The sequence below is a fragment of the Streptomyces sp. NPDC002643 genome (assembly GCF_053592555.1).
Map to the genome: position 1 here is coordinate 1 of NZ_JBSFVY010000007.1, position 57,671 is coordinate 57,671.

A 57,671-nucleotide genomic window follows, 5' to 3' on the forward strand; every position below is an offset into this window, starting at 1 on the left:
GGGGGGGTTGTGGTCGCACGCCCTGTCCCCCCCCCCCAAAAAACCCCGGGGCTGCGCCCCTTGCTTTTCGGCCCGCAGGGGCCGTGTCTTTCAGGGGCGCGGGGAACTGCGCGACAAGCCCCAACCACCCGCGGCCGACAACGCGTGGCCCCCCATCCCGTCGCTCTACACCAAACTGTCCCGCCAAGCCCGGTGCAGGTCCGCGAACCTGCCCTTGCCCTCGATGAGTTCGGACGGGGTGCCGTCCTCGACCACGCGGCCGTGTTCCATGACCAGGACCCGGTCGGCGATCTCGACCGTCGACAGGCGGTGGGCGATGACCACGGCCGTGCGGCCCCGTAGGACCGTCGTCATCGCGCGCTGTACGGCCCGTTCGCCGGGGATGTCCAGGGAACTGGTCGCCTCGTCGAGGATGAGGACGGCGGGGTCGGCGAGCAGGGCCCTGGCGAAGGCGACCAACTGGCGTTGACCGGCGGAGATACGGCCGCCCCGCTTGCGTACGTCGGTGTCGTAGCCCTCGGGGAGGGCGCTGATGAAATCGTGGGCGCCGATGGCCTTGGCGGCCCGTTCGATGTCCGCCCGGGTCGCGTCGGGGCGCCCGATCGCGATGTTCTCGGCGACCGTGCCGGAGAACAGGAACGACTCCTGGGTGACCATCACCACCCCGCGCCGCAGCTCCGGCACCGCGAGGTCGCGCAGGTCGACGCCGTCGAGGAGCACCCGCCCGGCCGTGGGGTCGTAGAAGCGGGCCAGCAGCTTGGCGAGCGTGGACTTCCCCGCCCCGGTGGAGCCCACCACCGCCACCGTGCTGCCCGCGGCGAGGGTGAGTTCGAAGCGGGGGAGGACCTCGCCGCCCGTACGGTAGGAGAAGGAGACCTCCTCGAACTCGACCTTGCGGCCGGAGAGTTCGGACGCCAGGGCCGGTAGTTCCCTCGGCTCAGACGGCTCGGGGACGGTCGGGGCCTGGGCCAGCAGCCCCGCGATCTTCTCCAGCGAGGCCGCCGCCGACTGGTACGAGTTGAGGAACATGCCCAGCCGGTCGATCGGGTCGTAGAGGCGGCGGAGGTACAGGACCGCCGCCGCGAGGACGCCGAGGGCCAGTGTCCCGCCCGCCACTCGGTACGCGCCCCACAGCACGATCAGCGAGACCGAGACATTGGCCACGACACGGGAACTGACCACATAACGGGCCATCTCCAGGATGACGTCACCGTTGGCGCGCTCGTGGCGGTGGTTCAGGTCGCCGAACTCCGCGTCGTTCATCGCCTCGCGACGGAACGCCCGCACCGGGCGGATGCCGTTCATCGTCTCCGCGAACTTCACGATCACCGCGGCGATGGCGGTGGAGCGGACGGCGTAGCGCTTCGCCGAGCGCTGTCGGTGGCGGCGGATGAACCAGTAGAGGGGGAGGAACGACACCATGGCCGCCGCGCCCAGGCCCAGGTCCAGCCAGAGCAGCATCACCGCGATGTAGACGACGGAGAGGATCACCCCGATCAGTTCCTGCAGACCCTCGTTGAGCAGTTCGCGCAGCGACTCGACGTCCGTGGTCGAGCGGGAGATCAGCCGGCCCGAGGTGTAGCGCTCATGGAAGTCGACGCTCAGCGCCTGCGCGTGGCGGAAGATACGGCCGCGCAGATCCAGCAGCACATCCTGGTTCACCCGTGTGGACACCCCGATGAACCAGTACTGCAGGCCGCCGGCCGTCAGCGCGCACAGCAGACAGCCGACCGCCACCGCGATCAACGGCCCGTGCCGGGCCTCCCGGAACGCCGGTACGGCCGTGTCGATCGCGTACGCCACCAGCAGCGGGCCCGCCTGCACCGCCGCCTGCTGCAGCAGGAGCAGGACGCTCGCCAGCACCACCCTCGCCCTCATCGGGGAGAGGAGGGAGCGGAGGAGCGCGAGGGTCGCGCCGGGGGGTGTGGGGAGGTTGTCGTCGTCGAAGCCGTCGGGCCGCTCGTGGGGGCGCTGGGGGCCGTGGGGTTCTCCGCCCGGTCCGCCGTTCGGGCCAGGAACTGGCGGAGCAGCATCAGATCGGTCGTACCGCGTGAGAGCAACTGGCCGGAGGCCCAACGGTCGTGGAAGGCCACCGGGAGGCGTTGCAGATGCCGGTACAGGGCCGCCCGCATCGATGCCTCGATCCCGGCGAGGGGCCGGGCCACCAGCCACCGCCGCAGCCCGAACAGCAGGGCCTCGGCAAGCCCGAGGAGGAGCAGATAGAACGCCCCGAGCCACACCCCGGCCCGGTCACCGGCGGCGACCGGCCCGTCCACCATCCACTTCAGGACGAGCGGGATCACCAGCCCCATGCACGAGGCGACGATCGCGACGCCCGCGGCCGCGAGCAGCCGCACCCGTACGGGCCGGACGAACGGCCACAGCCGCAGCAGCGTACGCACGGTCGACCGGTCGGAATCCGGCCGTGCCGCGCCCTTCCGACCCACCTCCGCGCCGGTCCCGGCGGCGGTCTCCGCGCGGGTCTCCGCGCGGGTCTCCGGGTCGCTCTGCGGGGCGGCCGTCTCCCGGTCCGGCTCGCGGTCCGGCTCGCGGTCCGGCTCGCGGTCCGGCTCCGGGGCCGGCTCTCCGTCGGTCTGTTTCTCGGGGTCCTTGTCGGCTTCTTCGGCGGTTGCACGTGTCGTGGGCATCAGCAGCGAGCCTACGGATCGGCACTGACGACGCCCACTGAGTTTTGGCCGGACCGGGATCGGTCGTCGGCCCTCCGACCTGCGAAGGCGACCGATCAGAACGACGGATTCCGGTCGTACCGTGCCATCAACCGATCGGTTGATGGCACTTCGAGCGCGATGGGCGATGTGCGCGCCCACAGCCTGTCGCGATCCTCGACGTATGCCGCACACAACCACCACACCCGTCATCGAGGTCACCGACCTGCGCAAGTCCTATGGCGGCCGGAATGTCGTCGACGGCGTCTCGTTCACCGTGCACGAGGGCGAGATCTTCGGGATTCTCGGCCCGAACGGCGCCGGAAAGACCACCACCGTCGAGTGTGTCGAGGGACTCAGGGTCCCCGACACCGGCCGTGTACGGGTCGCCGGGCTGGACCCGGTCGCCGAGCGCGAGGCCACCCGCCGGGTCCTCGGCGCCCAGCTCCAGGAGAGCGAACTGCAGGCCAAACTCACCGTGCGCGAGGCACTGGAGCTGTACACCGCCTTCCACACCGACCCGCTCGACTGGCGGCCCCTCGCCGAACGCCTCGGCCTCACCGCGAAGCTCACCACCCGCTTCGCCAGGCTCTCCGGCGGCCAGAAGCAGCGCCTGTTCATCGCGCTCGCCCTGGTCGGCAACCCCCGGGTCGTCGTGCTGGACGAACTGACCACCGGCCTCGACCCGCGCGCCCGCCGGGACACCTGGGAGCTGATCGAGGACATCCGCGCGAACGGGGTGACCGTCCTCCTCGTCACCCACTTCATGGAGGAGGCCCAACGGCTCTGCGACCGGATCGCCGTGATCGACAAGGGGCGGATCGCCGCGCTGGACACCCCGGCCGGACTCATCCGCCGCTCGGCGGGCGCCACCGTCATCAGCTTCACGCCCTCCGCGCCGCTCGACGACCGCGACCTCGACGCGCTGCCCGCGCTCGCCTCCGTCGGGTACAAGGACGGCCGTATCACCCTCTCCGGCACCGACGAGACCGTCGACGCCGTCCTCACCCTCCTCGCCCGCACCCACGTCACCGCCCACCAACTCCGGGTCACCGACGCCACGTTGGACGACGCGTTCCTCGACCTCACCAAGGAGACGGCCGCATGAGCAGTCGTATGAGCAGTCGTACGAGCGGTCGACGTACGAGTGGCCGACGTGCGAGCGGTCGCATGAGTACGGCCCACGTCGAGGTGCCCCTCGCCCGCACCGCCCCCGCCACCGCCGTACGCGACCTCGTCAACACCGCCGTACTGAAGAGCGAGCTACGGCTCTTCCGCCGCGAACCCGGCGCCCTCTTCTGGATGCTCGGCTTCCCCACCGTGCTGCTGGCGATCCTCGGTTCCGTCCCCGCCTTCCGCGAGGCCGACCCGGCCTTCGGCGGGCTGCGCCCGGTCGACGGGTATGTCCCGGTGAGCGTGCTGCTGGGACTGATCGTCGGCGGTATCCAGGCGATGCCGCAGACCCTCACCGGCTACCGCGAACGCGGCGTCCTGCGCCGGATGTCCACCACCCCGGTCCGTCCCGCCGCCCTGCTCTTCGCCCAGATGTTCCTGTACGGCGGTGCCGCCCTGCTGTCGGCGCTGCTCGCCCTCGCGGTCGGCCGGCTCGCCTTCGACGTACGGCTGCCCGAGCAGCCCTTCGGCTACGTACTGGCCCTGCTCCTGGCCGTCCTGGTCGCCCTCGCGCTGGGCGCGCTGGTCTCGGCGCTGTCCCGCACGACGAAGATCGCGGGCGCCATCGGCTCGGCCGTGTTCTTCCCGGCGATGTTCTGCGCGGGCGTGTGGATGCCGGTGCAGACCATGCCGGACGTCCTCGCCCGTTCCGTCGGCTTCACCCCGTTCGGCGCGGCGGCCGAGGCCCTCAACCAGGCGGCGGCGGGCGCCTGGCCCGGCTGGGACCACCTCGGAGTGCTGGTCGCCTGGACGGTCCTGCTGACGGCCGGCGCCGCGCGCTGGTTCCGCTGGGAGTAGGCGGGGCGAGAGCCATGCGAACGGGCGGCATGACCGCGAAGGCCGGGCACACCGGGCTACCGACCCCTACGGCCGGGCACACTGGGCGGATGACCGCGGTGGACACGGACATCGAGCGGCGCTGGGAACTCGTTCGCGGCAAGGGGCCGTACGTACTGCTCGGGGTCGGCGCTCTGCTGGCGGTCGCCACCGCCGAACTGACCCCGAGCACGGCGGAACGGATCACGGCGGCGCTGCTGGTCGTCGCCGGAGCCGCACTCCAGCTGTGGTGGGGCCGTGCGAGCCGCACCCGCCAGGGCCCCTCCACCGCCGGGGCGGTCTACTACACGCTGCGCTGGGCGCTCGGCTTCGTCCTCACCTGGCTGAACCCGTTCTTCGCGTTCTACGCCGCCGCCGGCTACTTCGACGCCGACGAACTGATCCCCTGGCGGCGACCGCGCCGGCTCGGCCCGTTCGCCAGCGCGGTCACCGTGTCGGGCTCACAGGCGGGCGGGATGCCGTTCGAGAAGCCGGTGCAGTGGGCGGTGTTCGCCGGACTCCTGGTCGTCAACAACGTGATGCTGACCGTCGTCGGCCACCTCACCTCCCAGCAGGAGGAACGCTCCCGCGCCCGCGCCGAGACCATCGCCGAACTCGAACGCACCAACACGGCATTGCAGCAGGCCCTCGACGAGAACGCCGCCCTCCACTCCCAACTCCTCGTCCAGGCACGGGAAGCCGGGGTCGCCGACGAACGCCGCAGGCTCGCCGCCGAGATCCACGACACCATCGCCCAGGGCCTGACCGGCATCATCGCTCAACTCCAGGTCGTGGCGAACGCCCCCGATCTCACCGTCGCCCGCACCCACCTCGACCGCGCCGCCGCCCTCGCCCGCCACAGCCTCGGCGAGGCCCGCCGCTCCGTGCACAACCTCGCCCCCGTCGCCCTGGAGCACGACGGCCTGCCCGAGGCCCTCAGGAACACGGTCACCGAATGGGGCGAACGCACCGATATACGCGCCGAGTTCACGGTCACCGGCACCACCGCCCACCTCCACGACGAGGTCTCCGCCACCCTCCTGCGCATCGCACAGGAAGCCCTCTCCAACGTCGCCCGGCACGCGCACGCCACCCGCGTCGGCGTCACCCTCTCCTTCCTCGGCGACGAGGTCATCCTCGACATCCGCGACGACGGCCAGGGCTTCGACCCGCACACCTGCCGCGCCCGCACGAGCAACGGCGGCTTCGGCCTCGACGGCATGCGCGCCCGCGCCGAACGCATCGCCGGCGCCCTCACCGTCGAGTCCGAACCACACCACGGCACGGCCCTGTCGGCTCGCGTACCGTTGGTCCGCCATGAGTTCACCCATGAGTGACCAGCCGCCGATCAGCCTCCTCATCGTCGACGACCACCCCGTCGTACGCGACGGCCTGCGCGGCATGTTCGAGTCCGCACCGGGCTTCGTGGTGCTCGGTGAGGCGTCGAACGGTGTCGAAGCGGTCGCCTCGGCCGCCGAACTCGACCCCGACGTCGTGCTGATGGACCTGCGGATGCCGGGCGGCGGCGGGGTCGACGCCATCGCCGAACTCACCCGCCGCCGCGCCCGCGCCAAGATCCTCGTCCTGACCACCTACGACACCGACTCCGACACCCTCCCCGCGATCGAGGCGGGCGCCACGGGTTATCTGCTGAAGGACGCCCCGAGGGACGAACTCTTCAACGCGGTACGCGCTGCCGCGCAGGGGCGTACGGTCCTGTCGCCCGCCGTGGCCTCACGGCTGGTGTCGGCCGTCCGGGCCCCCGGCAACGAGCCGTTGTCCGCCCGCGAACGCGAAGTGCTCCGCCTGGTCGCCAAGGGCACGGCCAATCGCGAGATCGCCCGGGAGTTGTTCATCAGCGAGGCGACGGTCAAGACCCATCTCACGCATCTCTACGCCAAGTTGGGGGTCAAAGACCGGGCGGCGGCGGTGGCCACGGCGTATGAGCGGGGCATTCTGGGCTGACAGTCACGACGCCGGGTAGGGCAGCAAACCCTCCGCTATCCGTTCCCACGCCCCCCTCAGCTCCGCCAGTCGCTCCGGCTCGTCCGGGGCCCTGTCGGCCTGTTCGCGGGCGTCCGCCGCCAAGTTGTACAGGTGGTCCTTGCCCGCCGCGTCGCGGTAGTACTTCCAATCACCCCTCCGCAGCGCCCTGTTGGCCCGTACCCGCCAGAAGAGGTCCCGCTCGGGTACGGCCTCGTCGTGGAGCAGATAGCCCGCGAGGCTCTTGCCGTCCAGGGGGTACGCGGGGTCCGGGCGGGCGCCGCCCAGCTCCAGCAGGGTGGCCGTCCAGTCGGGGGTGAACGCGGGCTCGTGGCTGACCTGGTGGCCGTCGATCCGGGCCGGCCAGCGCACGATCGTGGGGACCCGGATGCCGCCCTCCAGGAGGACGAACTTCTCGCCGCTCAGGGGCCAGTTGTAGGAGTAGCGCTCGCCTCCGTTGTCGCTGGCGAAGAGAACGAAGGTGTTGTCCTCCTGGCCGGAGCGGCGCAGCGCGGTCAGGACCTCGCCGACGGCCGCGTCCAGGCTCTCCACCATCCGGGTGTACTTCTCGACCGAGCCGCCGTCGTAGTGGTTGAGGGCGGTGGAGATCTCCGACTGGTTCTTCGCGGACCGGATCTTCGCCGCGATCTCGGCGCCCGTCTCCTCGTCGCCCTCCGCGAGCCAGGGCCAGTGCGGGGTGGTGAAGTTGAGGTTCAGCAGCCAGGGCTGGCCGTGGTCCCGGCTCACGTAGTCGACGGCCCGCTCGGTCAGCACGGTCGTGTAGTACCGCAGGTCCTTGTACTCGGCGTCCCCCTCGTAGAGGTCGTACGCGCCGAGCTGGCCCAGCTTGGAGAAGTACTCCAGCACGCCCCCGAAGTTGCCGAAGAACTCGTCCCAGCCGGACTTGGTGGGGCTGTGGTCGGGCAGCCAGCCGCAGTGCCACTTGCCGATGAGGGCGGTCGCGTAGCCCGCCTGCTTGAGGAGGGAGGCAAGGGTGGGGTGACGGGGGTCCAGCCCTTGCGACCTGTTCGCGATGGGCTCGGCCAGCCCGCCCGGGGTACGGCCCGGATAGCGGCCGGTGTAGAGGCTGAACCGGGTCGGTGAGCAGGTCGCCGAGCCCGCGTACGCGTCGGTGAACCGCACCCCCTGCCGGGCCAGCCGGTCCAGGTTCGGCGTCCTGATGTGCGGGGCGCCGTACGACGACAGATCGGCCCAGCCGAGGTCGTCGCCGAGGATGACGAGGAAGTTGGGGCGCCGGGCGGAGACGGCACCGGTGGTACGGGCCCGGAAAGGGCGCTCGGAGGGAGTGGTCGCGGCGGTCGCCGCGGATTCGGCGGGGGTGGCCGAGGCGGTCGTACCGGCGACGGCCGTCACGGCACCGCCGCCGACGAGACCGCCGAAGGCACGGCGGGATATCTCGGGCATGCGCCTCAGTCGATCAGCGCGCCCGACCTCCTGACCAGCGATCCGGCCCGGATTTCATGGACCTGCCACGCTCCTGAAACGCTCAGCCGACCTTCAGCAACAGCACACACCGCCCCGGAACAGTCACCGTCGTCCCCGACCGATGCACCACCCCCGGCACCTCCCCCTGCTCCTCCCGCGACGTGTCCACGACCACCTCGTACCGGTCCGCCCACGGAGGTCCCGGAAGGACGAACTCCACCGGCCGGTCCCCGGCGTGCAGTACGGCGAGGAAGCTGTCGTCGAGGATCGGGGCGCCGCGCTCGTCGCGGCCGGGGATGTCCCGGCCGGACAAGTACATGCCCAGGGTCGCGGCCGGCGCGTACCAGTCCCGTTCCGTCATCTCCGTGCCCCTGGACGTGAACCAGGCCAGGTCGCGCAGTCCGTCCGCCGAGTGTGCCCGGCCGGAGAAGAAGGCGCGGCGGCGCAGTACGGGGTGGGCGTGGCGGAGGGCGATCAGTCGGGAGGTGAGGTCGAACAGGGCCCTCCAGCCGGGCTCCTCCAGCAGCTCCCAGTCCACCCAGCCGATCTCGTTGTCCTGGCAGTACGCGTTGTTGTTGCCGCCCTGGGTGCGCCCCAGCTCGTCACCGGCCACCAGCATCGGCACGCCCGTCGACAGCAGCAGCGTCGTCAGGAGGTTCCGCAACTGCCGCCGCCTCAGCGCCCGTACGCCCTCGTCGTCCGTCTCGCCCTCGGCCCCGCAGTTCCAGGAGCGGTTGTCGTCCGACCCGTCCCGATTGCCCTCGCCGTTGGCCTCGTTGTGCTTGCGCTCGTACGACACCAGGTCGCGCAGCGTGAAACCGTCGTGCGCGGTGATGAAGTTGACCGAGGCGTACGGGCGTCGGCCGCCCCAGGCGTACAGGTCGCTCGACCCCGACAGGCGGTAGCCCAGGTCCCGTACGTCCGGCAGCGCGCCCCGCCAGTAGTCGCGCACGGCGCCCCGGTAGCGGTCGTTCCACTCCGTCCACAGGGGAGGGAACGCGCCCACCTGATAGCCGCCCGACCCCACGTCCCAGGGCTCGGCGATGAGCTTCACCCGGCGCAGTACCGGGTCCTGGGCGATGACCGCGAGGAACGGGGACAGCATGTCGACGTCGTGCATCGAGCGGGCCAGCGCCGCCGCGAGGTCGAAGCGGAAGCCGTCCACGCCCATCTCCGTCACCCAGTAGCGGAGCGAGTCGGTGATCAGGCGCAGGACGTGCGGCTGGACGACGTGCAGGGTGTTGCCGCAGCCCGAGTAGTCCGCGTAGCGGCGTGCGTCGGGCTGGAGGCGGTAGTAGCCGCGGTTGTCGATGCCCCGAAGGGAGAGGGTCGGGCCGCGTTCGTCCGCTTCGGCCGTGTGGTTGTAGACCACGTCGAGGATGACCTCGATCCCGGCCGCGTGCAGGGCCCGCACCATCCGGCGGAATTCCCCGACCTGCTGGCCCGCCGTGCCCGAGGCCGCGTACGCCGCGTGCGGGGCGAAGTAGCCGATCGAGTTGTAGCCCCAGTAGTTGCGCAGGCCCCGGCGCAGGAGGTGGTCCTCGTGGGCGAACTGGTGGACGGGGAGCAGCTCGACGGCCGTGACGCCGAGTTTCACCAGGTGCTCGATCGCCGCCGGGTGCGCGAGGCCCGCGTAGGTGCCGCGCAACTCCTCCGGGACTCCGGGGTGTCGCTGGGTGAAGCCCTTGACGTGCAGCTCGTAGATGACGGAGTCGGCCCACGGGGTCTTCGGGCGGCGGTCGTCCCTCCATTCGTCGTCGGGGATGTCGTCGTGGACGACCACACCCTTCGGGACGTACGGCGCCGAGTCCCGCTCGTCGCGCACGGTGTCCGCCACATGCTGCTCGGGCCAGTCCCTTACGTGCCCGTACACATCCGGCGGCAGACCGAACTCCCCGTCCACGGCACGCGCGTACGGGTCGAGGAGGAGCTTCGCCGGGTTCCAGCGGGCGCCGGTCCAGGGGTCCCAGCGGCCGTGCACGCGGTAGCCGTAGCGCCGGCCGGGGAGGACGCCGGGGACGAAGCCGTGCCAGATCTCATGCGTCAGCTCACCGAGCCGCACCCGGGTCTCCTCGCCCTCGGGCGAGAACAGACACAGCTCGACGGCCTCCGCTCCGCCTGCCCACAGCGCGAAGTTGGTGCCCGCGACCCCGTCCGGGCCCACCCGGAAACGGGCGCCCAGTGGCGTCGGCGCACCGGGCCACACGGCCCTCGACGCGGACCCGGCCGCGTCCCGCCGGCTGCCGTTCACCTCGACGGCCGGACGCGCGGCCGGCACCCCGCGCACCTCCCGCACCGACTCCTGATCCGGTACCGCCCGCTGATCCGCCGCTGCCTCCTGTACTGCCTCGTGTGCTGCCTTTGGCTCGGCTGCGCTCGACACCTTGGGCCTCCCCGCGGCTCGGTGGGCCGACGAGAAAGGGGGCCCGGTGTCCCGACCGCTGTCCCCGTCGCGTCGTCCTCCCAGGGTTTCTGCCCAGAGCACGCCTCGCACTCACGTTTCCCGGGGGCGTGCGCCGTCGTTGGGCCGCACGTGAACCACGCACAGACGCACGCGCGCCGCGCCGGTGCCGCGCTGACCGCCGCACTCACCTGGACCGGCCTGCTGGCCGGAGCCGCGGGTTGCACCGCAGAATCGTCTCTGACCAGCGGAAAAGCGCCCGATGACACCATCCGGGTCACCCCGGAGGACGGCAGCAAGGGCGTGCGCCCGGAGCAGCGCTTCGAAGTACGGGTGCCCAGTGGGCGCCTGGAGTCCGTCAAGGTCGTGAAGTCCCAGGACGCGCAGGAGTCGCCCGTACCGGGCCGTCTCTCCGCCGACCGGCTGACCTGGCGCCCCACCGGCTCACAGAAGCTCGCCCTGGCCGCCAAGTACACCGTCGACGCCGTCGCACTCGACGGCCACGGCCGCCGCTCGGCACGCCACGTCACCTTCACCACCCACGTCCCCGACGAACGCTTCATCGCGTACGTCACCCCCGAGAACCGCGCCACCGTCGGCACCGGGATGATCGTCTCCCTGGAGTTCAACCGGCCCGTCGAGAACCGCGCCGCCGTCGAACGGGCCATCGAGGTGACCGCCGAACCGGCCGTGGAGATCCGCCCGCACTGGTTCGGCGACGGACGCCTGGACTTCCGCCCGGCGAGGTACTGGAAGCCCGGCACCGAGGTCACCGTGGGCCTCCGCCTGCGTGACATCGAGGGCGCCCCCGGCGTCTTCGGGCAGCAGTACCGGACGTACTCCTTCACCATCGGCCGCCACCAGGTCAGCGTGGTCGACGCGGCCAGGCACACCATGCGCGTCCGGCGCGGCGACGGCGTCCTCGCCACCCTCCCCATCACCGCCGGGGCGCCGAGGACGACCACGTACAACGGCCGGATGGTCGTCACCGAGATGCTGGAGGTGACCCGGATGAACGGCGCCACCGTCGGCTTCAGGAAGGCCGACGGCAAGAGCGAGTACGACATCCCGGACGTCCCCCACGCCATGCGCCTGACCACCTCCGGCACCTTCCTGCACGGCAACTACTGGGCCCCCGACGCCTTCGGCCGCGCCAACGTCAGCCACGGCTGCGTCGGACTGCGCGATGTGAAGGGCGGCAGTTCGAGCACCCCGGCGGGCTGGTTCTTCGACCGCAGCCTCGTCGGGGACGTCGTCGAGGTCATCAACAGCGACGACAAGGAGGTCGATCCCGACAACGGGCTCGGCGGATGGAACATGGGCTGGAAGGAGTGGAAAGCGGGTTCCGCGGTGAAGTAGACCGACATGGGTGTACGCGCGCAGGGGGCGGGCCCGGAACGGGTCGGGGCCGGTCATGGTCCAAGTTGGGACTGAACGGTGACATTCACCGAGGCCAAACCATCCCGATCATCTGGTTAATGTACGAGCGTACGCGCGCGTTGCGCGTAGGGGTGCGGGCCTGATCAGGCCGTGCGAGGGGAGACAAGTAAGTTGAACGGGCGACCGATATCGGGGGCGTCGGTTTCGGGGGCGTCGGCACGCGCGCGGACTCGGGGGGGCCGGGGAAGCAGGGGACTGCCGGCGCTGCTGCTTGGACTGATGCTGCTCACCGTCACCGCGTGCAGTGGCAGCGGGGATTCGGGCTCCGACGGTGACAAGGGGAAGGGCTCGGACAAGAGCGCCTCGGCCAAGGCGGCCGACAAGCCCTCGGAGGCGGTGGTCTCCATCGCCCCGAAGAACGGCGCCGACTCCGTGGCCACCAGCGGGGCTTTGAAGGTCACCGCGGGCAAGGGCAAGCTGACCGAGGTCACCGTCGAGGACGACAAGGGCGAGAAGATCGCCGGTGAGATATCCGGCGACGGCGCCAGCTGGACGCCGTCCATCCACCTCAACTCGGCCACCGAGTACAAAGTGCACGCGGTCGCGGAGGACTCCGAGGGCCGTGAGGCCGCCGAGGACTCGTCCTTCACGACCCTGACCCCGAAGAACACCTTCGTCGGCATCTTCACCCCCGAGGACGGTTCGACCGTCGGCGTCGGCATGCCGTTCTCGATCCGCTTCACCCGGGGCATCACGGCCCCCGAGGACGTCGAGAAGGCCATCACCATCAAGACCGAGCCGGCCGTCGAGGTCGAGGGCCACTGGTTCGGCAACGACCGCCTCGACTTCCGTCCCGAGGAGTACTGGAAGGCCGGCACCAAGGTCACCGTCGACCTCAACCTCGACGGCGTCGAGGGCCGCGACGGCGTCTACGGCGAGCAGAGCAAGAAGGTCTCCTTCACCATCGGCCGCAGCCAGGTCTCCACGGTCGACGTCAAGACCAAGAAGATGACCGTCGAACGCGACGGCAAGGTCATCAAGACCATCCCCGTCACCACGGGCGCCCCCGGCATGGAGACCTGGAACGGCCAGATGGTCATCAGCGAGAAGCACACCGTGACCCGCATGAACGGCGAAACGGTCGGCTACGGCGGCGAGTACGACATCAAGGACGTCCCGCACGCCATGCGCCTGACCACCTCCGGCACCTTCCTCCACGGCAACTACTGGGCCAGCGACGCCTTCGGCAACTACAACGCCAGCCACGGCTGCATAGGTCTGCGCGACGTCCGCGGCGGCTGGGACAAGGATGTCTCGGCGGCCTGGTTCTTCAACCGCTCGATGGTCGGCGACGTGGTGGTCGTGAAGAACTCCAACGACCGGGTGGTCGACCCGGACAACGGCCTCAACGGCTGGAACATGTCGTGGGACAAGTGGAAGGCGTAGGGCGCCTTGTGACCGCCGGGTTCGACCCGCGCCCCAAAGGGGCGCGGGGAACGGCGCGAGCGACCACGACGAATCTGCACTTCACCAACGACGTTAGTCACCGTTAACCTGCGGAGCATGACCGTACATCTCGAAGTCGCCGAAGGCGTGGGCACCATCCGCCTGGACCGCCCTCCGATGAACGCCCTGGACATCGCCACGCAGGACCGCCTCAAGGCGGTCGCGGAGGAGGCGGCGGACCGCGCCGACGTACGCGCCGTCGTGATCCACGGCGGCGCGAAGGTATTCGCGGCGGGCGCGGACATCAAGGAGATGCAGGCCATGGACCACGCGGCGATGGTCGCGCGGGCCCGGGCCCTCCAGGACTCGTTCACCGCCGTCGCCCGTATCCCCAAGCCGGTCGTCGCGGCCGTCACCGGCTATGCGCTGGGCGGCGGTTGCGAGCTGGCGCTCTGCGCGGACTACCGGATCGCCGGGGAGAACGCGAAGCTGGGCCAGCCGGAGATCCTGCTCGGGGTCATCCCGGGCGCGGGCGGCACCCAGCGGCTGTCGCGTCTCATCGGCCCCTCCAAGGCCAAGGACCTGATCTTCACCGGCCGTATGGTCAAGGCGGACGAGGCCCTCGCGCTCGGCCTGGTGGACCGGGTCGTCCCCGCAGGGGAGGTCTACGAGGCCGCTCACGCGTGGGCCGCGAAGCTGGCGCTGGGGCCGGCGATCGCGCTCCGCGCGGCCAAGGAGTCCATCGACGCGGGCCTGGAGACCGACCTCGACACGGGCCTCGCGATCGAGCGGAACTGGTTCGCCGGGCTGTTCGCCACGGAGGACCGCGAGCGCGGGATGCGCAGCTTCGTGGAGGAGGGCCCGGGCAAGGCGAAGTTCGTCTGATCAACTTCGGCCGATCCTCTTGCAGTTGACGCCGCGTCTTACCCGCGTCCCTCGAAGGGGCGGTTCGGCGGCGCCTTAAGGCAGCCTTAAGAAAACCATGTCCGGAATTGTTGACGCTGACTGAAGTTCAGCTCATATGCGCAGGTCAGGCAGGCTCTTCGGCGACATGGAATGCCGCTGGCATATGCCGATCGAAACCCCCGGAATGGTTGGTTCCGGGGGTTGTATTCCTGCGGAACGGCCCCGAACCGTGCTCCGGGCGGCCATGATGGGGGCATGGCGGGGCTGGAGGGTATCGAACAGCCGCGGCGGCACGGAAGTGCGACCGCGGCGCGTTGGTCGCCTGCGATCGAGGACGAACGGGCGGTGAAGGCACTGGAGTTGTTCGGCAACCCCACGGAGGGAGAAGTGCCGCTGCCGTCCCGCCCCGAGTCCGCGGCCACCGCCCGCCGGCTCGCCCAGGTCGTCGTCCTCCGCCATTGGGGGCTGTCGCCCAAGCTCACCGAAGACGCGGTCCTCCTCGTCTCCGAACTCGTCGGCAACGCAGTACGGCACACCGGCGCGAGGGTCTTCGGACTCCGTATGAAACGCCGGCGAGGCTGGATCAGGGTCGAGGTCCGCGACCCCTCACGGGGCCTGCCCTGTCTGATGCCGGTCCAGGAGATGGACATCAGCGGCCGGGGCCTCTACCTCGTCGACAAGCTCTCGGACCGCTGGGGGGTCGATCTGCTGCCACGCGGCAAGACGACGTGGTTCGAGATGCGCGTGGGGGACCGCTAGGTCGCCCACGCGCCGTTGCGAACTGCGGTGCGTTTGCGGCTGCGGGTTGTTCGTGGCTGGTCGCTCCCCCACTCTCGACTTCGCTCGAGCGGGAGGGACCCCCATCGCGGCGGAGCCGCAAGGTCGATACAGCCCCGCGCCCCTTGGGGCCTGCGGCCCCGGCTCTGCGCGCCCCTCCGTCAATCGGGCCAATCGCCGTGTTTCCCTCCTCCGCTCTCTATAACTGTGCGCGTGACGATGCCCCCCACCCTCAGTGCGCGTGCGCCCAAGCAGCGCAAACCCGTCCAGCGCGGCCTTGTGCAGCGTGCCCTGCTCGCGGCCACGGTGCTCGCCGCCGTGGCGGCCTGTGGCGGTGAGACCCGGAGCAGTGAGCAGGAGCGGCGGATTCAGGCCGAACGGGCCGCCGCCGAGGCCGCCGAGCGGAAGAAGAAACAGCAGCAGCGGCCGGTGGTCGAGGGGTTGCGCGGTATGCCGGCCGTACTCGATCCCAAGGACGTGTACGCCGCCGACCGGCCCAACATGCTCTCCCCGGTCGTCAGGGACTTCCCCTCCCGGGTCTACGTCCCCAACACCGAGTCCGACACCGTCTCCGTCATCGACCCGAAGACGTACGAGATCATCGACACCATCCCGGTCGGCCGCCAGCCCCAGCACGTCGTGCCCTCCTGGGATCTGAAGACCCTGTGGGTCAACAACAACCGGGGGCACACCCTCACCCCCATCGACCCGAGGACCGGCAAGGCCGGCAAACCGGTCGAGGTGCACGACCCGTACAACCTCTACTTCACCCCCAACGGCAAGTACGCCGTCGTCATGGCCTCCCTCGACCGCGAACTCGTCTTCCGCGACCCGCACACCATGAAGCGCGTCAAGACCGAGCCCGTCACCTGCTACGGCGTCAACCACGCCGATTTCTCCCTCGACGGCAAGTACTTCATCGTGTCCTGCGAGTTCAGCGGTGAGCTGCTGAAGGTCGACACGGAGAAGATGAAGGTCATCGGCCAGCAGAAGCTGCCGTTCGACGGGGCCATGCCGCAAGACGTGAAGATCTCGCCCGACGGCAAGCGGTTCTACATCGCCGACATGATGGCCGACGGCATGTGGGTCCTCGACGGTGAGAAGTTCGACGAGCCGAAGCTGCTGCCCACCGGCAAGGGCTGCCACGGGCTCTACGTCGGCCGCGACTCCCGCGAGATGTATGTCTCCAACCGGGGCGAGGGCAGTGTCTCCGTCTTCGACTTCACCGAGAACAAGCTCACCAAGAAGTGGCACCTCCCCGAAGGCGGCAGCCCCGACATGGGCGGCGTCTCCGCCGACGGCAAGGTCCTGTGGCTCTCCGGCCGCTACGACTCCGAGGTGTACGCCATCGACACCCGCACCGGCGAGCAACTGGCCCGTATCCCCGTCGGCAGCGGGCCCCACGGCCTCGCCGTCTACCCCCAGCCCGGCCGCTACTCCCTCGGCCACACCGGCATCTTCCGGTGAGCCCGACGCGCCCGACACACGGCGTCGCGACAACCGGGCACACGGACACGCCGCCGTACGGGTGACGATCCCCGGCCCGGTGCCGTACGACCGAGATCGTGCTCGTCATGATCACCACTCGTGCGCGGCGCCGGGCCGCCGCCGTTGTCCTGTCCCTCGCCGCGATCTTCGCGACCACCGCCGCGACCACCCCCGAGAGGGCCACCACCGCGTCCCCGAAGGCCGCCGCGCCCGCCTGCCCCCAGTTCGACGACCCCGTCAAGGCCGCCGCCGACCGCCGTGTCGATGTCGACCGGATCACCCCCGACCCGGTCTGGCGCACCACCTGCGGCACCCTCTACCGCAGCGACAGCCGAGGCCCCGACGTCGTCTTCAAGGAGGGCTTCCACCCGAAGGACGTCATCAACGGCCAGTACGACGTCGAGCAGTACGTCCTGGTCAACCAGCCCTCGCCGTACGTTTCCACGAGCTACGACCACGACCTGTACAAGACCTGGTACAAGTCGGGCTACAACTACTACATCGACGCCCCCGGCGGCATCGACGTCAACAAGACCATCGGCGACACCCACAAGTGGGCAGACCAGGTCGAGGTCGCCTTCCCCGGTGGTATCGCCCGGAAGTACATCGTCGGCGTCTGCCCCGTGAACAAGACCACCAAGGTCGAGATCATGAGCGGCTGCGAGAGCAACCCGCACTACGAGGCATGGCACTGACACCCGTACATGGCGATGTCAGCGGGCGGTGAGCAGCAGCTCCGAGCCCACCGGCACAAACCCCGCCGCCTGGAACGCCCGCAGACTGCGGGCGTTCCCCGCCGAGACCTGCGCCCACACCGGCTCGCCCCCGCTCAACTGCCGTGCCGCCCGCGCCAGTTCCCGCCCGAGCCCCCGGTGTCGTACATCCTCGGCCACCTCGACCGCGACCTCCAGCCGCCCGGCGACGCCCCGCCCCAGCACCAGCAGCCCGCCACCCTCCGTCGCCCATACGCGTACGTCGTCCCGCCGCCGGCGGGAACTGACGACCCGGGGATGATCGGGATCGTGGATCTCGGTCAGGGCGAGGGCCGGCGCGCCGGGGAGCGGCGCCCCCACGGTCATCACATCGATGGTGTCGCTCCGTCTGCCCGTGCGCTCCATGAGGGCGGCGAGGAAGCGGGCGTTCATGGTCGCGGCGAGCGCGTCGCAGTCGGTGGTGTGCAGCGTCTCACGCACCCAGGTCGGGTCCTCGTCCGTGAAGACGATCGAGTGGGCGGTGAAGGCGAGGACCCCGGCGTCGCGTGGGGACGGCTGCGGGAGGACCGTCGTACGGCCGTCGGCGGGTGGGAAGACGCCGATCGCCGCCGCGTCGAGAATGTCCCGCAACGTTTCCATGGACCGTTCTCTCCTCGCTCCTTGAGTCTCCACCCACTGGAAGGCCCAGACTCCCAGACGTGATCGAGAACAGCACCGGCCTTTTCACCATCGGGCAGCTGGCCCGCGCCTCGGGCCTGTCCGTCCGCACGATCCGCTACTGGTCCGACGAGGGAATCCTGCACCCGGTGACGCGCAGTGCGGGCGGCTACCGGTTGTACGACGCCGAGTGCGCGGCCCGTCTGGAGCTGGTCCGCACCCTGCGCGACCTGGGCCTCGGCCTGGACGCCGTACGCGAGGTGCTGGCCGGGGAACGGACGGTGGCGGAGGTGGCCGAGGCCCATGTGGCGGCCCTGGACGCGCAGATCCGGTCGCTGAAGGTGGTGCGGGCGGTGCTGTCGAGCGTGGCACGACGTGGCTCCACAGCGGAGGAGATGACCTTGATGAACAGATTGGCGCGGCTGTCGGCGGCGGAACGGCAGCGGATCATGGAGGACTTCGTGGAGGAGGCGCTGCACGGGCTCGACACCGTCGACCCGGACATCCGGGAGCGGATGCGGCGCACGGCCGTCGATCTCGCCGACGATCCCACTCCCGAGCAGGTCGACGCCTGGGTGGAGCTGGCCGAGATGCTCCAGGACCCCGACTTCCGGGCGCAGATGCGGCGGGCCGTCGAGTTCAACGCCGCCGACCGGAACCCGGAAGCTCCGCCCGGTCAGTTCTTGTGGTTCGCCAAGCGGCTGGTGGCGTTGGTGGCACCGGCGCGGGAACGGGGCCTCGCACCCGAGGCGCCCGAGGCCGAGGAGGTGCTGTGGGAACTGTTCGGTACCGCTGACCGTACCGCCGTACTGGAGCGCATGACGGCCGGCTTCAACGAACGGGTCGCCCGCTACCGCGAACTGCTGGCCGTCATCAACCGGAAGCCGGCGCCGCCGCACGCCGAGGACTTCGCCTGGGTGGTCGCCGCGCTGCGGGCTCGGTCGGGCAGCTAATCTGACCTGCGGCACTACGCCGGAAAGACCACGGCAAGCGACACGAGCGATACAAAAGGGGCGGATCGGTGGCCGACATCGAGGAAGCACGCAAGCAGTTCGAGCGGATCGACACGGACGGTGACGGCCAGATCACCGCCGCCGAGTTCAAGACCGCCCTGGCACAGGAAGGCGACTGGAACGTCACCGAGTCCGTCGCCGAGGTCATCATCAGGACCCGCGACCTCAATGGCGACAAGGTCCTGTCGTTCGACGAGTTCTGGGCCTACCTGAGCAAGTAGTCCAGCAGACCGAGGGGCGTCCCCACCACCGCGTACGGCGGTGGGGGCGCCCCTTCGGCGTGTCCGGGCCGCCGGTCAGATGGTGGGGACGCCCGTTTCGGTCGTCTCGGCCGCCAGGGCGGTGATCTGGGCCAGGAGTTCCGCCGGGGGCTTGGCCAGGTTCAGGGCGTGGGTGGTGATGGTGGTGGGGGAGTTGCGGATGGCGTGGGTGGTGGTGGGTGGGTCGTCCTTCGTCGTCGCGTAGACGAGGTGGCCATGAGGGAGGGAGAGGGCCGTGCAGTAGGAGAGGAGTTGGTAGAGGTGGTCCACGGGTGGGGCCGTGGGGTTGAGGGCCTTGTACTTCGCGTCGACCACCGAGATGGGCCGGCCCTGGCGGTAGAGGACCAGGTCGGGGCGGATGGGGGCGCGGCCCGCGCGGTCCAGGCGGTGGTGGCGTTCCTGGTCCTCGCAGCGGACGCCGTGATGGGTCAGGGCGGCGCGCAGGGCGAGGGTCAGGAAGCGTTCGAAGACTCTCGGCATGTCCAGGAGGAAGCCGTCCGACTGGAGCGGGGCGCCGCCTTCCGGCTGGAGTGAGCGGCCCGAGAGGAGGAGTTCGGCGAGGTGGAGGGCCTGGGTGTAGCGGGCGTTGAGGCGGGTGGGGGTCCAGGCGGGGAGGGGTTCGCCGGGGTGGAGGTGGCGGACTCCGTGGAGGCGGTCGGTGAGGTGGTCCAGGGTGCGGCGGGTCGTCTCCGGGACGCCTGGCAGACGGGCGGCCAGACGCAGGGCCGACAGCAGGACGCGGTTCTCGGCGATGTCGGGGGTGTGGTCGTCGTACTCGACCGCTATGGGGAGGGGGAGGCCCGTGCGGCGGAGCTGGGCCGTGGTGCGGATACGGCCCCTGACCAGGGGCAGGTCGTCCTTCACCTCGCGGTAGCCGTGCAGGACGCCCGTCTGAAGGGTGCGGTGGGCGGTGCGGGCCAGAAGATCGGCCAGGGCGGGGACGAGGTCGTCGGCGGTGGCCGCGGTGACCGGGGCCGGGTGCCAGGGGTCGGTGGGGGAGTAGGCGAGGAGGAAGAGGAGGTTCTGGATGGCCAGCTTCGGGCGCAGGGTGAGATGGATCGATGCGCCGGAGGCGGTGCGCAGATGGACCCGGCCCACCTTCTGGTTGCCGCGGATGTGCCAGCGTCCGCCCGGGGCCGGGGCCAGCCGGACCAGGTCCGGCACGGCGATCAGGGTGGCCAGCTGGTCGCCGGTCAGGTGGTACGGCTCGTCGCCGGGGCCCGTTTCCCGGACGGTGAGGGCGAGGGCGGGAGGCACCGGGGCCTTGGATGCCCTGGAGGTGCTGAAGGCCCCGGGGGTCCCGAGGGCCGTCGGAGTCCCGGTGGTCACGACGCGTCGGCCGGGGGCTCGACGGCCGCGCGCAGGGAGTCGAGGCCGTACTCCTCCTCCACGTCGATCCCTGTGCCGTGGAGCTGGTCCTCCAGGAGCGGGAGGATCTGGGTGCGCCAGATGAGGTCCAGGCCCTCGGCGCGGGCCGCGGCCGGCTTCATCAGATACGACGGGCCGATGGCGCGGTCGGGGTCGCCCAGGCGGGAGTTGAGCTCGTCGAGGAGCCGGGCCGGGGTGTCGGACAGGCCCCGGCTGTGCAGCCAGCGGGACAGCAGGCCCCGCACCGGGGGCCGCTCGGGGGAGAGCCGGCGGAAGGCGAAGCGGCGGCGCATCGCCGCGTCGACCAACGCGATCGAGCGGTCGGCGGTGTTCATCGTGCCGATGAGGAAGAGGTTGCCGGGGAGGTGGAAGGGGTCGTGGGGGCTGTACTGGGTGGTGACGGGTTCCTCGCGGTACTCCAGCAGGAAGTACAGCTCGCCGAAGACCTTCGCCAGATTGGCCCGGTTGATCTCGTCGATGATCAGGACGTACGGGTTCGCCGGGTCTCTGCGGGCGCGCTCGGCGAGGAGTTTGAACGGGCCGGGGAGGACGTCGAAGGCGACCTGGCCGTTCTCACCGCGCACCGGGCGGAAGCCCTCGAAGAAGTCCTCGTAGGTGTAGGACGGGTGGAACTGGATGAGTTCCACCCGGTCCGGGCCCGCCAGATGCTTGGCCAGGGCGCGGGCGAGATGGGTCTTCCCGGTGCCGGGCGGGCCGTGCAGCACCAACTGGCGCTGCTCCTGAAGCTGTTCGGCCGTCTCCCGCAGCCAGGGGAGGGGCATGTGCAGCTCCTCGGCCAGCTCCTGGGTGACCGGCTGGAGTTCGAGGGGCTTGGTGACGTCCACGTCCGTCAGCTCGTCGGCCACGGCGTCCTCCAGCCCCGCCCGCTCCGCCAGCTCGGCGGCCACGCTGCTGATGTCGTACACCGTCGGCGGGAGCGGCAGCCGGGCCTGCACCTTCTCGGGGAGGTCGGCGCGGACGAGGGGGCGCTCGGCGGTGGCCCAGCGCACCGGGCGGCGGCGGGCGGTGTCGAGGCCCTCGGAGGGGTCGTACGAGGGCGGGCCCTGGACGGTGCCGACGTGCACCTCGTCGGGGGTGACGGTGACGACCAGGTCGCCGGGCCGCATGTCGCCGAGGAAGGCGTGGAGCTGGTAGGAGGCGGCCGCGCGCAGCTGCGCGCTGGCCTCGGGCATGGCCTCCGCGACGGCCGTCTGCACCTGCTGCTTGGACGCGTCGGCGGGGATCTCGGGGACTTCGCGCCAGGAGAGCGAGCAGTAGCCCTGGGCCAGCCACGAGGGGATGACGTTGCGGCCGTCGACGTCGTACCCGCGGACCATCCATCCCCGTTGCTCGTGCTGGACGCTGCCCTTGCGCCAGCGGCCGACCCAGGGTTCGTCGTAGAAGTCGACGGGGGTGCCGGTCTGGGCCTCCAGGGACGTGCTCAGGGTCAGCAGGTCCTTGTCGTCGTTGCCGGTGGGGTCGGGGAGTTCGTCCTCGAACGCCTTCACGATCTCGTACTTGTGGTGGGCGCTGGCGATGGGCTGGAAGGTGCTCGGGAACAGCATGTGGAGCAGGACGTGGATCTGGGCGCGGCCCTTCTTGTGGCCTACCGAGTCCTGGATGGTGAAGCAGAGGGTCCGGAAGCGCCAGGGGTCCTCGAAGAGGGCTTCCCGCTCGGGCTGTTCCGCGCGGGCCAGGCGCTCCACCAGCAGCACCAGGATCTGGAACTGGGCCCAGCGGTAGTTGAGGAAGCCCTGGCCGCCGTGGAGGAAGCCCTTCAGACCGGGCTCCAGGTCCGGGGGTACGTCCATGGGGCGCTCGGCCCAGGACAGCACCTCCCGCAGGATCTGGAGCTTCTTGCGGAGGCCGATCTGCTCCGGGACCAGCGGGGCCATGTTCACGAAGAGCAACTCGGCCGCGAGGGCGATCGTCTCGTCGGGGGCTTCGGCGAGTTGGCGGCGCAGCTTGACCAGGAAGGTGTCCGACGACTCGTCCGGCTGGTCGACGAAGCGGGCACGCAGATCGGAGGCGGTGCCGGCCGTCCAGGCGTCCGACTCCGGCTGGAACGCCGACTTCCCCGTCAGCAGCCCCTCCCGGAACACCCGCTGCACCACCGCCACGACCTCGGCCCCGTCCGGTCGTCTCGCCACAGTCCCACCCCGTCCCTCGTACGTTCGATGTGCCCACCCTAGAGAGGGGGTCTGACACACGTCACGACGAGGGACGGATGGAGGGGGCGGGCCGGTTTCGGGCGTCGCTCAGATGTTGTTCGGGTATCGCTCAGGTGTTGTTCTTCGAGGGGCCGAAGAACTCGATCTCGGCTATGGCGACTTGCTTCTTGGCGTCGGCGCCGTAGGCGGAGCGGAGGATGAAGCGGACGTCGGTGACCGCGCCCACGCGGAACTTGCGGCGTTGGCCGCCCGAACTCTGGTCGAGATCGATGAACTTGGTGATCTTGGAGCCGTCGCCCAGGGTGATCCGCGCCTCGATGCGCTGCGGGCGGGCCGACTGGTCGCGCTGGTCCGCCTTGCTGGAGACACCCGGAGTGATGATCACGTCGAGGAGCCGGGTCGGCTGGTCGAAGTGGGCCTCCAGCCACTCGCCCTCGCCGGTCTGGGTGACACCCGGGCCCCACCAGGTGTTGCTGTATTTGTCGAAGGCCAGCTTCGCGTCGTGGTCGGGGTACGAGCGGGACGCCTTGACGCTGTTCGGGCCCACCGGGGCGCGCTTGGCGAAGTGGTCGCGGGTCGCCTGGATGCCGTCGTCGAGGTTGACGACGAGGGTGATGATCAGGCTGACGACGAGGGCGCCCACCAGCCAGGGCAGGATGCGGCCGAAGCCTCGGCGCAGACGGGGGCGGTCGCCCGCCCAAGGCGTCTGTTCGGCGCGGAACCACGGCAGCCGGTGCCACCACCGTTGCCGTCCGGGCATCGGGGCGTCGGTGTTGCCCGCCATCGGCATCGCGCAGCGGCCGCAGTAGTGGCGCTCGGGGCGGTTCGGGGTGGCACACCAGGGGCAGGGGACACCGCCCTCGGTGCCGGACTCCGGGCCGGGGGCGCGGACTTGGGGGCGCTGGGTCAGGGGGCGGCCCGGCAGCACCGGGGCGACCGCCGGGGTGGCGGGGGCCTGGGGTTCCGGGTCGTCCACGGGGATCAGGAGGGAACGGGCGCGGTCTGTGGTGGAGGGGACGGCCGGGGAGGGGGCCGCTGTCGGGAGGGGTTCGGTGGCTGCCGTGGCTGCCGGGTCGGGGGTGGTCGGTTCGGTGGGGGCGTCGGGTGTGTCCGGTGTCTCGGGTTCGGTGGTGGTGCGGGTGCGGGTGCGGCGGGGGAGGGTGGAGGCCGTCACGCTCGCCGTCGTACCCGCCGCCGCGTTGCTCGCCGCGCTGGTCGCCGACGCCGGGGCGGACCCGTCGTGGGCCGTGCGGGCGGTGCCCGTACCCGCCCCGGGGCGGGCGAAGGCGTCCCAAGTGGGTTCGGCGCGCGAGGAGTCTGCCGGGGGCTCGGCGTCCGATGTCGTCGCTCCCGTGCGCGCCGGGGTCGTAGCGGCCGGCTCGGAGCGGGGCGCGGTGCCCGACCAGTTCAGTACCGCGCCGCAGGAGTCGCAGAAGGACTGGCCGGGTTCCGCCCGGGTGCCGCACTCGGCGCAGCTCCGGGCCGGTTCCCGTCCGGGGCCGGAGGTCTCACTGGTCATGTTTCGGGGGTCCTTTCCGCTGCGGTCACCGTGACCGTGTAGGGCATGTGGGCGGGGCGGGCGGCGGCCACCAGGCGGTCGAGGCGGTGCTCGTCGGCCGGGGTGGGGTCGGGCAGCCGTAGCGTGACGTGCAGATGGGGGCGGCGGTCGCCGGGGACCGGGCCGAGGGGGCGGGCGTTCCAGGACGCGGCGCCGCTCTCGGAGATCTCCGGGGTCACGCCGAAGACCAGCCGTACGGCTTCGGAGAGGCCGCGTGTGGTGCCGCGTACCCGGTGCAGGTGCGCTGCCGCCGCGACCGCCGCGCGTAGGCGGGCGTCGGGTTCCGTGCCGTCCGTTTCGGCGCCGACCCAGCCGGCCAGCCACTGGGTGAAGTCGAGGGGGGCCAGGGACGGGGTGAAGTAGGAGTCCAGGCAGTCCAGGACGGAGAGGATGGGGGCGAGGACTTCGTCCAGGCCGGCTACGAAGCGTTGGGCGAGCTTGTCGTCGGCGAAGACGGCGGGGAGGGCTTGGCCGATCGGGGAGGATGAGCCGAGGCCGTCTATGGAGCCCCTCATGGGTGGGCCTCGCTTGTTTGTTGAGGGTGGGATTCGTCGCCTGGTAGCTCGGGGGGTGTTGTGGGTTTGCGGGTGCGGGTTGTGTGTGGCTGGTCGCGCCCACGCGGCGGAGCCGCATATGTCGCAGCCCCGCGCCCCTTTGAGGGCCTTCGGCCCTCATCGGGGCGGCCCCCCAAAGCGGCGCGTGCGGCCAACGTCCTTGCCGTCCTCACTGCTTGTCGCCTATCACTCGGACCCTGTGGTCGAAGGAGAAGACCAGGGACGGGGGTTCCAGGTCGATGCGGTTTGTCGCCTCGCCTCGTTTGCCGGTCAGGGGGTCCGCCGGGTGGAGTTGGACCTCGTCGACCAACTCGACGCCGGGGACTCGTTGGAGGACGGCGAAGATCTCGCCCGCCTGGACGGGGCGGCCGAAGGGCCAGCCCCGGCCGTCCGCGCCGCCGGTCAGCGGGTCGAGGTGGTGGTAGAGGGCGTCATGGGCCTGGCGGCGGACGCGGTCGGTGTCGACGCCCCGGAAGGCGTGGAGGGTGGCCACGACGGTGACGCCCTGGTAGAAGGGCGGGCCCACCGCCAACCTCGTGCCGATCAGGCGGCGTTCGTCCAGGTGACGGGTGATGCGGGAGAGCAGCGCGTCGCCGGGGACCAGTTGTTCGAAGCGGAGTCGGCCGCCCGGGTCGGGGACCGCCTGGGGGACCACCAACACCCGTACCGCGTACGCGCCGTGTTCGCCCTCGTCGCCTTCCAGGCAGGTGATGCGCGCCGTCTCCGGGGCCGCCCTGCGGGCCAGTTCCTCGTAGTCGCGCAAGGTCACCGCCCGCTCCTGGGCGCGCAGGGTGATCGGCGCCCTGACCTTCGCCTCCTCCACCGTCTCGCCGTCGACCCCGCCGCGTGCGGCCTCGCGGTTGACGACCTCCGAGACGTACGGGACGGAGGTACGCAGGACCTGTACGGCACCCCGGGCCACGTTGCCGGCACGGCCGCCGCCGGTGCGATAGCGGCGGGCCCGGATCACCGCGCCCTTGGGGGCGACCGCCCCGTACTGGCGCAGGGTGCCGTCGGGCTCCCGTACCGCCGGGCCGAAGGCGATCTCGCCGGTGGTGGCGTCGAGGGTGATGTGGCGGTCGTAGGAGGTGGAGGAAGCGAAGTTGGGGACGACCTCCCAGTCCGTCCAGCCCTCGTGCTCGGCGGTCTGGAGCAGGACGGGGGGTGTGTCGCCCACCACCGGCGCGTGCGCCAGGCGCAGGCGCTGGCCCGGCAGGCCCGTGGACTCGCCGAGCGCCTCGTCGAAGACCGTCTCGGCGTGGATGGTGCCCGTGGTGCCGCCCATCGTGAAGGCCTCGGCGGCGCGGACCGTCGGGGACGTGGTGTAGAAGGGCTGGCCGGGGAGCGGGTCGGTGACCCGGCAGCGCAGCCAGCCCGCCTCCTGGCCCCCGGTGCGGGAGAGGGTGTGGCCGCCGGGGATGTGCAGGATGACCTCGCCGGGGCGGTTGAGGCCGCCCGTGCCGTCGCGGTCCACCTCGCAGGGCGCCCAGCCGTCCTCCGTCCACGCCTCCCAGACCAGGGGCGGTTGCCTGGGGTCGACACCGACACCGTCGACGCGGCTGTCCAGCTCCAGCGCGACCGCGCAGTGCGGGACGGCGGCGGTCAGGCCCAGCAGCATGCAGTCACCGGGCCGCGGGGCCTCGGCGAAGCACATCAGGTCCTTGCCCTCGGTGAGGTCGGTGGTGCGATCGGCGACCGGTTCGCCACTCCTCTGCACCACCAGGTTCTTCAACTCGCAGGGCACGATGGACAGTTCGCGTTCCGTCGCGAAGACCACCGCCTCCTCGCTCTCCGTGCGCACGGTGGCGACCTCGGCGCCGAGCGGGATCAGGATCGGCTCGTCCTGCGGGGCCGAGAGCCAGAACGTGACGTCGGTGCGGGCGGCGGAGGGCGGGAAGAGGGTGATGCCGACGAGATCCAGGAACGCCAGATGGTTCTTCTCCGGGACCCGGTTGAGGCGGTAGACGATCTGGTCGGCCATATGAGCGACCGTCTCCACCAGCGTGACACCCGGGTCGGAGACGTTGTGGTCGGTCCACTCCGGGGCGCGCTGCTGGATATAGCGCTTGGCGTCGTCGACGAACTGCTGGAAACGGCGGTCGTCGAGGTTCGGGGAGGGCAGGGCCATCAGCGGTCGCTTTCGGAAGCCGTACCCGTGGCGCCCGGAGAGCCCGGCTCGTCGTGGGACGGGATGACATAGAACGGGAAGACCAGGCTGCGCGGGTTGTTGGTGCCGCGGATCGAGTAGCGGACGTCGATGAAGAGGACCCCCTGATCGCTGCCCGCGGTGACATCGACATCGCTCACCTCGATCCTCGGCTCCCAGCGGTCGAGGCTCGCGTACACCTCGTGCTGGATACGGCCCGCGGTGGCCTCGTTGACCGGCGCGAACACCAGGTCGTGGATGGCGCAGCCGAACTCCGGGCGCATCGGCCGCTCACCCGGCGCGGTGGCCAGGATCAGCCGGATCGCCTCCTCGATCTCGCGCTCACCGCTGACCAGGGCGATCCCCCCGGTCGGCCCGATCCGCAGCGGGAACGCCCAGCCGGACCCGACGAACTGCTCGGCCATCGTGGGCCGCCTCCCTTTCTGACGTACGTGACTACTGCCGGACCAACCGGGCCCGCTCCTCACCCGAACGGATACTTGACCGTGTTGACGAAGAACCCGCCGAAGATGTCGACCTTCACGGCCTTCAGACCCAGGTTGCCGACGGCGTTGACCTGCACGGTTCCGGCCGCGTTGACCGTGGTCGCGCCGGTCGCGCTGAGGTTGAGCGCGCCCATCGCGCTCACATTGACCGCGCCGGCGACCGAGCGGAGGCTGACCAGCCCCTGGCCTTGCAGATTGAGGGGACCACCGCTGCGGATGGTCACCGCCCGCCGCGCGCTCAGCGTCAGATCCGTACCGGCCTTCACGGACACCGACGTACCGCCCGTGATGGAGACGGCACCCTTGCTGTCCACGGTGATCTCGGTCTTCGTACGGTCCAGGTTGATGATCAGCCGGTCGTTGCCGGTGGCCAGCCGTACGCCCTGTTTGCGCAGGCCGGTCTGCTGGCTGAGCAGGTCGACGCGGTTGCCCTCGCGGTCGGACAGGGTGTGCCGGATCGCCTTCTTCTTCACCGGGTCGTGCAGCCAGACGTCCTTCACCGGGGTCGGCTTGTCGACGCCGTTGTAGAGACCGCCGATGACGAACGGATGGTCGAGTGCGCCCCGGTCGAAGGCGACCAGCACCTCGTCGCCCACGTCCAGCGGGAAGATCCCGCCGCCGCCCTTGCCGCCCATCTGCACGGTCCGCGTCCAGTCGCTGACATAGGTGTCGTCCAGCCACGGGAACTGCAACTTCACCCGCCCCTGCTTCAGCGGGTCCTGTACGTCGGTGACCAGGGCGTTCGCCACGCTCGGCAGCCGGGGAGCGGCTGTGCCGCCGCCCGAGGTCAGACCGAACAGGGAGCGCCACTGCCGGCCGCTGACGGTCACCCAGGTCTCGTAGTGGCTGCCGTCACCGAAGACATGCCGTACCGAGGTACAGGTGTACTTGCCCTCGAACGGCTTGCCCACCTCCGTGAGCGTCACCGGAACGCCCGGCCGCAGCTTGGGATTGCCGCGCACGGTGACCTCCAGCTCGGCGAAGGCGGAGGTGATGTCGTCGGCGAGGGAGTTCGCGGCGTGCGTGACCTCGCTCTGGACGTCGTACGGCGTCTCCGTCTCCACCAGCTTGGCGCCCTTGAAGGCCGAGGCCGCCTTCTGCGGGGTGGTGCCGATGGCGATACCGGGGTTGGAGGCCGCCTTCGCGGTCGCGGTGAGCTTCTTCTTCGTCGTCACGTTCCAGCCCCGCGCCTCGACCTTGTCCATCTGGTCGGCGGCCGTGACGGCGGCCCGGCAGCGCAGGATGTCGGCACCGGCCTGGAGCACGAACGGGCTCTTGTCACCGGGCGTGCTCGTGGGCGGGGCCCCGGACGCCGGCTTCGGCTTGACGAACTGGAACTTCCCCTTGGAGTCCAGCGACATCACCATCTCGTTCTCGTCGGCGAGCCGCGAGAGGAAGTCCCAGTCCGAGACATTGGACTGGCTGATGAAGTCGTAGACCGTCTTGGTGGCCTGGATGTCACCCACCGCGATACCGGCCGTCGAGGCCAGCTTGCGGGCGATGTCCGAGGCCGTCTGATTCCGGTACGCGGCCACCCGCCGCGCCCGCATCAGCCGGTGGCCCGGGTCGTAGCCACGGATCACGGTGAAGGTGCCGGTGCCGTCGTAATCGGTCTCCATACCGGTGACCTCACCGGTCAGCACCGGATCACCGGCCCCCTGACCCGCGGCGACCGGAGCGATGACGACCTTGGAGCCGAACCGGACGTTCAGTTTGCCCAGCAGCATCCCGTGCGGATCGCGGAACGTCAGCCGGAACGCTCCCGGCACACCCGCCCCCAGATCCACCCACCCCCCGACGAGGAGATCCGCCCAGTACGGCGGCAGCTTCTGCCCGTCGATCAGGACATGGACGACATTGGAGTGCGACGGCTTCACCATCAGTGGCCCACCTCCTCGGCCGCCGGGAGGACCAGCTCGATACCGGTGGGCAGCCGGGAGGGGTCGTCGATGCCGTTCGCCTCGGCGATCGCCCGCCAGGCCGACGCCTCCCCGTACTCCCGCCACGCCAGCGACTGCAACGAGTCCCCGGCGACCACCCGGTGCACCCGCTGCGCGGTCAGCGCACCCGACGTCGGGTTCTGCCCCTTCGTCTTGCTGGGGATCTCGTGCAACTGCATCTGACAGGTGGCCCGGATCGGCACACCCGTCGTCCCGAACAGCGTGTACGTGGCCTCCACGGAGCTGACATACGCCTGGAACCGGGCCGTCGAGAACGAGCCCCACTGGAACACCACCCACGGCGGCGACGGCTGCTTCGCCGCGAAGCTCTTCGCGGTCACCTCGCAGCACGCCAGCAGCGACTCCACCTTCTTCAGCACGGTGTTGCTGTTCGGTTTGCCGGAGGAGTCCAGGAAGATCTCCACGCTCAGCGTGCGCGGCTCCGGGCCCATGAACTCCGGCAGGGAGCCCTCGCGTTCGGCCACCGTCGGCGTCACCTTCCACTGCGCGCGCCGGCTCAGCTGCAACTGCGCCGGGTTGAAGTCGAAGTCGAACGTCTTCATCAACGCGCCCTTGGTGGTGCTCTCCCCCACGGGCGGCTCATGGATCGCGAGCGTCGCCCGCACCAGGCTCTTGCCCGCGCCGCCCTTGCTACCGGTGGCCATGTGTCGTCTGTCCTAGGTCCGAGGTCCGTTGAGCTTGTTGTCGCATTCGGGTCCGAGTTCGGGTCCGAGTTCGGGTCCGAGTTCGGGTCCGCGTCCGGTCAGTCCGTGAAGCCGTGGTGGGTGATCTCCAGGACTTCTGTCGCCACGCCCGGGTTCTCCGGGTTCAAGGACGGGCCCTGCCAGCTCACCGGCAGTACGTCGATGAGGCCCCAGTGCGCCACCTCCGAACCGTCGGCCCGCAGCGCGGCGATCTGCGCGGTGGGCCGTTTGACGCCGGTGGCGACGGAGGAGATCCACGCCGCGACCTTGGCGGTGTCGGGCGTCAACGGCCGGGTCAGCCGGATGTTGGAGAAGGTGACGCGGGAGGGGAGCTGCCACACGAACCCGTTGTTGCCGCCCTCCTGGCGGTGCTCGATCTCCACCGTCGACGACAGCCCTTCACAGCCGTTGAAGTAACCGAGGCTCTCGCCGTCGATGGTCAGCGTGAAGTAGATGGTGGAGCCCGGGTCGAGATCGCGGGACATCGGGAGGGCCTTTCTGGTGGTGCGCTCGGTGGGTCGGTGGGTCGGTCCGTGAGTCGGTCAGTGACGGGGGTCGCGGAGCTTGCCGATCCGCTCGCGGTCGAGACGCAACTCCGTGCGGACGAGCCGGGTGATACGGCCGATCAGCTTGTGGGTGAGCTCGTCGAGCTGGAAGTCGGTGAGGGTACGGGGGTCGAAGGGGGCGCTCTGGGCGCCGGCGGGAGGGGTCTCGGCCTCGGATTCGCGCCGGGGGCGGTCGCGGGTGCCGTCCGTGGCGGCGGTCGCGTGGGCGGTCACGGGGGAGACCGAGGTGGTGGGTTTGGCGGGGGTGGGGTGGAGCTTGGGTTGGGGGGCGCGCTGGATGGGGGCGGGCGCGGGCGCGGGTGGTGGCGTGGGGGTGGATGCGCGGGGTGGTGCGGGCGTGAGCGGGTGGGGCTTTGGGATTACTGGTGGGGTCTGACGCTGGACGGCGGCCGGGAGGGGAGCTGTGTGCGGCTTGGACACGGGCTGCTGGATCGCCGCGGCCGGGGTGACACGGGGCGTTGTCCGCGACCGTGCCGGGGACTGTGTCGGTGCCGGGGCCGGTGCTGCGGGTTGGCGTAGGGGTACGGCGCTGGGGGGCGTGCGGCGTTGGACGGCGGGGGGCGCGGTGACGGGCAGGGAGGAGGTGAGGGCCCTTGCCGGGGTGAGGGGGCGTAGGGGGAGGGGGGCGTGGGGTGGCGCCGGGTGGTTTGCGGGTGCGGGTGCGGGTGCGGGTGCGGGTGCGGGTGTGGGGTCGGCGTGGGCCGGGGTGGCTTTGGGCTGGGTGGGGTTGGCCTGGGCGCGCTGCACGGTGGTGGGCTCGCCGGGTACGGGGTGCTGGGGTGCGGCCGGGGTCGAACTGCCGGGGGTGGCACGGCGGGAGAGAGGAGTGGCGTCCTGGGGTGGTGCGGAAAGGGGGGCGCCGAGCAGGGGGCGCTGCCGGGGGGGTGGGGTGGTGGAGCGTTGGACCGGGGCGGCCGGGGGCCCGGTGGGTGAAGGAGTGACCTGGGGCGGGCCGATGAGCGGTGTGGGTACGGGAGCGGGTGGGTTTCCGGCGGCCGGGGGGCTGCTGGGGGGTGCTGCGGGGGCCGATGTGGGGGCGCCGAGGCCCATGCGACGAGGGGCGTCGGCGGGGGTGCGCTGTGCCGGGCGGGGGGTCGTCACGGAGGGTACGGCCGAGGACGGTGACATGGGGGTGGGTACGGCACCGCCGCCCCGACTCGGGGCCGGGGCGGGGGCGTGGGGAGTGGTGGCCGCCGATTCGGTACGGGTGGGGGAGCCGGGGGTGGTCGCGCGTCGGGCGGCGCTGATCGTGGACTCGCCGGGGCCGGCCGGTGTGCCCTGTGGGCCGGGCACGGGCGTGGAGGGCCCGGGCGCCGTGCCGCGCGGGGGATGAGTCGTCGAACCGGGGGTGGTGGAGGTGCCGGTTGAGTGGGGGGCCGTAAGGCCCGGGTCGGACGTGGTCCGCTGGATGGCGAGTGGGCCGCCGACGGGGCTCGTCGCGGGGCCGTTGCCGGGGTGCACCGACGCCGGGTGAGCGCTGGTGGCGGCTTCGGTGGGGCGGACCGGGGCAGCGCCGGGGTTGGTCGTCGCCCGCTGGACGGCGGGCGGCGTGTGGGCGGGCGGCGTGTGGGCGGGGCGGCTGGTCGGAGCCTTCTGGACGCCGGGTACCGAGGGGGTGGGGGCGGATGCGTGGGGGCTTTTTGCCGGTGGTGCGGGCCGCGTGGGGGTGCCCGTGGTTGTGGGCGCCGTGCCCGTGGACGGGGATGCCGTGCCGGTGCCTGGAGTGGTCGTAGGGCGGGGGGTGTCTCCCGCCGTGGGGTTGGGGCGGGCGGGTGTGTCGCCGGAGGGTGCGGGTGGTGACGGCTGCCCAGGGGTCGTCGATGAGCCGACGGAACCCTTCGGTCGTACGCCGGGATCGGCTGCCGTGGGGCTGGGGGCGGATGAAGTACGGCTGGGGACAGGTGAGTTGGGGCCGGGGCCGGTCGCCATAGGGGCGGGGGTGGTCGCCGTACGGCCTGGCTCGGGCACCTTATGGACTGGCGCGGTCACCGCTCGCTGGGCCGGGGGCGGCTGGTGGCCGGGGCCTGAGGGTGTGCGGTCGGCGGTGGTCGATGTGGTGGGGGGTGCGGTGGCCCGGCCCGGGGTGTTCGTCGCGGCTCGTTGGACGTTGGCCGTGGTGCGGGCGGGGCCAACTGCCGTGTTCATAGGGCCAGTTGGCGTAGGGAGGGCGTTGGGCGCCGTGGGGCCGTTGCCGAGGGCGCCCCCAACACCCCCGCCGGCACCCACATCGACGCCCGCGCCCTTGCCCGTAGTCACACTTGCCCCGATGTCGGCTGTGGTGCCGGTGCTCACATCCACACTCGCACCCATGCCGGTTGTGGCGCCCCCGCCCGGATGGGCTGTCGCTCGCTGGACGCCGGTCGCGCCGTTGCCGGACGGCGTCGACGGGGCGGCCGAGTGCGTGGACGGGGCGGCGGAGTGCGTGGACGGGGAGGTGGAGCGCGTGGACGGAGTGGCGGAGCGAGCCGACGGCGCGACGGAAGGCGTAGTCGGAGACACGGGAGGTGTACCCGGGGAGGCGGAAGGCGCGGGCGGAGCCGCAGAAGGCACGGACGGAGGCGCGGCGTGCGCGGGCGGAGACCCCGTGGCGGGCGACGACGAGTCGCCGAACGAGCCGCTTCCCGGAGCGGTCGTCGAGTCGGCCCGTTCGGCGGCGCCCGAATCGGCCGGGCCGCCGCCCTGGGCGCCCCGCCCCGCTGTCGACGTACCCCGCACCGGTGCGGCGGCGCTCGGCGTCTGAGACCGGGTGGCCGGGAGCGTCCGGCGCTGCACGGCAGGTGTGGCCGGCCCCTTGGTGAGGGAGGCCGGCCGCGTGGCGGCGGGCCGTGGCCATGCCGGTACCGGGGTGACCCGGGGACCCGCCGGACGGGAGGGCTGGACCGGGTGCGGCGCACGCTGGATCGCCGGGACCCCGGGGGCATGGACGCCGGCCGGAGGCTGGGGCTCGTCCATGGCCACCGGGAGGGTACGGGAGGGGAGTTCGAGGCCGGGGACCGGCTTCGCCGACGTGGTGAGCGCGTCCCCGATCAGCCCGGACGGGGCCTCACGCAGGACGGCGTGGGACAACGACCCCATGAACGAAGGGTTCTGCCAGGTCGTCAGCCGCCCACCGAACCCGGCATCGGCCACCCCGCCCCGCCCCTCGACGGCCCGCTGAATGGGCGCAAGCCCCACCCAACCGGCCACCGGAGCCACGGCCCCCACCGAACCCGAAGCACCGTCCGAAGCCGAAGCACCGTCCGCCGAAGCCGAAGCCGAAGCCGAAGCCGAAGCCGAAGCCGAAGCCGAAGCCGAAGCCGAGCCGATGCCCGACCCCGCGCCAGTGTCGACACCGGACCCCGCGCCCGTGTCGACGCCCGACTCAGCGGCCGCCCCCGACCCCGATGTCCTGCCCCTGAGGCGGTCGAAGATACCCACCGGTCAGACCTCCGCGCCGGAACGCGACACGAGGGACGCGATCTGGTCGGTGTAGCGGCGGCGGTCGTGGTGTTCGAGGTCCAGGATGTCCTCCAGGCTCCAGTGGAAGTGATAGGCGACGTACGCGATCTCCTCGTGCAGTCGGTCGGTCGCGTACGTCACGATTCCCCCAGGCGGCTCCCGCCGAGTTCGACCTCGAAGGGCTCCGAGCAGTGGGGGCACTCCACGGCCGCGCGGGTGTGGCCCTCGGCGTTGACCTGGCGGTAGAAGTCCTGAAGGAACGCCAGGTCGGAGGCGAACATGTTCTCCACGATCCCGTCGTGCACCATCGGCAGCGTGCCGAGCCGGGTGATCACCCGGCCCAGCAGCACCACCGACAGATACGCCGGGTTCTCCTGGACGCGGACGTCCCGCAGCGGGATCAGCTCGTCCCGGGCGGTGGCCAGGCGCATCACACCGTCCCGGTGGACCGTCCCCGAGTCGTCGACGTAACCGCGCGGCAGCTCGAAGGGGAACTCCGTCCGCAGCCGCTGCTGCACCACCGGAGCGGGCGCGGACGCGGGGGCAGGGGTGGAGGTGGCGGCCACCGCCTCCTGCCCCGGTACGTCCACGATCGCGCCCGCGCCCACCCCGGCGGCCGTACGTCCAGCCGTACGCCGCATTACTCGATGACCAGTTCTTCGAACACGATGGTCACGGTCTCGGTGAGCGCGGCGGCCTCGCCGGCCTTGAGGGTGCTGGCGTCGACCTTGCTGCACCAGGCGTTGCGCATGTTGTACCGCTTCACCGGGTTGTTCTCGAAGTCCATCATGATGATCGACGCGTTCTTGCGGGCCGAGGACATCTGGCCGGCGATCGAGTCGTTGATCCACTGCGTGAAGGACGCCGACTGGGTCATACCGCGCACCACCGTGCACTGCCCGCTCTTCTGCACACCCGGCAGGAGGTTGACCTCGGGGCGGCCCTGGGCGGAGTTCTGCTGGTAGGTGATGACGTCCTGTTCGAGGGTGAGGCCGCTGACCTCGGCGAGGTACTCGACCATCACACCGTCGATCTGGAGACCGAAGTTGTGTGACGTCATGCTGTCGGCCTGCATCAGGCTCATGTGCTGTTCCCTGTTCTACTGAGTGACGTGGGTGAAGTGGGCCGGAGGGAGCGGGCGGGCGGCCTACTCCTCCAACTCCCCGCTGCCGCTGGAGAACTGGGCCAGCCGGAAGATCACGAACTCGGCGGGCTTCACGGGCGCGATGCCGATCTCGCAGATGACCCGGCCGAGGTCGACCGACTCCGGCGGGTTGGTCTCCTCGTCGCACTTGACGTAGAACGCCTCCTCGGGCCGCTGCCCGAACAGGGCGCCGCCACGCCACTCGTTGACCAGGAACGCCGAGACGTTGCGCCGGATACGGGCCCACAGGGCGTGGTCGTTCGGCTCGAACACCACCCACTGGGTGCCGATGAGGATCGACTCCTCCAGGTAGTTGAAGTACCTGCGGATGTTGAGGTAGCGCCACGCCGGGTCGGAGGACATGGTGCGGGCACCCCAGACGCGGATACCGCGGCCGGGGAAGGCGCGGATGCAGTTGACGCCGATGGGGTTGAGCAGGTCCTGCTCGCCCCGGGTGATCTGCAGCTCCAGGTCGACCGCGCCGCGTACGACCTCGTTGGCGGGCGCCTTGTGCACTCCGCGCTCGAAGTCGTTGCGGGCCCACACACCGGCGACATGGCCGCTCGGCGGGATCACCTGGGACTGGCCGCTGGCCGGGTCGAAGACCTTGATCCACGGGTAGTAGAGGGCCGCGTACTTGGAGTCGTACCCGGCGGTCTCCTGGCGCCAGACGCGGATCTGTCGGGCGTTCAGGCCGGGCGGCGGGTCGATGACGGCGACGCGGTCGCCCATCAGCTCGCAGTGCGCGATCAGCCCGAGCTGGACCGCCTTGACGGCCTCCAGGTCGATCGCGCCGCGCTGGTAGGCGGCCATCAGGTCGGGCACGGCCACCATGGAGATCTCGTCGATCGCCTCCAGACCGCCGAAGCCGGTGCGGTCGGCCGAGTCGCCGAGGTACTCGCGCGGGCCGGGGTGCGAGGCGTCCGCGCCGGCCGGGGCCACGGGCGCCGGGGCGGCGGGCGCGGCCAGCGCCACCGTCTGGTTGTCGGGGCGCGCCAGCTGCGCGGCGGGCGCGGCCTCGGTCAGGGAGATGAGCTTGGAGCGCTCCTTGACCTGGGTGACGACGTAGTTGCGGCCACCCTTCTTGGCGGTCACGTCGAAGGACTCGACGGGCTTGTCGCCGTCCTTGACGATCAGCTTGAAGCGCTCCGCCGGACCCTCGCCCTCCGGGGCCGCGACCTCGACGCTCAGCGCACCGCCCGCGATGGCGGACACGGCGAACGTGCCGAGCCGCTGCGGTTCGCCGGCCGGCAGCGCGGCCGGCGTGGCGGCGGCGGTGACGGCGGCCGGGGTTCCGGTCCCGGCCGCGCCACCGTCCGTGCCGCCGACGCGGACGACGTACGCGGCGCTGCCGCCGTTGTTGAAGAACCCGTACACCGAGTGCGCGAGGTAGTACCCGTCGGTGAACTCGCCGAAGGACGCGACGTACTGGGACCAGTTGGTCACCAGGGTCGGCTCGTTCAGCGGACCGGTCGGCGCGAGTCCGACGAAGGCGGCGACGGACGTGCCCACACCCTCGATGGGTCGTGAGCCGCTGGCCACCTCCTCGACGTAGACGCCGGGCGACAGGTAGGACGGCATGCTCTGCTCTCCTCGGGGTACGAGACAGGTCGCTCTCACCCTCACGCGCGAAGCGCGACCGCTGAAACGTCCTCCGGTGCCTGATCGGGGGCATGTGCGTTGCCCTCAGGGGCAGTTCGCGCGAGCGAATCGGCGCGGGCCCGCGATGCGTTGCCCCGGGGTCTGCCCCCGTGGCCCTTCCCTGCGATGGTGTCCGGGACCTTGGCTGGTGGGGCTCCATGTCTCAAGCGGTAGGTCTCATGCGGTCGAGGAGGGTGTCGGTGCGCGCACAGGGAGGCCGGGGAGGCCGGTCGTCGGACAGGTCCGCCGACAGGCCGGGCGGCGACGCCCGCACGGCACGGCCGGGGCCGGGCAGGCCCACGACCGCCGACCAGCTGCGGGCACTCCAGCGGCTGGCGGGCAACACCGCCGTCGCCCGGGCCGTGGCCGAGGAACGCCACCAGCACGACGCGCACTGCGGCCACACCGTCGGCGACAACGGCACCGCGTCCGTACAGCGCTCGGCAGTCCACCAGGTGCTGCGCACCCCCGGCCGGCCCCTCGACACCCCGCTGCGTACGGAGATGGAGGCCCGGCTCGGCGCCGACTTCTCCGACGTACGCGTCCACACGGGCGCCGACGCGCGGAACTCGGCCGCCGAGATCGGGGCGCGGGCGTACACCTCCGGCAGCCATGTGGTCGTCGGCGAGGGCGGGGCCGACAAGCACACCCTCGCGCACGAGCTGACCCATGTCATCCAGCAGCGGCGGGGCCCGGTCGCCGGGACCGACAACGGCGGCGGGCTCAAGGTCAGCGACCCCGGTGACCGCTTCGAGCGGGAGGCCGAGGACAACGCCCGACGGGTGATGGGGGCGGCGCTTCCGGAGCGGGCAGCCGGGGCCGACGCGAGGGACGGCGGGCCGGGTACGGAGACCGGGGCCGCCGGGGTACAGCGGGCGCCCAAGGCGACGGCCCACGCTCCCCACGTCCAACGGGCGCCGGGAGAGCGGGAGTCGTCACCGGAGCGGCCGGGTTCGTCCCACTCCACGAAGTCGACCGACTCCGAGGAGACATCGCCGGCCGATGTCCGCGAGCTCCGGTTCACGGTGCAGGCCGGCGAGCTGTGGCAGCGCATCACGAAGATCCACGCCCTCAACAAGGCACCGGGCTTCAGCGCGGGCCTCAAGGCCTGGCTGGCGAACGTCCACGAGGACCTCAAGGCGGTGGACGGCGGGGCGAAGCCCCCGGAGGTGAACCAGGCGGCCGTCAACGCCGTCATGGCGGGGCTGCACCACCCGACCGTCCAGGGGCAGCGGCTCCCGTACGAGTGGTATGTGCGCCAGCAGAACAAGCCCGGCTTCCAGGACATCCTGACGGAGCACGCGGGCTCGTCGGCGACCATGGGCCAGCTCTGGTCGAAGATGGGCTCCGCGACCGCCGCCGAGGCGACCTCCGTCGGCCGTGGGCTCGTCCTGGAGACGACCGTGCAGGGCCGCGTCTTCGACGGTCTGGACTTCGGTCTGCCGAGCTGGAACGCGTCCCCCGCCCTGCAACGGCTCTGGTTCCTGCTCTCCCAGTCGTACGCACAGGGCCTCAGGGGCTGGGTTGACGCCCACGTCCTGGACGGAATCCACGAGACGAGCGTGCTCAACACCATCGAGTGGCCCGAACTCAAGAAGCAGATGGCGGCCAGGGACGCGGACGGCGAGCCCCTCATCGACGGGCTGAACATTATCGTCTACCGGGCGGAGAAGGGCCCGGACGGCAAGCACACCCTGGTACCGCACACCTCCTTCCGCGTCCGCTCCCAGGACGAGTTCGACAAGGTGCCGAAGGCCAAGGCCGACAAGGACTGGTACGAGAAGCAGGGGAAGGTCGACAAGGAGCAGAAGGAGGCGCTCGCCCAGGTGTTCTCCCGCGAGGAGGAGATCGCACGGCTCGACAAGTACCTCACCTCGCTCGCGGTGCGGTGCGGCGGTCTGAAGAACATCAGGCTCAGGAAGACCGTGACCCCGAACAACACCCCGGCGGGCACCCAGCGCGGCTCGTTCCGTCTCTGACGCCGACCTCGCGACCGCGAGAGGGCATCGCCCCAGCCGTATCGCCCTCTCCCGCCTCGCCCTTTCGGGCAGGCAGCCTTGCCCCGGCGCCTCCTGACCACGCGTCACCCGCCCCCGTAGCGTCTACGCGTGAGTTTGTGGACTTCCCTAGAGCCTGCCTCGACCACCGTCGACCCGGGCGGCAGTGCGACCGTGAGACTGCGGCTGCGCAACACCGGTGACGTCGTCGACGAGTACCGCTTCGAGCCCGTGGGTGATCTGGCTCCCTGGACGACGGTGGAGCCGCAGACGCTCCGGCTGTTCCCGGGGACGACGGGCACGGTCGAGCTGACCTTCGCTCCACCGCGCACCCCCGATGCGACGGCCGGACCGAACCCTTACGCGGTGCGGATCACGCCGACCGAGCACCCGGAGGCGACGACGGTCCCCGAGGGGAATGTGACGATCACGCCGTTCACGGAGGTGCGGGCGGAGCTGGTCCCGCACACGGTGAAGGGCCGTTTCCGGGGTCGTCCCAAGCTCGCCGTGGACAACCTCGGCAACACCAAGGTCACCGCGTCCGTCAGCGGCAGCGACAACGGCGACCACCTCTCGTACGACATCCACCCGAGCAATGTGCAGATCGAGCCCGGGCGGGCCGCGTTTGTCAAGGCCACGCTGAAGCCGCGGCAGATCATCTGGTTCGGGTCGAAGGAGGAGCGGCCGTACACCTTCGCGGTGCAGCGCTCCGGGGTCACCCCGCTGGACGTCGAAGGCACCTATGTGCAGCGGGGGTTCCTGCCGGGCTGGCTGGCCACCTTCCTCGGTGTGTTCATGGCGCTGGCGCTCACCTTCCTGATGTTCTGGCTCGCCTACAAGCCGCCGGTGAACAGTGAGGCCAAGGAGAAGACCGAGCCGGCCGGTGTCAGCACCCTCGCGCCCAGCCCCGAGGCTCCCGCCACCACACCTCCGCCGCCGACGCCCTCCGCGCCTCCGTCGACGCCGCCGCAGGACACGGGCGCCGAGACGGACACGGGCGCGGCGGCCGGTGCGGACGGCGGCGGCGATGGCGGAGGCGGCGGGGGCGGTGGTTCCGAGGAGAAGAAGACCTCGGACCCGACCGCGGCGACCGCCGTCAACCAGCTGGCCGCGGCCGACCCGGGCGGCAAGCACATCTGCTACCGCGCCTATCTGAAGGACAAGGGCTGGGGGGCCATCAAGTGCGACGGTGACAGGGCCGGCACGGTGGGCCAGAACCGGCCGATCAAGGCCCTCAACATCGCGGTGTACGGGGTCAACGGCACCGCCGGTGTCGCCTTCGTCAACAACCCCGACTCCACCGACGGCAAGGGCACCTACAACAACGTGCCGTGGTCCGGGGTGTCCGACGGCCAGGACAACTACATCGGCACCGCCGAGCAGGACGCCCAGGACATGCTGGGCTTCACGATCAACGTGGACGAGGGCGGGCAGGCCGTCTGCCAGACCGTGCACCTGCACAACAGGGGCTGGCAGAACACCGCCTGCGACAAGCCCGACGAGGGCGAGCACTACATCTTCGCCGGCACCGTCGACAACGGCGTCTGGCTGGAGGCCGTCAAGTTCACGGTGTGAGGGCCGTGGGCGGTGTCCTGAGTGAGTCGACCGACCGGCTCGCCCGGCGATGTGAAGCGGCCGACCGGGTTGGGGCGCGGTCGGCGAGCGATGGGCCGTCGGCTCCGGCCGGCGGCCCATCGGTGTACCGACGACCGGGAGAACCGGGGCGAGGGGTCGAGGTCCGGCGCGGCTACCAGGTGCCCTCGCCGGGTACCAGGCGTCCCGCCTTGCGGTACTCGCGGCGGGCGCCCTCCAGGAGGTCGCCCGTGGTGACCGGACCGCCCCGCCCGGCAGCCGAGTACGCGGCCGTCACCACCGCGCTGCGGATGGAACCGCCCGCCAGCTCGAAGTCCCGGGCCACCGCCGCCGGTTCGACGTCCTCGGCGCACGGCACATGGGCGAGGCTGTGCCGCCACAGGGCGAGCCGCAGGCCCGCGTCCGGGAACGGGAAGTCGACGACCATGTCCAGCCGCCGGGTGAACGCCTCGTCGATATTGGCCCGGAGGTTGGTGGTCAGCAGGGCGACCCCGTCGAACGACTCCAGCCGCTGCAGCAGATACGCGCTCTCCATGTTGGCGTACTTGTCATGGGAGTCCTTGACCTCCGAACGCTTGCCGAACACGGCGTCCGCCTCGTCGAAGAGCAGCACGGCGTCCGTGCGATCCGCCTCGGTGAAGATCCGTTCGAGGTTCTTCTCGGTCTCGCCCACATACTTGTCGACGATCGAGGAGAGCTGCACGACATAGAGATCCAGGCCGAGTTCGGCGGCGACCACCTCGGCGGAGAGCGTCTTGCCGGTACCGGAGTCACCCGCGAACAGCCCGAGCACCCCACGCCCCCGGCCGCCCCCGGCACTGAGCCGCCAGTCCCCGAGCACCCGGTCGCGATGCCGGGCGCGCAGCGCGAGTTCACGCAGCTGGGCGAGGGGCCGGTCGGGCAGGACCAGGTCCTCCCAGCCGACGTCGGGGCGGATGCGCCGGGCGTGCCGCTCCAGCCCGGAGGCCGACTGCTGCCGGGCGGCCAGCCGCAGATGGGCCGCCGTCACCGCCGTACCGTCGAAGGCGGCCAGCTCCAGCGCCGCCCGCGCCACCCGCCCGATCCGCTCACCGCCCAGCCGGTACGGGGCGACCGTGGCCGCCAGATCGAACCCCGGCCCCTCCGCCCCGGCACCGAGCGCCGCCGCCCATACGTCCACCGCGCCCGTCGGCGGCCGGGGCGCGTCCAGCACCAGCGGATCACGCTCGCACCACTGGGGGTCGTACGGCCGGTGGCCGGCGAAGAGCACGGTCACGTCCTCGGCCGCCGACAGGGCGCGCAACAGGGCGCCCGGCCGCTCCGGGAGCGGCGACACGACGAGGGCGCGGCCGGACAGCCGGGCTTCCAGCAGGAGCCGGGGGAGCAGCTCGGACAGGGCGCCCTGGGAGTGCTCGGCGAGGCCCGGCGGGGAATGCGCCGGGGAGTGCCCCGCGTACCCCGAGGGGTCCGTCCCGTCGGCCGGAGGGGTGAAGTGCAGCGCCTCGACACCGGCCGCGCGCAGGGCGAGGGCCGCGCAGGCCGGGCCGTCACCCGCCCGGTGCTCCCGCAAGTGGACGGTGAGCGGGGCTGCGGCGAGCCGGGCCGCCAGCCGCTCGGCGAACCCCTCGTCGTACGGCCCCGAGGGCGCCACGAGCCGACGGACATGCCCGGCGAGGGCCGAGTCCGGGGTGTCGTCCCCGAGCAGATGCGCGACCACCCGGTCCGGCACCCGCAACGCACGGCTCAGGAACGGTCGTTCGCCCTCCTCGACGCTCAGCAGCCCGAGCGCGGCCAGCGGCGACGAGGGCAGGAACCGGGCCCGCGCCTCGGCGAGATGCACCGGCAGCCCGCACAGATCGAGGGCCAGCCCGATCGTCGCCCGCCGTCTGCCCACGTCGTCGTTGAGATACCCGTACAGCGGCTCGAAGGACCGCTCCAGATCGGGGGCCAGGGCGATCAGCAGAATGCGGGCGTCGAGTTCGGTGAGCCCGAGACGGGCGGAGAGCCGTGCCAGCCGATCGGGCGCGAGGGGGGCGGATGTCCCGGCCGGTCCGTCCGGTTCCTCGAACACCGAGGTGTGCGAGCCCGCCGCCGGGCGCAGCAGATGCCGTACCGCCTCCTCGGAGAGGTACAGGCCGCGCAGGGGGTCCCCGGCGGTCGGGTCGTCGGTGCCTCGGTGGGTGACCAACTCGGCGACGCGGGCGCGGAGTCGGGTCAGCCGGGCGAGGAGGGCGTCGGACGAGACGTGGGCGGTGGGGACGGGGGCGGTCACGGGTGCTGGGCTCCGGGGGCCGGCGCGGGGGAGAGGTGCCGTGGTCGGTGGGCGCGTTCGGGCGAGCCCTCCAGGGTGCCGTCCGTGCCGCGTACGCGGACCACGGCGCCCTCGGTGACCGGCGGCCCGGCGTCGTACTCGGGGTACGCGGGGAAGGGTGCCGTCACCACGAGGTCGAGGGACGGCTTGAGTTCACCGCCGAGCGCGGACCAGATCTCGGCGAGGGAGCGGGACTCCGAGTGCAGCCCCGCCACCGTGAGCGGCACCGACAGGCCCAACGCGCCCAGGGCGCCGGGGAGTTCGCGGGGCGCCAGCAGCTCGTGCGGCAGCAGGGTCGCCAACACGGCGGACAGCAGGCGGTGTTCGTCCTGCGGCTGCTTGGTCCAGGCGGTCACCAGATACGACAGCCGGAACCAGCGGGGCGGCTGACGGCGCCGTACGACGATGTCGCGCTCGTCGCGCACCGGAGCCTGGCCGCGCTGACGGCGGGAGACGTCCTCGCGGATGTCGTACAGATAGGTGTTCACGGTGGGCGCGTTGCGGCGGGCCGCCCAGTCACGGGTCGGGGCCTCGAAGGAGACGTCGATACCGGAACCGGCCAGCGCACCGCCCTCGATCAGCGTCTTGAGGACCTCGTCCACCTCGTGGATCACCGTCGTGCTCCCGCCCCGTACGCCGTGCCGTACGCCGTGCCATCCGTCGTGCCGCACGCCTCGCCCTACGTCTTGCCATCAACCCGGCCACGACCTGTCCACCGATCGTGCCCGCTCCGGCAGCCGTCCCCGCAGGCGTCACGGGGACGGCATGTGGGCAGAATGTGATGCCCAAGTGGTCAGGTAGGGCTGCCCCTTCGATCAGATTTCGATCAGATGTAGCCTTCACGGAGGGCATAGGCCACGGCGTGCGCCCGGTTGCGAAGGTGCAGCCGGGTGGTGAGGCCATGCATCACGTTCTTGACGGTGCGTTCGGAGTACGACAGCTTGCTCGCGATCTCCCCGGTGTCCAACCCCTCGGCGACGAGCCGGAGGACGTCGATCTCCCGTGGCACCAGGCCCGAGAGCGGCGCCCCGGGCCGGCCGGCCACCGAGCGCTGCAAGGTGCCCACCTGGTTGATGAGCCGGCCCAGCAGGTCGGCCGGGAGATCCCCGTCTCCGCGAGCGGCGGCGATGACGGCCTGTGCCAGCCGGTGCCCGGTGGCCTCGTGCCGCCACACCACGGCCCCGACCCCGCACTCGATGACATCGAGGAGTTCGGACTCGCGGATCGCGCTGACGACGAGCACGGCCTTGGCGCCGTCGCTGCGCACCAGTCGGCGCAGCGCCGACAGCGTTGTCTCGTCCGGGGTGTCACCGACCAGTACGGCGACGGTGCCCGGCCGTGGCTCGGAGCCGTCCCCCAGGTCGACCACGGGGTGCCCGCGCAACTGGCTGAGCACTCCGGCCCGGGAGAGCGGGTCCGAGGCGTGGACGACGACAGGGATGCGACGTGCGGAAGGCTCGGACTCGGACGCCGCCGGTTCCGCCGTGGTCCTGATCGAGCTGTACAACCGTTTCTCCCTTTTCTCCCCCGTCGGCCCCGTCCCTGTGATCACCGCCCCTGTGACGGGAGTGGAGGACGAGGTTCCATCACACTCCTGCGAGCCGGACCGAGCGGGCAATCGTGGAGGACCACGAGACGCACCACGAGATCCGTCATGACGGTCCGCGCGGGAACCCTCATGACATCTCCACGAGTACGAACGGGCACCTCCGGTGCACCATGACGCCCCGTCACTCGTCTACCGGGGCGGACCAGGAAGCGGCCGGGCCGCCCCGGGCCCGCAGGACCCGTAGGACCCGTCCACGACAGGAGACAGCGATGTGCGGACCGGAACCGCTTCTCGAACGCGAGGAGGCCCTGGAGTTCCTGGTCGCCGAGACCGCCAGGGCTCGGGCCGGAACCGGCCGCTCCGTGCTGCTCAGAGGTGCCACCGGCACCGGCCGCACCGCGTTCCTGGAGGCCGCCGCCGAGCGCGCGGCCACGGCCGGTATGTGGGTGCTGCGGGCCCGCTGCTCGCCCGAGCACAGCTCCGCGCCGCTCGACACCGTCTTCCAACTCCTCTCCCACGGCGCCGAGTTCGACGCGATGGCGGAGGAGACCCCGGACGCGCCGGGCACCCCGGCGCACCGCGCCAGACCCGCCCGGCTATGGCGAACGCTGTGCCGGTACGCGGCCGAGACACCGCTGATGCTCGCCGTGGACGACGTCCACTTCGCCGACCCCTGCTCGCGTCGCTGGCTGATCGAGGCGGTCCGGCGGCTCGACCGTTTACCGGTGCTGCTGGTGATGACCGAGCGCAGCCAGTACGACATCGACCCCCCGGCCGACGGCCTCGCCCACGCGCTCTCCCCCTCCCTCGTCCACACCCTCAACCTGGCACCCCTGGGCCCCGACTCCATGGCGGCCCTGGTCCGCCACGCCACCGGCCCCGGGGCGCGCGCCGACTGGGTCGAGGCGTGCGTACGCGCGGGAGCGGGCAGCCCGCTGCTGCTGCGCGCCCTGATGGAGGACCTGCAGAACACGGAGAACTCCCCGAACGCGGGCGTGAACACCTTGCCGGACACCTGCGCCGCCCTCTACCCCGGCGCCTACCCCGCCGCCGTCTCCTGGTGGCTGGACAGCGCGGGCCCCACGACCACCGAGGTGGCCCGCACCCTCGCGGCACTGGACGAGGAGTCCGACACGGCCGCCGACCTGGGCGGTGCGCCGGGCCGGGCGGCGTCGGGCTGGGCTGCCACGCCTGGGTCGGGCGGGGCGTCGCCCGGATGGGGTGCGGCGTCGCCCGGCTGGGGTGCGGTGAACGGGCGGGGTGTCACGCACGGGTGGGGCGCCGAGTCTGGATGGGGTGCCGCGCCCGGGGCGGGTGCCGCGTCCGGACGGGGCACCGCTGTCGGCCGGGGAGCTGCCGTGGGCGGGGGTGCCGTGCTCGGGTGGGGCGGCACCGCTGACCGGGGCGACGCGGTGGGCGCAGCCGGTTCGGCCGGCCGGAGCGCCTCGCTGGGCGGTGCGATCGGATGCAGTGACCCGGCGGGCGCCGGAGGTGTGGCCGGGAACGGTGACAGGGCGGGCGTCGGGGGCGCGGTCGGGAACGGCGGCGTGCCCGGCATCGGTGGCGCCGTGGACGCGGGCACCGGGGGCGGCTCGGGCACCCCGGGCGGGGTGGCCGGTACGTGGGCCGGGGCCGGCGGCGTCGGCATGGGTGGCACGGGTGGCATCGTCGGCATGGATGGCGCTGCCGGCATCGGTGGCGCTGTCGGTGTGGGCGCCGGTGGCGGTATCGGCGCCCGACGTGGTGTGGCCGGTACGTGGGCCGCGCCGGGCGGCATGGGTGCCGCGCGGGAACACCGGGCCGTCGCGGACGCGGGCCCCGCGTACGGCCGGTTCGGCGGCAGCCACCGCGCCGCGGGCCGTGGCGCGGTGGCGGGCTGGGGCGACGCCTCCGACGGGCCCGCCGCCGACGCCGAGTTGCTCGCCCGGGCGGCCGGGGCCGACCCCGCGCGGGTGGCGGGATGGCTGACGGCGATGACGCGGCTCGGGCTGCTGCGCCCCGACCCCGACGGACGCCCCCGCTACGCCCACCCGCTCCTCAGGGATGCCGTCCTCGCGGGCTGGCCCGCCGCCGACCGCCAGGCGGCCCACCGGCGCGCGGCCGAGGCGATGCGGCACCGCGGCGACGGCGCCGAGGCGGTCGCCGGTCAACTGCTGCGGGCCGCCCCCGTGAACGAGGCATGGGCGACCGGCGCGCTCCTGGACGCCGCCGAACTGGCCGTACGCGACGATCGCGCCGACGACGCCGTGGCGTTCCTGCGCCGCGCCCTGGACGAGCCCATGTCCCCGGCCCGCCGCACGGTCGTCCTCACCGAACTGGGCTCTCTCGAATACACCACCGTCCGCTCGACGACCGGCATCCCCCGCCTCGCCGAGGCACTGAAGCTCCCCGGCCCGCCCGAGGACCGGGTCCGCGCGGCGGTCGCCCTCGGTACCGCCCTGGCCCGCCGGGGCGAGGCCCGCGCCGCGATCGATGTCCTGCGCGAACTCCAGGAGGAGCACCTGACGGGCCACCCCGATCTGGTCCGCACGGTCCACACCGCCTCCGCGCTGCTGTCCGACCACGACCCGGGCGTACGACAGGAGATGTACCGCTGGCTCCGCGAGACCGCCGAGCACTCCCCGACGCTGGTCGGCACCGCCGGACAGGCACTGCTGGTGCGCTACGAGTCGACGGCCGGCCTGACCTCGGCGGAGTCGGCGACGAGCCGTATGCGGGCGCTGCTGGCCCAACCGGCCGACCCCCTCTCGGAGCCGTACCTGCTGGGCACCGCCGCGGCCGTGGCCCAGTGGGCCGACCGGCTGGACGTGGCCCAGCGATTCGTCGACAGAGGCCTGGCCGGACAACGCACCTCCCTCCTCCACCCCATGCACCAGGCCCTGTTGAACGTACGCGTCGACATCGCCATGGCACGCGGCGCATACACCGAACTCCTCGACGACTTGGGCGCGTCGGGCTGGGTGGGCCTGTCGGGCGGTGGGGAAGTGCCGGACGGCGCGGGGCCGTTGAACGGTACGAAGCCGTCGAACGGTACGGGGACGCTCGGCGGCGCGGGCACGCCGGTCGACGGGGGAGCACTGGGGTCGGGCGGTGTACGGGCGTCGGGTAGCGGTGCCGAGGACGTACTGGGGTCCGCCAACGCGCGGGCGCACGCTGTCATCGCGCTGGTCGAGACGGGCCGTCCGCACGAGGCCGCCCGCCTCGCCGACGCCTACGACCTCCAGCACACCCGCGACTCCTGGGAAGTGAACCGATTCCTCTACGCCCGAGGAATCCTGCGCGCCGCGACCGGCGACCCGGCGAGCGCGCTGATCGACTTCCTGGAGTGCGGTCGGCGCCAGTCGGCGAGGGATGTGGTGAGCCCCGTGGTCACCCCGTGGCGCTCGGCCTCGGCCGAGTGCCATCTGGCCCTGGGCCGCCCCGAGCCCGCCCTGGCCCTGGCCGAGGAGGAACTCCGCCTGGCCATGGTGTGGGACAGCCCGCGCGTACTGGGCCGGGCGTTGCGCGTACTGGGGATGGTGACCGGTGGCCGACGCGGACTGGAACTGGCCGAGCGGGCGGTGACGGTGTCGCAGGACGGCGCCGAGACGGAACTGATCCCGGCGCTGATCTCCCAGGGCCGACTGCTCACCGCCGCCGGTGAACGCTCCCGGGCCCGCGACGCCCTCCGCGAGGCGGCCGAACGCGCCGAACGCCTCGGCGTGACCCGGATGCGGTCGATGGCGGAGGAGGCCCTGCGCGAGGGCGGCGCCCGCCGCACGACGACGCCCTTGACCGGCCCGGACTCCCTCACCGACGCCGAACGCCGCATCACGGCCTTCGCGGCGGAAGGCCGCACCAACACCGAGATAGCCGACCTCCTCCACCTCGCCCGCCGCACCGTGGAAACCCACCTCACGAGCGCCTACCGCAAACTCGGCATCCGCCGCCGCTCCCAACTCCCCACCGCCCTCAAGAGCGGCGCCGACCCCGTGGCCGTCGCGGACCGGTGACCCCCCACCGGCCGGTGCGAGGCGGTACTACCCGGTGCGGCGGGCCATGCCCCGTTCCCCTCAGCACTCGATGATGTTCACCGCCAACCCACCCCGCGCCGTCTCCTTGTACTTGACGGACATGTCGGCGCCCGTGTCCTTCATCGTCTTGATGACCTTGTCCAGGGACACCTTGTGGGAGCCGTCGCCGCGCAGGGCCATGCGGGCGGCGGTGACGGCCTTGACGGCGGCCATGCCGTTGCGTTCGATGCAGGGGATCTGGACGAGGCCGCCGACGGGGTCGCAGGTCAGGCCCAGGTTGTGTTCCATGCCGATCTCGGCGGCGTTCTCGACCTGTTCGGGGCTGCCGCCGAGCACCTCGGCCAGCGCGCCCGCCGCCATGGAGCAGGCCGAGCCGACCTCGCCCTGGCAGCCGACCTCGGCGCCGGAGATGGACGCGTTCTCCTTGAAGAGCAGCCCGATCGCCCCGGCGGCCAGCAGAAAGCGGACGACACCCTCGTCGTCGGCACCGGGCACGAAGTTGACGTAGTAGTGCAGGACCGCCGGGATGATGCCGGCCGCGCCGTTCGTCGGGGCGGTCACCACCCGGCCCCCGGCCGCGTTCTCCTCGTTCACGGCCATCGCGTACAGCGTGATCCACTCCATCGAGCGGGCCGACGGGTCGCCCTCCGCGCGGAGTTGACGTGCGGAGACGGCGGCGCGACGGCGGACCCGCAGCCCGCCCGGCAGGATGCCCTCACGGCTCATACCGCGCGAGACACAGGTCTGCATCACCCGCCAGATCTCCAGCAGCCCGGTACGGATCTCCTCCTCGCTCCGCCAGGCCCGCTCGTTCTCCAGCATCAGCGCGGAGATCGACAGCCCCGTCTCCCTCGTCTGACGCAACAGCTCGTCGCCGGTGCGGAAGGGGTACTTCAGCGGGGTGTCGTCCAGCTTGATACGGTCCGCGCCCACGGCGTCCTCGTCCACCACGAAGCCGCCGCCCACCGAGTAGTACGTCTTCGCCAGCACCTCCGCCCCCGAGGCGTCGTACGCCCGGATCGTCATGCCGTTGGCGTGGTACGGCAGCGCCTTACGGCGGTGCAGCACCAGGTCCTTGTCGAAGGAGAAGCGGATCTCGTGCTCGCCGAGGAGCCGGATACGTTTCGACTCCTTGATCGACTCCACCCTTTCGTCCGCCGACTCCACGTCCACCGTGCGCGGCGAGGCGCCCTCCAGCCCGAGGAGTACGGCCTTGGGGGTGCCATGGCCATGGCCGGTCGCGCCCAGCGAGCCGTACAGCTCGCAGCGCAGCGAGACCACCGACGGCAGCAGCTCCTCGTTGCGCAGCCGGCGGGCGAACATCCGGGCCGCGCGCATGGGGCCGACCGTGTGGGAGCTGGACGGGCCGATGCCGATCGAGAACAGGTCGAAGACCGAGATGGCCACGGTGACTCCTCAGAACGGGGGGTGGTGCAAGGGGATGGGGCACCGCGCTCACCGTCCAGTGTGCGCGGCGCCCCTCAAGAACGGGACTACGAGCCCGTGAACGCGGGGTTACCTGGTTACTTCCCCAGCCCCGGATACAGCGGGTGCTTGTCCGCCAGCGCCTTCACCCGCGCCTTGAGCGCCTCCGCGTCGTAGGACGGCTTCAGCGTCTCGGCGATGACGTCCGCGACCTCCGCGAAGTCCTCCGCCGTGAAGCCGCGCGTCGCCAGCGCCGGGGTGCCGATCCGCAGGCCCGACGTCACCATCGGCGGACGCGGGTCGTTCGGGACGGCGTTGCGGTTGACGGTGATACCGACCTCGTGGAGACGGTCCTCCGCCTGCCGCCCGTCCAGCTCCGACTCCCGCAGATCGACGAGGAGGAGGTGGACGTCGGTGCCACCGGACAGCACGTTCACCCCGGCCGCACGCGCGTCGGCGGCCGTCAGACGCTCCGCCAGAATCCGCGCGCCCTCGACCGTACGCCGTTGCCGCTCCTTGAACTCCTCCGAAGCGGCCACCTTGAACGACACCGCCTTGGCGGCGATGACATGCTCCAGCGGACCGCCCTGGAAGCCGGGAAAGACCGAGGAGTTGAGCTTCTTCGCGAAGTCCTGCTTGGCGAGGATGATCCCGCCGCGCGGGCCGCCGAGCGTCTTGTGGGTTGTGGAGGTGACGACATCCGCGTACTCGACGGGGTTCGGGTGCAGCCCGGCCGCGACGAGCCCCGCGAAGTGGGCCATGTCGACCCACAGATACGCCTCGACCTCGTCGGCTATCCGCCGGAAGGCCGCGAAGTCCAGCTGACGCGGATACGCCGACCACCCGGCGATGATCACCTTCGGCCGGTGCTCCTTGGCCAGCCGCTCGACCTCGTCTATGTCGACGAGACCGGAGTCGTCCACGTGGTACGGGACCACGTTGAACTGCTTGCCGGAGAAGTTCAGCCGCATCCCGTGGGTGAGGTGGCCGCCGTGCGCCAGGTCCAGACCCAGGATCGTGTCCCCGGGCTGGGCGAGCGCGAAGAGCGCGGCCTGGTTGGCGGAGGCACCCGAGTGGGGCTGCACATTGGCGTACTCGGCGCCGAACAGCGCCTTCACCCGGTCGATGGCGATCTGCTCGGCGACATCGACGTGCTCACAGCCGCCGTAGTAGCGGCGGCCGGGGTAGCCCTCGGCGTACTTGTTGGTCAGGACCGAACCCTGGGCCTCCATGACCGCGACCGGCGCGAAGTTCTCGGAGGCGATCATCTCCAGCGTGGACTGCTGGCGGTTCAGCTCGGCGTCGACGGCGGCGGCGACATCCGGGTCCAGTTCGTGCAGGGGAGTGTTGAGTAGCGACAGCTCAGTGGTGTCAGACATGAAGGTCTACGGCTCCTAGCCGGCGGTGTGGGCGGTGTACTCGTCGGCGGAGAGCAGATCGGCCGGCTCCTCCGCGACACGTACCTTGAACAGCCAGCCGCCCTCGAACGGGGCGGTGTTCACCAGCGACGGGTCCTCGACCACGTCCTCGTTGACCGCGGTGATCTCACCGCTGACCGGCGCGTAGAGCTCGCTGACCGACTTCGTCGACTCCAGCTCACCGCAGGCCTCGCCCGCGGTCACCGTGGAGCCCACCTCGGGGAGCTGGGCGTAGACGACATCGCCGAGCGCGTTCGCCGCGAACTCCGTGATGCCGACCGTCGAGACGCCGTCCTCGGCGCCCGACAGCCACTCGTGCTCCTTGCTGTAACGCAGCTGCTGGGGGTTGCTCATGGCCTGAATTCTCCTGTACGCGGGGGACCACTGATGAAGGGGGACTACGGAAAGGGGAATACGGAGACGGGGCGTGAGCTGGGCGCATGTGCCCAGGGTCACGCCGGACGCCGACTCGGAACGCCTACGACGGTGTCACTTGCGGCGCTTGTAGAACGGCAGCGCCACGACCTCGTACGGCTCGTGGCTGCCGCGGATGTCCACACCGACCCCGGCCGTGCCCGGCGCGGAGTGCGCGGCGTCGACGTACGCCATGGCGATGGGCCTGCCCAGGGTGGGGGAGGGGGCACCGGAGGTGACCTCGCCGATGACCTCGCCGCCGGAGACGACCGGGTACCCGGCGCGCGGCACCCGCCGCCCCTCGGCGATCAGACCGACCAGGACGCGCGGCGGATTCTCGGCGGCACGCGCGGCGGCCTCGGCCAGCGCCGCGCGCCCCACGAAGTCGCCCTCCTTCTCGAACTTCACCACCCGGCCGAGCCCGGCGTCGAAGGGGGTGAGGGAGGTCGACAGCTCATGCCCGTACAGCGGCATCCCCGCCTCCAGACGCAGCGTGTCCCGGCAGGACAGCCCGCACGGCACCAGACCGGCACCCTCGCCCGCCTTGGTCAGCGCCTGCCACAGCTCGACGGCGTGCTCGGGCTTCACGAACAGCTCGAAGCCGTCCTCGCCGGTGTACCCGGTGCGGGCGATCAGCGCCGGGACGCCCGCGACCGTGCCGGGCAGACCCGCGTAGTACTTCAGACCGTCGAGATCGGCGATGGGGGCACCTCCCGGATCGAGCGAAGTCGAGACTCTGGGGGAGAGCGCCTTGACGATGCCGGGGGACTCGGGGCCCTGCACGGCGATCAGCGCGTACGCGTCCCGGTCGTCCCGCACCTCCGCGTCGAAGCCGGACGCGCGCTCCATCAGCGCGTCCAGCACCACCTGGGCGTTGGAGGCGTTGGCGACGACCAGGTACTCGGTGTCCGCCGTGCGGTAGACGATCAGGTCGTCGAGGATGCCGCCGTCCTCGCGGCAGATCATGGTGTAGCGGGCCCGGCCGACCGCGACGCCCCCGATGTTCCCCACGAGGGCGTGGTCGAGGAGGCCGGCGGCCTGGGGGCCGGTGACGGTGATCTCACCCATGTGGGAGAGGTCGAAGAGCCCGGCCTTCGTGCGTACGGCGTTGTGCTCGTCGCGCTCGGAGCCGTATCGCAGGGGCATGTCCCAGCCCGCAAAGTCGGTCATCGTGGCGCCGAGCGAGCGATGCAGGGCGTCGAGCGCGGTGCGGCGCGGGCCGGCGGACTCGGCAGCGCTCATGGATTCGGAACTGCTCATCGGTCGGTCGTCTCCAAGGGCATGACGGGGCATGACGGGCGAGGTGGACCCTCCCCATCTGTCATCGGAACCTGAGAGGTTCGCCATGATCGGCAAAAGATCCTGGCTTGCACCTTGGGTGGGGCCACGCCACTTCCCGGAGGAAGGGGGCGGCCCGCTTTTCAGATGTGCCTCGCCCGCGCGGTAACGGGGCCTGAGAGATTCAAGGGAGGAACTTGCTCCTTCGGCGCCCCTGCGACGCGCTTCGGTGAGGCGTCGCCGGGGACTCTCCCGCGCGGATTCAAACGGCCGGTATGCAGTTGGCGGGCACATCATCGCACGCATCGGCGCGGTGCGGCAGGGGCACCCTTCACAGGTGGGGGACAGCGGCCATGGGCGAGGCACAGCCGCCATGGGCGATGCACAGCGGCCCGTAGCACTCCTGTGGCAATAAGACGAGTGAAACCGGGGGGCTCGGGCATTACCTTCTCTTTACAGTCGTTGGGGATGGGTTTCCCAGCCCCTGGGGAGGACGATCACGGTGAACAGGACCACGGCGTACGCGACGACCTCGGGCATCACGCTGCCCACACAGCCCGCCGCCCGGGCCGCTGAGGCCTGCGGCCCGTTCCCCAGAGCGGTCGTCCGCGACCTCCGGGAGCGCGGCGGACGCAGCCCGCACGAGCTGTCCTTCGGACCGCGCGACCTCGTCGTGGTGACCGGGCTCCCCGGCAGCGGCAAGTCCACGCTCATGCGGCGGGCCGTGCCGGGTATCCGTATCGACTCCCAGGACACCCGCGACCGCTTCGACGCCCGCCTCGCCGCGTTCCTGCCGTACGCCGTGTATCGGCCGCTCGTGCGCCTCGCCCACTACGCGGGGTTGCGGCGCGCGCTCAGGACCGGCGAGGGCGTCGTCGTGCACGACTGCGGGGCGCAGGCGTGGGTACGGCAGTGGCTGGCGCGGGAGGCGCGGCGGCGTGGGGGGACGTTGCATCTGCTGTTGCTGGATGTTTCCCCTGGTCAGGCGCGAGATGGGCAGCGTGAGCGAGGGCGTGGGGTGTCACGGTATGCGTTCGCTCGGCATCGGGGGGCGATGGGGAGGCTGTTGCGGGCGGTGGAGAAGGGGCGGTTGCCGGAGGGGTGTGGGGCGGCGGTGTTGATTGATCGGGAGGCCGCGGAGGGGTTGGTGCGGATCGACTTCGTCGGGTAGTGCGGAGGAGTGAGGATGGGGCGGGAAGAGCTCGGGTGGTTCCGTGCGTTGCGGGGTGCGGGTTCGCTGTGGTTGTTCGCGCCCCGCGGCGGAGCCGCATATGTCAGGGCCCCGCGCCCCTTTTGGTCTCGGCCGGTGGCGATAAAGTGCTGGGACAACAGCATCACGGCTTGAAGCGGTAGGCGGCAGATGGATTTCCCGGCGGACTTTCCGGCACAGGTGCATCCCCATGGGCACGGGGGGTGGCCCGGCAATGAGCTGGAGGAGGTGCTGTCGGCCTCGCTGGGGGTACCGACCGCGGGGGCACGGATCGTGGAGGTGCTGGCCAGGAGCTTTGTGTGGGTGCCGCTGCCCGAGGGCGGTAACCCCGGCAGCACCCAACTTGATCTGCCCACCATGGAGATCGACGGCCAGGCGTATGTGCCGGTGTTCAGCTCCGAGGAGCAGTTCCGCCAGGTCGTCGGCAACCACATGTCGTACACCATCGCCCCGGCCGTGGAGTTCGCCCGGGGTCTGCCCCCGCAGGTCGGTCTCGCCCTCAACCCCGACGGTGTCGTCGGCATCCCGCTGCCCCCGCCCGCCGTGGCCGAGCTGTGCCGGGCCGGACACTCCCCGCTGGACGGCGGGGCGAGCGGCGCCCGGGTCCGCCTCTTCGAACCGGACTGGCAGGACGACCCGGTGGACTTCCTGGCGGCCGCCTCCGCCGAGTTCGCCGGCACGGGCGTGGTCCTCTCCGCCCGCCGCTGCCTCGCCGCGATCGAGACGGCCGCACCGGTCATGTTCATCGGCGTCGAACTCATCTCCTGGGAAGCCGACCGCACGGTCCCGTTGGCCGCCCTGGGCCGAGCCCTGGCCAAGGCCCCCGTCCCATGGCCGGTCAACATGGTCTTCATGGACGTGGCCCAGGACCCGGTGGGCGACTGGCTGAGGGAGAAGGTACGGCCCTTTTACCAGCAGGGCTACTGACAGGTCTTTTAGGGGCGCGGGGCCCTGACATATGCGGCTCCGCCGCAGGGCGCGACCAGCCACAACGCACCCGCACCCCGCAACGCACATCACCCCCCGAGCCCTGACCGGCTCAACCCCCACACCACCTAAGCTGTTCCTATAACCAAGGTCCAGGAAGAAGGGCGGCCGACGTGAGCGCAAGCATCGCGACCGGGCAGGTCGAGCACATGCTGCGCCAGGTGACGCCCGGGCGCTACGACGCCTACGAGGCGCTGCTGCGCGCCCTCGCGGCCCCCTCCACCGGCCAGATCTGGATGCTCCTGTGGCACGGCCAGGCCGGCTCCCCGGACGCCCAGTACGGCAACATGGAGGTCGACGGCTTCAACTACGCCCCGTGCGTGACCTCCGCCCAGGAACTCTCCGCCAGCGGCTGGAACCGCAGCTACGAGGTCGTCGACGGCCTCGACGTGGCCCGCACCCTCTACCCGGACCACTACGGCCTCTGGCTCAACCCGCACGCCCAGGGCGGCGGCGTCGGCATCCCCTGGCTGGATCTGCGCCGTATCGCCACGGGGCTGGAGCGCCAGCCGGCCGGACCCCTCAGGATGTCCGAACCGGCCATCGAGATCCCCCAGTTCTACGCCCTGCTGACACAGAACGCCCACCGCACGCACGCCGTGCGCTCCCTGCGCCGCGCCTGGGTGCAGCCCGCGCTCGGGGCCCCGTATCTGGCGATCGGCCTCGATGTGTACGACACGTCGCCGCCGGCGGTGGACTCGGTGCGCGCGATGATGCAGCAGTCGATCGGCGCGGTCCCGGACGGACTGCCCGTCTCCACGGTCGCCATGTCCGACGAGTACGACCCCGTCGCGATGTGGCTGCGCGCCGCCGCCCGCCCCTTCTACGACCGCGAGGCCCACGGCGCCCCGGCCCAGGCCCCGGCGGCGGGCGGGTACGGATACCCCGGCGGCTACTGAGCGCCCTCGGCCCCACGCCGACCACGGCTCGGGGCGTACAACTCCCTTTCCTGGATCAATGGATCGCGGGACACGCCCCGGCCGTGATGACGGCTCATACCGTGTTCGCCGTCTCCCTGAGCTGCCCGAACGCCGCCCGGTGGGGCGGCGATCGCCGTGCCGCCGTGCGAAGTCGGCGATGTGCGGGGAAGGTTGAGAGCCGACGACAGGGAGCGTGCGGGGCGCTTCCGTCTCCTCCCTTCGCCGCTCACCAGAGCGTGATGTCCGGATTCCGGAACTCCGCTGGCCACATCACGGTTGCGCATACATTCGCGGCCAGGTCTGGTGCCTGATCGCTGGACCGTTGAAGACTCCCCCAGAGCGATGGGGGGATCGGGCGAACGTGCTGTTCACGTGGTGAAGTTCGAGCCCCAACTCCCTCTCCTCGTCGAACGAGCAGTAGTCACAAGGCAAGAGAGAGCAGTGGCGGCGGACCGCACCGCAGACCCGGGCGGCCGCCAAGCACAGTCGGCAACCACCGGCACGGGCAAGCACGAGGGACGATGACCGCACCCATTGAGACGACCGGATCGCAGGCCGAGGCGCAGCCCGAGGCCGTGCTGGAAGGTGTCGAGGCCAAGAAGATCGAGGGCCGTTCGCTCGGCCAGATCGCCTGGACCCGCTTCAAGCGCGACAAGGTGGCGGTCGCCGGCGGCGTCATCGTCGTCCTGCTGATCCTGATCGCGGCCCTCTCCCGGCCGCTGCAGTCGATGCTGGGGCTCGACCCCAACGCCTTCAACCAGGATCTGATCGACCCCAACACCTCCCTGCCCAAAGGTGACTTCGGCGGGATGAGCTGGGACCACCCCCTGGGTGTGGAGCCCAAGTTCGGCCGGGACATCCTCGCCCGCATCCTCGAAGGCTCCTGGGTCTCACTGGTCGTCGCGTTCGGCGCGACGCTCCTGTCGAACGCCATCGGAGTGGTGCTCGGACTGGTCGCCGGATACTACGGCGGCCGGGTCGACACGATCGTGAGCCGGCTGATGGACACCTTCCTGGCGTTCCCGCTGCTGCTCTTCGCCATCGCCATCTCCGCGACCCTCCAGGGCGGGGCCTTCGGTCTCGAAGGGCTGCCGCTGCACATCTCGGTGCTCATCTTCGTGATCGGCTTCTTCAACTGGCCGTACATGGGCCGGATCGTGCGTGGTCAGACCCTGGCGCTGCGCGAACGCGAGTTCATCGACGCCTCGCGCGGCATGGGCGCCGGCGGCCCGTACGTCCTGTTCAAGGAGCTGCTGCCGAACCTCGTCGCGCCGATCATCGTCTACTCGACGCTGCTCATCCCGACGAACATCATCTTCGAGGCGTCGCTGAGCTTCCTCGGCGTCGGAATCCAGCCGCCGCAGGCCTCCTGGGGCGGAATGCTCAACCAGGCGGTCGACTTCTTCGAGGTCGACCCCCAGTACATGATCGTTCCCGGCCTCGCGATCTTCATCACGGTGCTGGCCTTCAACCTTCTCGGTGACGGCCTCCGGGACGCCCTCGACCCCCGCAGCCGCTGACGTCTGCGGTCTGTCGTCCCACGCAACTGTCCAACTACGAAGGGGAAATCGACCATCATGCGAAGGTCAGCAATGGCCGCCGTCGCGGTTGTCAGCAGCGCCGGCCTGCTTCTGTCCGCGTGCAGCAAGGCGGAAGACGGTTCGGACACCCCCAAGGGCGCCGGCGCCAACGCCGCGACCAAGGGTGTCGTCAACG

48 protein-coding genes, 1 pseudogene and 2 riboswitches (1 of these 51 running past the window's edge) are annotated in these 57,671 nt (G+C 71.4%); of the genes and pseudogenes, 23 read left to right on the top strand and 26 right to left on the bottom strand.

Going from position 1 to position 57,671, the window contains the following annotated elements; genetic code table 11:
- Positions 1-165: 165 nt before the first annotated feature.
- Positions 166-2,076 carry an ABC transporter ATP-binding protein gene (locus ACWD4G_RS12455; RefSeq protein WP_451292660.1) on the bottom strand — a complete coding sequence of 637 codons (1,911 nt, stop codon included), beginning with the start codon at positions 2,074-2,076 and terminating at the stop codon, positions 166-168.
- Positions 2,010-2,447 (bottom strand): annotated as a pseudogene (locus ACWD4G_RS12460) (ABC transporter transmembrane domain-containing protein); the annotation flags it as partial. The pseudogene ACWD4G_RS12460 and the gene ACWD4G_RS12455, both read right to left, overlap by 67 nt.
- Positions 2,448-2,850: 403 nt before the next feature.
- Between ACWD4G_RS12460 and ACWD4G_RS12465 the strand changes: the two are divergent.
- The 4 genes from ACWD4G_RS12465 (at position 2,851) to ACWD4G_RS12480 (ending at position 6,620) form a co-directional block, all read left to right on the top strand.
- The gene (locus tag ACWD4G_RS12465) at positions 2,851-3,774 is read left to right on the top strand and encodes an ABC transporter ATP-binding protein (RefSeq protein ID WP_451292661.1); all 924 of its coding nucleotides are present in this window, start codon (positions 2,851-2,853) and stop codon (positions 3,772-3,774) included.
- A 62-nt stretch (positions 3,775-3,836) separates the two neighbouring features.
- Positions 3,837-4,637, top strand: coding sequence for an ABC transporter permease (locus ACWD4G_RS12470; RefSeq protein ID WP_451292918.1), 801 nt, complete (start codon positions 3,837-3,839; stop codon positions 4,635-4,637).
- 89 nt (positions 4,638-4,726) lie between these two features.
- Complete coding sequence (locus ACWD4G_RS12475) at positions 4,727-5,992, top strand: sensor histidine kinase (RefSeq protein WP_451292662.1); 1,266 nt, start codon at positions 4,727-4,729, stop codon at positions 5,990-5,992.
- Positions 5,985-6,620 (top strand): response regulator, encoded by a 636-nt coding sequence (locus ACWD4G_RS12480; RefSeq protein ID WP_451292663.1) that lies wholly within the window; start codon positions 5,985-5,987, stop codon positions 6,618-6,620. The genes ACWD4G_RS12475 and ACWD4G_RS12480 overlap by 8 nt, the downstream gene beginning before the upstream one ends.
- 3 nt (positions 6,621-6,623) lie before the next feature.
- Here ACWD4G_RS12480 and ACWD4G_RS12485 read toward each other — a convergent pair whose 3' ends face one another.
- Together ACWD4G_RS12485 and glgX are read right to left on the bottom strand one after the other, a co-directional pair.
- The gene (locus ACWD4G_RS12485) at positions 6,624-8,063 is read right to left on the bottom strand and encodes a sulfatase family protein (RefSeq protein ID WP_451292664.1); all 1,440 of its coding nucleotides are present in this window, start codon (positions 8,061-8,063) and stop codon (positions 6,624-6,626) included.
- An 82-nt stretch (positions 8,064-8,145) separates the two neighbouring features.
- Positions 8,146-10,467 carry a glycogen debranching protein GlgX gene (glgX, locus tag ACWD4G_RS12490; RefSeq protein WP_451292665.1) on the bottom strand — a complete coding sequence of 774 codons (2,322 nt, stop codon included), beginning with the start codon at positions 10,465-10,467 and terminating at the stop codon, positions 8,146-8,148.
- A gap of 150 nt (positions 10,468-10,617) precedes the next feature.
- On the opposite strand from glgX, the gene ACWD4G_RS12495 reads away from it, so the two are divergent.
- The 6 genes from ACWD4G_RS12495 to ACWD4G_RS12520 all read left to right on the top strand — a co-directional run bounded on the left by ACWD4G_RS12495 (position 10,618) and on the right by ACWD4G_RS12520 (position 17,177).
- A complete protein-coding gene (locus tag ACWD4G_RS12495) occupies positions 10,618-11,844 on the top strand; it encodes a L,D-transpeptidase (protein ID WP_451292666.1) in 1,227 nt (408 codons plus the stop codon).
- 192 nt (positions 11,845-12,036) lie between these two features.
- Complete coding sequence (locus ACWD4G_RS12500; RefSeq protein WP_451292667.1) at positions 12,037-13,311, top strand: L,D-transpeptidase; 1,275 nt, start codon at positions 12,037-12,039, stop codon at positions 13,309-13,311.
- 117 nt (positions 13,312-13,428) lie between these two features.
- Positions 13,429-14,196, top strand: a complete 768-nt coding sequence (locus ACWD4G_RS12505; protein ID WP_451292668.1) for an enoyl-CoA hydratase/isomerase family protein — start codon at positions 13,429-13,431, stop codon at positions 14,194-14,196.
- Between the two features lie 276 nt (positions 14,197-14,472).
- Positions 14,473-14,976 (top strand): ATP-binding protein, encoded by a 504-nt coding sequence (locus ACWD4G_RS12510; RefSeq protein ID WP_451292669.1) that lies wholly within the window; start codon positions 14,473-14,475, stop codon positions 14,974-14,976.
- Positions 14,977-15,213: 237 nt separating this feature from the next.
- A complete protein-coding gene (locus ACWD4G_RS12515) occupies positions 15,214-16,461 on the top strand; it encodes a YncE family protein (RefSeq protein WP_451292919.1) in 1,248 nt (415 codons plus the stop codon).
- 107 nt (positions 16,462-16,568) lie between these two features.
- Positions 16,569-17,177: an ADP-ribosyltransferase gene (locus tag ACWD4G_RS12520; protein ID WP_451292670.1), complete on the top strand. Its 609-nt coding sequence runs from the start codon at positions 16,569-16,571 to the stop codon at positions 17,175-17,177.
- A gap of 18 nt (positions 17,178-17,195) precedes the next feature.
- On the opposite strand, the gene ACWD4G_RS12525 is transcribed toward ACWD4G_RS12520, so the two are convergent.
- Positions 17,196-17,834: a GNAT family N-acetyltransferase gene (locus ACWD4G_RS12525; protein ID WP_451292671.1), complete on the bottom strand. Its 639-nt coding sequence runs from the start codon at positions 17,832-17,834 to the stop codon at positions 17,196-17,198.
- A 59-nt stretch (positions 17,835-17,893) separates the two neighbouring features.
- On the opposite strand from ACWD4G_RS12525, the gene ACWD4G_RS12530 reads away from it, so the two are divergent.
- Entirely contained in the window at positions 17,894-18,805 is a 912-nt protein-coding gene (locus tag ACWD4G_RS12530) for a MerR family transcriptional regulator (RefSeq protein ID WP_451292672.1), read from the top strand.
- Between the two features lie 68 nt (positions 18,806-18,873).
- Positions 18,874-19,086, top strand: coding sequence for an EF-hand domain-containing protein (locus ACWD4G_RS12535; protein ID WP_451292673.1), 213 nt, complete (start codon positions 18,874-18,876; stop codon positions 19,084-19,086).
- A gap of 75 nt (positions 19,087-19,161) precedes the next feature.
- Here the strand turns inward: ACWD4G_RS12535 and ACWD4G_RS12540 are convergent, their stop codons facing one another.
- The 10 genes from ACWD4G_RS12540 to ACWD4G_RS12585 all read right to left on the bottom strand — a co-directional run bounded on the left by ACWD4G_RS12540 (position 19,162) and on the right by ACWD4G_RS12585 (position 30,851).
- Complete coding sequence (locus ACWD4G_RS12540; protein ID WP_451292674.1) at positions 19,162-20,382, bottom strand: McrC family protein; 1,221 nt, start codon at positions 20,380-20,382, stop codon at positions 19,162-19,164.
- A 68-nt stretch (positions 20,383-20,450) separates the two neighbouring features.
- On the bottom strand, positions 20,451-22,643 hold the full coding sequence (locus ACWD4G_RS12545) for an McrB family protein (RefSeq protein ID WP_451292675.1): 2,193 nt from the start codon (positions 22,641-22,643) through the stop codon (positions 20,451-20,453).
- A gap of 130 nt (positions 22,644-22,773) precedes the next feature.
- Positions 22,774-24,183, bottom strand: coding sequence for an NADase-type glycan-binding domain-containing protein (locus ACWD4G_RS12550; RefSeq protein ID WP_451292676.1), 1,410 nt, complete (start codon positions 24,181-24,183; stop codon positions 22,774-22,776).
- Positions 24,180-24,737 (bottom strand): phage tail protein, encoded by a 558-nt coding sequence (locus ACWD4G_RS12555; RefSeq protein ID WP_451292677.1) that lies wholly within the window; start codon positions 24,735-24,737, stop codon positions 24,180-24,182. The genes ACWD4G_RS12550 and ACWD4G_RS12555 overlap by 4 nt, the downstream gene beginning before the upstream one ends.
- Before the next feature lie 208 nt (positions 24,738-24,945).
- Positions 24,946-26,904, bottom strand: coding sequence for a putative baseplate assembly protein (locus tag ACWD4G_RS12560; protein ID WP_451292678.1), 1,959 nt, complete (start codon positions 26,902-26,904; stop codon positions 24,946-24,948).
- Positions 26,904-27,347, bottom strand: coding sequence for a GPW/gp25 family protein (locus ACWD4G_RS12565; protein ID WP_451292679.1), 444 nt, complete (start codon positions 27,345-27,347; stop codon positions 26,904-26,906). The genes ACWD4G_RS12560 and ACWD4G_RS12565 overlap by 1 nt, the downstream gene beginning before the upstream one ends.
- Before the next feature lie 59 nt (positions 27,348-27,406).
- Entirely contained in the window at positions 27,407-29,308 is a 1,902-nt protein-coding gene (locus ACWD4G_RS12570; RefSeq protein WP_451292680.1) for a VgrG-related protein, read from the bottom strand.
- Positions 29,308-30,033 (bottom strand): CIS tube protein, encoded by a 726-nt coding sequence (locus ACWD4G_RS12575; protein WP_451292681.1) that lies wholly within the window; start codon positions 30,031-30,033, stop codon positions 29,308-29,310. Before ACWD4G_RS12575 ends, ACWD4G_RS12570 begins: the two co-directional genes overlap by 1 nt.
- Before the next feature lie 98 nt (positions 30,034-30,131).
- Positions 30,132-30,557: a phage tail protein gene (locus ACWD4G_RS12580; RefSeq protein ID WP_451292682.1), complete on the bottom strand. Its 426-nt coding sequence runs from the start codon at positions 30,555-30,557 to the stop codon at positions 30,132-30,134.
- A 57-nt stretch (positions 30,558-30,614) separates the two neighbouring features.
- Positions 30,615-30,851 (bottom strand): hypothetical protein, encoded by a 237-nt coding sequence (locus ACWD4G_RS12585; RefSeq protein ID WP_451292683.1) that lies wholly within the window; start codon positions 30,849-30,851, stop codon positions 30,615-30,617.
- A gap of 835 nt (positions 30,852-31,686) precedes the next feature.
- On the opposite strand from ACWD4G_RS12585, the gene ACWD4G_RS12590 reads away from it, so the two are divergent.
- From ACWD4G_RS12590 to ACWD4G_RS12600, 3 genes are all read left to right on the top strand, one after another.
- Positions 31,687-31,971, top strand: a complete 285-nt coding sequence (locus ACWD4G_RS12590; protein WP_451292684.1) for a hypothetical protein — start codon at positions 31,687-31,689, stop codon at positions 31,969-31,971.
- A gap of 975 nt (positions 31,972-32,946) precedes the next feature.
- Positions 32,947-33,378, top strand: a complete 432-nt coding sequence (locus ACWD4G_RS12595; RefSeq protein WP_451292685.1) for a hypothetical protein — start codon at positions 32,947-32,949, stop codon at positions 33,376-33,378.
- A gap of 210 nt (positions 33,379-33,588) precedes the next feature.
- Positions 33,589-33,795 carry a hypothetical protein gene (locus tag ACWD4G_RS12600; protein WP_451292686.1) on the top strand — a complete coding sequence of 69 codons (207 nt, stop codon included), beginning with the start codon at positions 33,589-33,591 and terminating at the stop codon, positions 33,793-33,795.
- Between the two features lie 263 nt (positions 33,796-34,058).
- Here ACWD4G_RS12600 and ACWD4G_RS12605 read toward each other — a convergent pair whose 3' ends face one another.
- From ACWD4G_RS12605 to ACWD4G_RS12620, 4 genes are all read right to left on the bottom strand, one after another.
- Complete coding sequence (locus ACWD4G_RS12605; protein WP_451292687.1) at positions 34,059-34,217, bottom strand: DUF6760 family protein; 159 nt, start codon at positions 34,215-34,217, stop codon at positions 34,059-34,061.
- A complete protein-coding gene (locus tag ACWD4G_RS12610) occupies positions 34,214-34,717 on the bottom strand; it encodes a hypothetical protein (protein ID WP_451292688.1) in 504 nt (167 codons plus the stop codon). Before ACWD4G_RS12610 ends, ACWD4G_RS12605 begins: the two co-directional genes overlap by 4 nt.
- Positions 34,717-35,160 carry a phage tail protein gene (locus ACWD4G_RS12615; RefSeq protein WP_451292689.1) on the bottom strand — a complete coding sequence of 148 codons (444 nt, stop codon included), beginning with the start codon at positions 35,158-35,160 and terminating at the stop codon, positions 34,717-34,719. The genes ACWD4G_RS12610 and ACWD4G_RS12615 overlap by 1 nt, the downstream gene beginning before the upstream one ends.
- A 63-nt stretch (positions 35,161-35,223) precedes the next feature.
- Positions 35,224-36,801, bottom strand: coding sequence for a phage tail sheath subtilisin-like domain-containing protein (locus tag ACWD4G_RS12620; RefSeq protein WP_451292690.1), 1,578 nt, complete (start codon positions 36,799-36,801; stop codon positions 35,224-35,226).
- Between the two features lie 260 nt (positions 36,802-37,061).
- On the opposite strand from ACWD4G_RS12620, the gene ACWD4G_RS12625 reads away from it, so the two are divergent.
- On the top strand, positions 37,062-38,840 hold the full coding sequence (locus ACWD4G_RS12625; protein WP_451292691.1) for an eCIS core domain-containing protein: 1,779 nt from the start codon (positions 37,062-37,064) through the stop codon (positions 38,838-38,840).
- 129 nt (positions 38,841-38,969) lie between these two features.
- Positions 38,970-40,433 (top strand): hydrolase, encoded by a 1,464-nt coding sequence (locus tag ACWD4G_RS12630; protein WP_451292692.1) that lies wholly within the window; start codon positions 38,970-38,972, stop codon positions 40,431-40,433.
- A 172-nt stretch (positions 40,434-40,605) separates the two neighbouring features.
- Here ACWD4G_RS12630 and ACWD4G_RS12635 read toward each other — a convergent pair whose 3' ends face one another.
- From ACWD4G_RS12635 to ACWD4G_RS12645, 3 genes are all read right to left on the bottom strand, one after another.
- Complete coding sequence (locus ACWD4G_RS12635; RefSeq protein ID WP_451292693.1) at positions 40,606-42,702, bottom strand: ATP-binding protein; 2,097 nt, start codon at positions 42,700-42,702, stop codon at positions 40,606-40,608.
- Positions 42,699-43,355, bottom strand: coding sequence for a DUF4255 domain-containing protein (locus ACWD4G_RS12640; protein WP_451292920.1), 657 nt, complete (start codon positions 43,353-43,355; stop codon positions 42,699-42,701). The genes ACWD4G_RS12635 and ACWD4G_RS12640 overlap by 4 nt, the downstream gene beginning before the upstream one ends.
- A 212-nt stretch (positions 43,356-43,567) precedes the next feature.
- Positions 43,568-44,248: a helix-turn-helix transcriptional regulator gene (locus ACWD4G_RS12645; protein ID WP_451292694.1), complete on the bottom strand. Its 681-nt coding sequence runs from the start codon at positions 44,246-44,248 to the stop codon at positions 43,568-43,570.
- Between the two features lie 311 nt (positions 44,249-44,559).
- Between ACWD4G_RS12645 and ACWD4G_RS12650 the strand changes: the two genes are divergently transcribed.
- The gene (locus ACWD4G_RS12650; protein WP_451292695.1) at positions 44,560-48,282 is read left to right on the top strand and encodes an AAA family ATPase; all 3,723 of its coding nucleotides are present in this window, start codon (positions 44,560-44,562) and stop codon (positions 48,280-48,282) included.
- A gap of 60 nt (positions 48,283-48,342) precedes the next feature.
- Here ACWD4G_RS12650 and ACWD4G_RS12655 read toward each other — a convergent pair whose 3' ends face one another.
- The 4 genes from ACWD4G_RS12655 to gcvT all read right to left on the bottom strand — a co-directional run bounded on the left by ACWD4G_RS12655 (position 48,343) and on the right by gcvT (position 52,802).
- Positions 48,343-49,710, bottom strand: coding sequence for an L-serine ammonia-lyase (locus ACWD4G_RS12655; RefSeq protein ID WP_451292696.1), 1,368 nt, complete (start codon positions 49,708-49,710; stop codon positions 48,343-48,345).
- 116 nt (positions 49,711-49,826) lie between these two features.
- Complete coding sequence (gene glyA / locus ACWD4G_RS12660; RefSeq protein ID WP_451292921.1) at positions 49,827-51,089, bottom strand: serine hydroxymethyltransferase; 1,263 nt, start codon at positions 51,087-51,089, stop codon at positions 49,827-49,829.
- Between the two features lie 33 nt (positions 51,090-51,122).
- Positions 51,123-51,500: a glycine cleavage system protein GcvH gene (gcvH, locus tag ACWD4G_RS12665; RefSeq protein WP_451292697.1), complete on the bottom strand. Its 378-nt coding sequence runs from the start codon at positions 51,498-51,500 to the stop codon at positions 51,123-51,125.
- 135 nt (positions 51,501-51,635) lie between these two features.
- The gene (gene gcvT, locus ACWD4G_RS12670) at positions 51,636-52,802 is read right to left on the bottom strand and encodes a glycine cleavage system aminomethyltransferase GcvT (RefSeq protein WP_451292922.1); all 1,167 of its coding nucleotides are present in this window, start codon (positions 52,800-52,802) and stop codon (positions 51,636-51,638) included.
- Between the two features lie 66 nt (positions 52,803-52,868).
- Positions 52,869-52,990, bottom strand: a riboswitch (glycine riboswitch).
- A gap of 1 nt (position 52,991) precedes the next feature.
- A riboswitch (glycine riboswitch) is annotated at positions 52,992-53,103 on the bottom strand.
- A gap of 231 nt (positions 53,104-53,334) precedes the next feature.
- On the opposite strand from gcvT, the gene ACWD4G_RS12675 reads away from it, so the two are divergent.
- The 5 genes from ACWD4G_RS12675 to ACWD4G_RS12695 form a co-directional block, all read left to right on the top strand.
- Positions 53,335-54,009 (top strand): AAA family ATPase, encoded by a 675-nt coding sequence (locus ACWD4G_RS12675; RefSeq protein WP_451292923.1) that lies wholly within the window; start codon positions 53,335-53,337, stop codon positions 54,007-54,009.
- Positions 54,010-54,198: 189 nt separating this feature from the next.
- Positions 54,199-54,975, top strand: a complete 777-nt coding sequence (locus ACWD4G_RS12680) for an enhanced serine sensitivity protein SseB (RefSeq protein WP_451292698.1) — start codon at positions 54,199-54,201, stop codon at positions 54,973-54,975.
- Positions 54,976-55,148: 173 nt separating this feature from the next.
- Positions 55,149-55,934 (top strand): enhanced serine sensitivity protein SseB C-terminal domain-containing protein, encoded by a 786-nt coding sequence (locus tag ACWD4G_RS12685; RefSeq protein ID WP_451292699.1) that lies wholly within the window; start codon positions 55,149-55,151, stop codon positions 55,932-55,934.
- Positions 55,935-56,476: 542 nt separating this feature from the next.
- Positions 56,477-57,475 carry an ABC transporter permease gene (locus tag ACWD4G_RS12690; protein WP_451292700.1) on the top strand — a complete coding sequence of 333 codons (999 nt, stop codon included), beginning with the start codon at positions 56,477-56,479 and terminating at the stop codon, positions 57,473-57,475.
- A gap of 57 nt (positions 57,476-57,532) precedes the next feature.
- Positions 57,533-57,671, top strand: partial view of an ABC transporter substrate-binding protein gene (locus tag ACWD4G_RS12695; protein ID WP_451292701.1) — the 5' end (the start) only. The gene runs 1,616 nt beyond the window's last position; the window shows 139 of its 1,755 coding nt (coding positions 1-139); it begins with the start codon at positions 57,533-57,535; its stop codon lies off the right edge, out of view.

Excerpts from the sequence above, each read along its gene's own strand:
- ACWD4G_RS12465 (WP_451292661.1), top strand. The coding sequence starts at position 2,851 with ATGCCGCACACAACCACCACACCCGTCATCGAGGTCACCGACCTGCGC.
- ACWD4G_RS12470 (WP_451292918.1), top strand. The coding sequence starts at position 3,837 with ATGAGTACGGCCCACGTCGAGGTGCCCCTCGCCCGCACCGCCCCCGCC.
- ACWD4G_RS12475 (WP_451292662.1), top strand. The coding sequence starts at position 4,727 with ATGACCGCGGTGGACACGGACATCGAGCGGCGCTGGGAACTCGTTCGC.
- ACWD4G_RS12480 (WP_451292663.1), top strand. The coding sequence starts at position 5,985 with ATGAGTGACCAGCCGCCGATCAGCCTCCTCATCGTCGACGACCACCCC.
- ACWD4G_RS12485 (WP_451292664.1), bottom strand. The coding sequence starts at position 8,063 with ATGCCCGAGATATCCCGCCGTGCCTTCGGCGGTCTCGTCGGCGGCGGT.
- ACWD4G_RS12505 (WP_451292668.1), top strand. The coding sequence starts at position 13,429 with ATGACCGTACATCTCGAAGTCGCCGAAGGCGTGGGCACCATCCGCCTG.
- ACWD4G_RS12510 (WP_451292669.1), top strand. The coding sequence starts at position 14,473 with ATGGCGGGGCTGGAGGGTATCGAACAGCCGCGGCGGCACGGAAGTGCG.
- ACWD4G_RS12515 (WP_451292919.1), top strand. The coding sequence starts at position 15,214 with ATGCCCCCCACCCTCAGTGCGCGTGCGCCCAAGCAGCGCAAACCCGTC.
- ACWD4G_RS12520 (WP_451292670.1), top strand. The coding sequence starts at position 16,569 with ATGATCACCACTCGTGCGCGGCGCCGGGCCGCCGCCGTTGTCCTGTCC.
- ACWD4G_RS12525 (WP_451292671.1), bottom strand. The coding sequence starts at position 17,834 with ATGGAAACGTTGCGGGACATTCTCGACGCGGCGGCGATCGGCGTCTTC.
- ACWD4G_RS12550 (WP_451292676.1), bottom strand. The coding sequence starts at position 24,183 with ATGACCAGTGAGACCTCCGGCCCCGGACGGGAACCGGCCCGGAGCTGC.
- ACWD4G_RS12555 (WP_451292677.1), bottom strand. The coding sequence starts at position 24,737 with ATGAGGGGCTCCATAGACGGCCTCGGCTCATCCTCCCCGATCGGCCAA.
- ACWD4G_RS12560 (WP_451292678.1), bottom strand. The coding sequence starts at position 26,904 with ATGGCCCTGCCCTCCCCGAACCTCGACGACCGCCGTTTCCAGCAGTTC.
- ACWD4G_RS12565 (WP_451292679.1), bottom strand. The coding sequence starts at position 27,347 with ATGGCCGAGCAGTTCGTCGGGTCCGGCTGGGCGTTCCCGCTGCGGATC.
- ACWD4G_RS12570 (WP_451292680.1), bottom strand. The coding sequence starts at position 29,308 with ATGGTGAAGCCGTCGCACTCCAATGTCGTCCATGTCCTGATCGACGGG.
- ACWD4G_RS12575 (WP_451292681.1), bottom strand. The coding sequence starts at position 30,033 with ATGGCCACCGGTAGCAAGGGCGGCGCGGGCAAGAGCCTGGTGCGGGCG.
- ACWD4G_RS12580 (WP_451292682.1), bottom strand. The coding sequence starts at position 30,557 with ATGTCCCGCGATCTCGACCCGGGCTCCACCATCTACTTCACGCTGACC.
- ACWD4G_RS12590 (WP_451292684.1), top strand. The coding sequence starts at position 31,687 with ATGCGACGAGGGGCGTCGGCGGGGGTGCGCTGTGCCGGGCGGGGGGTC.
- ACWD4G_RS12595 (WP_451292685.1), top strand. The coding sequence starts at position 32,947 with ATGCCGGTTGTGGCGCCCCCGCCCGGATGGGCTGTCGCTCGCTGGACG.
- ACWD4G_RS12600 (WP_451292686.1), top strand. The coding sequence starts at position 33,589 with ATGGCCACCGGGAGGGTACGGGAGGGGAGTTCGAGGCCGGGGACCGGC.
- ACWD4G_RS12610 (WP_451292688.1), bottom strand. The coding sequence starts at position 34,717 with ATGCGGCGTACGGCTGGACGTACGGCCGCCGGGGTGGGCGCGGGCGCG.
- ACWD4G_RS12615 (WP_451292689.1), bottom strand. The coding sequence starts at position 35,160 with ATGAGCCTGATGCAGGCCGACAGCATGACGTCACACAACTTCGGTCTC.
- ACWD4G_RS12620 (WP_451292690.1), bottom strand. The coding sequence starts at position 36,801 with ATGCCGTCCTACCTGTCGCCCGGCGTCTACGTCGAGGAGGTGGCCAGC.
- ACWD4G_RS12650 (WP_451292695.1), top strand. The coding sequence starts at position 44,560 with ATGTGCGGACCGGAACCGCTTCTCGAACGCGAGGAGGCCCTGGAGTTC.
- gcvH (WP_451292697.1), bottom strand. The coding sequence starts at position 51,500 with ATGAGCAACCCCCAGCAGCTGCGTTACAGCAAGGAGCACGAGTGGCTG.
- gcvT (WP_451292922.1), bottom strand. The coding sequence starts at position 52,802 with ATGAGCGCTGCCGAGTCCGCCGGCCCGCGCCGCACCGCGCTCGACGCC.
- ACWD4G_RS12680 (WP_451292698.1), top strand. The coding sequence starts at position 54,199 with ATGGATTTCCCGGCGGACTTTCCGGCACAGGTGCATCCCCATGGGCAC.
- ACWD4G_RS12690 (WP_451292700.1), top strand. The coding sequence starts at position 56,477 with ATGACCGCACCCATTGAGACGACCGGATCGCAGGCCGAGGCGCAGCCC.